Here is a 56,977-nt window from a genome sequence, read left to right as displayed (position 1 = left end):
ATCGAGGGCCGAGATCATCTGGGGCCGGAACGCGCACCGCCGTCCGACGGCCAATGGAATCGGATTCTTACGCCATGCTGACCCGCCCGGCGCCCCAATCCACCGCAAGGGCAACTCAGCGACGGTCTCAGATCCATCACTGGCTGAGGCTTCGGTTGTCAGGATCAGATCGCACTCGCCGCGTTTGAACATTTCTTTCAGCTGAAGTGAATATGACGAAATCAGCTGCACCCGAACCCGCGGGAAGTCAGCATTGAAACGCTGCAAGACCCGCGGGATGGCCGGGTAGACGATGTCATGCGGAACGCCCAGAACGACCTCGCCTTCATAGGCCTGATCCGTGAGCTTTGAGATTACTTCGTCATTCAGAGCGATCATGCGTCGGGCATAGGCCAGCAGCTGTTCACCGGATGCAGTCAACGCAATTGTGCGCCCACTACGGTCCAACAATTCAAGGCCCAGCAGCTCTTCCAACCGCTTCAACTGCATCGACACGGCGGATTGCGTCAGATGCAGAAATCCGGCGGCCCTTGTGACGCCACCCTGGTCAGCAACGGCAACGAAGGAACGGAGCGTGGTGATATCCAGATTTCGCATGTTCACAAATCCTTATGCATTTCTTCATAAATATTCATTTTTAAAATGTGACATGTTGCGCCATATAAATCAAGGAAGTTGATGGAAAGACGGTTATCCATCATGAAACAGAGAAAGGACAATAAATATGACCCAAATTGCAATCAAACAGCACTGCAAACCGCAGCGTCGCTCTTTGTTGTCCTCGCTTCGGGATGCCCTCTCTCTTCTGCGTCAGCGTCAAACGCTTGCCAGACTTGATGATCGCGCCCTGGAAGACATCGGCATCACACGCCAACAGGCCGAAGCCGAGGCGTCACGATCCATTTGGGATGCGCCGGAGTTCTGGCAAAAGTGATTCGACACTGCACCTTTTCTCGGTGAATGGCAGCGCGAACCGTCGGGCTGCCATTTTTGTTGCGTGTTTTAGCCAGTTTCGGGCGTTAAACCCTTGAAACACAGCCCGCACTTGCCGATATTTGCGGGGAACGGTGCCAATTTCATTGGTCCGACAAGAAATATGCAAAGGGAGACCCTTAATGGCACAATTTGACACGATCCGGACGGCGACCGGTGCGCGCGCTGCCCAGATTGACGAGGGCCTGCGCGCCCATATGAACAAAGTCTACGGCACAATGTCCGTGGGCATGCTGATTACATTCATGGCTGCTTGGGCCATTTCCGGACTTGCAACCACAACCGACCCATCGGCCGCAGCCGGGCAAATCAGCTCGGGCACCTATCTGACGTCGCTGGGTGCCGCGATCTATACCTCGCCGCTACGCTGGGTGATCATGTTTGCACCGCTGGCGTTCATCTTTGGCTTTAGCGCCGGTATCAACCGCTTGTCCGCCGCAGCTGCACAGCTAGTGTTCTATGCATTCGCAGCGGTGATGGGCCTGTCGATCAGCTGGATTTTCATTGCCTTTACCGGGATGTCGATCATTCAGGTGTTCCTGATCACGTCGATCGCTTTCGCAGGACTGTCCTTGTACGGCTACGTCACCAAGAAAGACCTGTCTGGAATGGGTACATTCCTGATCATGGGTCTTATTGGCCTGATCGTGGCGATGGTTGTAAACATCTTCCTGCAGTCACCCGCGATGATGTACGCGATCTCGGTGATCGGCGTTCTGATCTTTGCTGGTCTGACCGCCTATGACACCCAAAAGATCAAAACCACCTACCTGCAGATGGCCCATTCGGGCGACCAGGAGTGGTTGGGTAAAGCCGCAATCATGGGCGCGCTGAGCCTGTATCTGGACTTTATCAACATGTTCATGTTCCTGCTGCAGCTGTTCGGCAACCGCGAATAAGACAGACGGAATTCGATTTCAAAGGCGGGCCAGATTGGCCCGCCTTTTTTGTTTGCCTCACTGCATGGCATCCCGAGATAGCAAACAGGCGGCGCAAACTTGTGACGTTAAGAACAAAGAAAGCCTCCACCGACACGGTGGAGGCTTTCTTTAGTTGTATCTTTTTGGTTCGATCAGCTGCAGTTCAGAGCAACCGCAAAACCCGAGCTGCGCGACGACGACCCCTTGCGGAACACGTCACCCACAGGCAGGCACCCAGTAAACTGTTCGGCATTTTGGCCAAAGGCTGCGCCGACGTTGTTGTCCACGCGGGTGCTGTTGTTTGCGGTCCGAAGCACTCCGAACAAAGTGCCGTTCACGCTGACTGTGCTTAAGTACATGTTCATGTCCGAACCGGTCAGAACAACTGAGTTTGTGTCGCTGCGTCCGCCATTGTCGATCGCGACGCGGGCTACTTTTTCCGCCTCGGTCTGATCCGTTACGACCGGGATGGATGGCAACAAAGCCAATTCCGCCGGAATATTCGTGGCGTCGGGAAGGAACGAGACCGCACCCGGAACATCTGAGAGGGTCCGCGGCTCACCATCGATGCCCGTGAAGCCAACACCCGAGCGGTTATAGGGGTCTTCACAAGCCGCAAGGGCGAATACGGCAATTGTGGATAACAAGATTTTTTTCATGGCGACCAACATTTTGGAACGATTTGATGAAGCGTATGGCCAAGGGGTTCCAAAAAGCAACCCGGCGCCCGACCGAATGGCCGTTACGCTGATGCGTCACTGCAACGGCCAATTCCCGATCCAGGACATTTCACCCAGCCGCATGCACAAAGAAAAAGGGTTCCGCATCAGCGAAACCCTTTTCCATTCTGTCCAAGTTGGACGGCAGATTACTTAATCTTGCCTTCCTTGTACTCGACATGTTTCCGAACAACCGGGTCGTATTTACGAACGGTCATTTTCTCGGTCATGGTGCGAGCGTTCTTTTTGGTCACGTAGAAGTGGCCCGTGCCCGCGGTCGAGTTCAGACGGATCTTGATTGTCGTCGGCTTCGCCATGGTTATCTCCTGCGTCCGAAAAGGCAGGGGCCTTTCGGTTGAATTCCTATGAGCGTGCGCTTTTACGCCTTGCACGGCTCGTGTCAAGGGCAATTGGGCACATGATCGGTTGATCAGGGATCAGGCCTAGGTCGAAAGGGTCGGCGCGCCCATATACGTGTGAATCTGGTCGCGTTCAGCATCAGATAAACCCAACGCGGTGGCCAGTTGAACAAGGTAAGACGCCTCGCGCTGGTTATCTAAACGAATCGCCGCCAGAGACGTGGCATAGACCTGCGCTTTCAATGGCGCACCGGAATCAGCAGCCAGGCCGATCACATCAATCGGGCCATTCAACTGATCCTGGACAAAGGCGCGTTCTTCATCGCTGATGTCATCACCCAATTCGCCCAGAATGGTTTCCTTCTCTTGCTCATCTAGCTCTCCGTCCGCCTTGGCCGCCTGGATCATCGCGCGCAGCATCAACTTGGCTTGCTCCTCCATCGCCGCGCCCCCGGGTGTGCCTTTGAACACCGTGTCCATCATGTCGACGGTCTGCTGGCTGCCTGACTTTGCTGCTCCCTGCATGGCATTCATCAACCCACCAAGACCAACGGCCCCTGCCGGATTGGCCATGCCAAGCTTTCCAATCATCTCTTGCAGCCCACCGGCACCCCCCGGCATCCCGAACTGTTCTGCCATCTTGCCCAGTTGATCCATGCCAAAGCCGCCCCCGGCGCCCTGCATCATATCTTGCAGACCGGCCATCCCGCCCATTTGCTTGTACTTTTCCATGCCTTTTGCTGCAGCAAATCCAACTGCGACCGAAGCCAGTGCCTTCATGAAACTCATAACAATCCTCCCAATATTCAAAATGCGTTTTTGCAATATAGCAGATAACTGCGACTCAAAATCCGCGGATTAAGCAGATGCCCTAACGCTAGCGCAAAGCTGACCAATGGTGGCTTCGTTTCATCAAGTGAACATGTAACAGGCGTATTCCCGCACAAGCGCATGTCTAATTTGTCAGAAATTCGAATATGTGATACTTACCGCGCCATCAACAATCCAAAGAAGCCAATTTTCGGCTCGATCTTCGAGGCTCCATGAACAGGCAAGCAACCGTGCAAGCAGGGTTTGCACGATTGATTTTGTTTAGGGGGCATCATGACTGAATGGACCATTAAGGGCGAAGAGCTGGCCAACTGTAACTGCAACTTCGGTTGTCCTTGCCAGTTCAGCGTACTTCCGACACATGGCAATTGCGAGGCCGTCGTCGTATTCGACATCGAAAGCGGTCACTACGGGGACACAGATCTGGCGGGCGTAAGGGCGGCTGGGGTGTACTATTGGCCTGGCCCGATCCATGAGGGCAACGGTCAGATGCAACTGATCATAGATGCCAGCGCCAGCGCCGATCAGCGTGCGGCCCTGCAAGCCATAATGACCGGTGAAGATACCGATGAAATGGCAACCTTCTGGTATGTCTACAGCGCCATGGCTCCGACCAAACATGAAACGCTCTTCGTTCCGATCGAGCTGAACTGGAACCGCGACGAGCGCACCGGGTTTGCAAAGGTGAACGGCGTCTTCGATGTCGAAGTCAGCCCGATTCCGCATATCGTGTCGGGTGCGGCGCACCGGGCGTCAATTCAGCTGCCAAACGGGTTTGAATACCGTCACGCCGAAGCTGCCTCCGGCTCTGCCAAGACTCATGGCGGCGAAATTAGCCTGACCTTTGACGCGACGCACGCTCATCTGGCCCACCTGAACATTTCGGGCCACGGTGTCCTGGGCGCCTGATCCGGGGGTCATCATGACATCCCATCCCACACCGCCCCGCACTGGGGCGGTAGAGCGGCTTATGCGGCGTGAGCGGGTCATCGTGCTGTTCGGTGTGTCGCTGATTGTTCTGTTTACAGCCTGGTACACCATCGCCGGGATTGGCATGAACATGACGGCCAGCGAAATGACCAATATGGCGGGTCCGATCGGAGAACCCATGCACATGGGCGAAGCGCCCAGTTGGGGCGTGCAATACGTAATCCTGATTTTTCTGATGTGGTGGGTCATGATGATCGCGATGATGACCCCCAGCGCTGCACCTGCAGTCTTGCTGTATTCGGCGATAAAGCGTGCGGGACCCGAACGTGACAAGGCCGCGCAGTTCAGCTTTTGCTTTCTCGCAGGCTACCTGATCGCCTGGGCTATATTCAGCCTTGCCGCGACGGGGTTGCAATGGGGGCTGGAAGGCATCGGGCTGTCCGATGGTCCAATGATGACAATCCGGTCCAAAACATTTGCTGGCTGCGTCCTGATTACGGCAGGCGCGTATCAGTTGTCGGACCTCAAGTCCGCCTGTCTGCGGCATTGTCAAAGCCCTGCCCGATTCATCGCCGATCATCACAAACCCGGCGCATATGGTGCGTTCCGAATTGGTGCTTTGCATGGGCTGTACTGTCTGGGCTGTTGCTGGGCCTTGATGGCGCTGCTGTTCGTAGGCGGGATCATGAACCTTTACTGGATTGCCGGAATCGCCATTTACGTGGCTTTGGAAAAGTTGCTGCCGGGCGCACGCTGGTTGCCCACTTTGACTGGCTTGGCCCTAATTGCCGTGGGTCTCTGGGTCGTCCTGGACGCCGTTATGAGCATTTTTTAGATCCCGTTTCCAGGCCGCGGAACCGGCCAATTTCAGCGTTCCAAACCATTGAAACAAGGAGAAGACTGATGCCTATTTTCATCACTTATGCGACCTACTCCCAGGATGGCGTCAAAGGAATGCTAAAGAAGCCCGCAGACCGCACGGCGGCCGTCCGGGCGTTGTTGAAAAAAGTCGGCGGCAAGCTTTTGGCTTTTTACATGACGACCGGCGAAAATGACGTGGTGGTCGTAAGCGAAGTTCCGGATGGCACTGACGCAGTAGCAATTGGAATGGCCGTTGCGGCCTCGGGTGCAGTATCAAACGTTGAAACAGTACGCGCCTGGAAGGCGAAGGACTTTGCCGCCATTACCAAAAAGGCCGCCAAGCTGACCGGGGCTTACACGCCGCCCGGTAAGTGAACAGAGTTATGCGCGGAGGGCCTGTAAGCCGGATCTTGTTCCGGGGTTGCCCCCTTCGATGACCATTCCTCTAGGCCGCGCATTGCTGCGCGGCTCAAGCTGCCAACCCGGTCCCTCTTGGCCAGGACGTGCCTAGCGGCGGTTTCGGCTTACGCCGACCGGCCCGCGCGGGGACCCTATTTGGCATTGCTCCCGGTGGGGCTTGCCGTGCCGCCACTGTTGCCAGCGGCGCGGTGGGCTCTTACCCCACCGTTTCACCCTTACCTCGGACCGAAGTCCGGGGCGGTCTGATTTCTGTGGCGCTTTCCGTCGGGTTGCCCCGCCCGGGCGTTACCCGGCACCGTTGTCTTGTGGAGTCCGGACTTTCCTCTCGGGCCTTGCGGCCCCAGCGGCCATCCGGCCCTCCGCGCAAGCGGTGGGTATGCCTTGTGACAGGCTGCGTCAAGAGCGCAGAGCGGATCAGGATTGGGCGGTCAGAGGTGCGAAATCGGCCTTCTGCAACGGACCTGTAGCCCAAGGACGAAATCGCAGGCGAACGGCGGACAGCAAAGTTTCGTCGTCTACGTCAGCGCTGAAGCCGGCGGATTGAGCCAGAATCCGAAACTGATCCATCGGCGCATCTAGCGGGCCATCGCTTTGTCCGCGCGGCGCGGCCAGCTTGTTGCGCTCGAGCCGCAGCCAGTCAAATCGCGGCCCGGGATCAAATTTGCGTCCGGGTGCCATGTCGGAATGACCGATCACACCGTATGGGCGAATGCCCCAGCGATGCATGATCTGAGGCAACAACTGTTCCAGCCTGCGCATTTGCAGGTCTGAATACGGGTGCCTGCCGGTATTGTCCAACTCGATGCCGATCGAACGGGAGTTGATATCCTTCTGACCGCTCCATTCTCCGGCCCCTGCGTGCCAGGCGCGGTCCTCTTCTCGCACCATGTGCCAGAGCGTCCCGTCGCCCCCAATCAGGTAATGCGCCGAAACTTCGTGGACGGGGTCACATAACCTGTCCAGCGCCTCTTGCGCGCTGTTCATCGCGGTATAGTGCAAAACGATCAGGGACGGCTTTAGCCCGTCCCTGCGTGGTCCGTAGTTAGGCGAAGCGTGCCAGATTGGCGCTTGTGGATCAGTTGTTGACGGCACTGCGGAATGCACTTGGATCCCAGCCACAGGCATACCCATCCCCATCCGGGTCCAGACCGTTGCGATCACGCTGAGGGCCGCCGTTGGCCAGAAACTCGATCTGAGCTTGGTCAGGCGACGGGAACTTGGCGCAATTCCGCTGCGCCTTGGCCTCAAGGTTGAAACCAGCGCGGCTGTAAAGCTGTGTACCAACTGGATTCGAAGTGCTTAGAGCATACTGCACGATATTGGGCTGGCCGTCCGATCCGCGCTGCGGAACAGCAGTTGGTGTGACGACTTCGTAGGTCTGGCGGTTCTGTTGAATCAGGGCCGCGTCGTTTTCGATCGTGCGACGGCCTGATACAGCCGCGAAATCCTGTTCGTCGGAGATCGCATTGTTACTGGCGGCGGACAGCGGGGCTTGCGTCAACGTGCTTTGCCCCGAAGTGTTGGCCAATGCAGCCGCCGTTGCCGACGCGATATCAGCGTTATCCCCGGTCGGAGTGCTACCGGGTGCGCCCAGTTGTTGTTCTGAAACCTCAGCAGGGCCAGTCAATGGGTTGCCGGTATAGCCCTGTCCGGCTAGCGCCGCCTCGCGCTGCGCCTGATATTGAGGCGTGTTAAATCCTGTACCCTGGACCGGGGCCACCGTGTTACAGGCGGCCACAAGCCCGATTGCGGGGATCAGAAGCGTAAAGCGCATTCAGCTGCTCCGTTTTAGCTGGTCTTGCCTGATCCGAGGATTACCACCATTTGCCCGGCTTGGCCACAAATCCGGCGGCACTTTCCAACGCATAAGCTGTGTTCAGCAAATCGCCTTCTTCCCACGGGCGGCCGATCAGTTGCAGACCCAGCGGCAAACCCTGTTGGTCCAAACCTGCGGGAATTGAGATACCGGGCAAACCGGCAAGGTTCACTGTCACGGTAAAGACGTCGTTGAGGTACATCTGCACCGGGTCCGCCTCGGTCATCTCGCCCAGACCAAAGGACGCCGACGGGGTAGCAGGCGTCAGGATTGCGTCGATCCCTGCGGCGAAGACATCTTCGAAGTCTCTCTTGATCAGTGTCCGCACCTTACGGGCGCGGTTGTAATATGCATCGTAGAACCCCGCTGACAGCACATAAGTACCGATCATGACACGGCGCTGCACTTCGTGGCCAAAGCCTTCGGCGCGGGTCTTTTCGTACATCTCGGTGATGCCATCGCCCTGTGCCAGCTGCGCGCGGCGGCCATAGCGGACACCGTCGTAGCGGGCGAGGTTCGAGGACGCTTCGGCCGGTGCAATCACGTAGTATGCGGGCAGCGCATACTTGGTGTGCGGCAGCGAAATGTCGACGATCTCGGCGCCTGCTGCTTTCAGCATCTCGGCGCCTTCGGCCCACAGCTTTTCGATCTCGGCAGGCATGCCTTCCATGCGGTATTCTTTTGGGATACCGATCTTCTTGCCTTTGATCTCGCCGGTCAGCATCGCCTCAAAATTTGGAACGGCCAGTTCGGTGCTGGTCGAATCCTTGGGGTCGTGACCACACATCGTCTCGAGCATGATCGCAGCGTCGCGCACGTTCTTGGTCATCGGCCCGGCTTGATCCAATGAAGAAGCGAACGCAACGATGCCCCAGCGCGAGCAACGACCATAGGTCGGCTTGATGCCAGTAATGCCAACAAATGCAGCAGGCTGGCGGATCGAGCCGCCGGTATCGGTGCCGGTGGCGGCCAGGCAAAGATCTGCCGCGACGGCCGAGGCCGACCCACCGGACGATCCACCGGGTGTCAGTTGCGCATCGTCATTGCCCCGGCGCCACGGGCTGACCGCATTGCCGTAAACAGAAGTTTCGTTAGACGAGCCCATGGCGAATTCGTCCATGTTCAGTTTGCCCAGCATGACTGCACCGGAATCAGCCAACTGCTGCGATACTGTGGATTCGTATTCAGGCTTGAAGCCTTCGAGGATTTTAGATGCCGCCTGCGAGGGCACGCCTTTGGTGCAGAACAGATCCTTGATGCCAATTGGCAGGCCGCACATTGACGGTGCGTTGCCGGCTTTGATCCGCTCATCCGCAGCCTTGGCGCGCTCCAGCGCGATCTCAGGCGTCTTGTGGACAAAAGCGTTCAGCGCGTCGGCGTCATCGATCGCTTTCAGGCAGGACTCGGTCAACTCAACCGAGGTTACGTCACCGGCACGCAATGCGTCACGAGCTTCGGCCAGGCCCAGTTTGTTCAGATCGCTCATGTCTTACTCCACAACTTTGGGAACAGCGAAGAACCCTTCGCGCGCATCGGGGGCATTGGCCAGAACCTTGTCTTGCTGGTTGCCGTCGGTAACTACGTCCTCACGACGTTTCAGGCGCATCGGCTCGACCGAAACCATCGGTTCGACACCTTCAACATCCACTTCATTGAGTTGTTCGATGAAGCCAAGGATGGTGTTGAATTCGGATGCAAGCGCAGGCAGCGCGTCATCCTCGACCTTGATCCGGGCCAGTTTGGCCACCTTGGCGGCGTTGCTTTGGTCAATCGACATCGGATATCCTCATATGCGTTAGGGGGCATTTACCTGTCTGGTCGCCGGGTCGCAAGACCGGCAAGGCGCTGATCCATCCTTGAGCGCATGGCAAAGGTCCATAAATCCTGTCCGATCATTCATTTCTGAACACCCCGAAGTAAAAAAAATGAACCGATTAGTTCACTTCACATCTTGAAATACTGAACTGAACTGTTCATTTCATATGACACGGCACAGCCTTATATGGAGAAAAACGATGAAAACGTTCATGACTGCCTTTGTACTGGCCACTACGGTTCTTGCTGCGCAAGCTCAGGCGGGCGCTTTTGGCCCAAGCATGGACACCCTGACCCGCAGCCTGATTTTCCCCGATCAGGTGTCGGAACCTGTCACCCAGGATCAGAACAAACCGGGCAAGTAATTTAGCCCGCAAAACCGGGTCGGGTCCAAATGCCCCGGCCCGACAATTGCCTGCTGCGTTCCGCGCGGCGTATCGCTACGGTGGTCCACAGTAACCCGCCGGCCTGCCCTGCAGACCCGGCAAGCCAACGGAGCGGAAGATGAACGCGCGCAAGCAAGCTGTTCTGGACGCAATTGATGCGGCCAACTCACACGACCCCAACCTCGAAGACGGCCAGCCCGCTGAACTGCTTTATGGCCAGCGCATGAGCGCTGAGTTGGACAGGTTGTTCCCAGACGCCTCTGACCCGTTGCAGATAGCCGCACGAGGTCAGCATGTGGAGCGGTGGAAGCTCGCGCGCAGTGAATACCCCGAAGGTCGTGCCGGATATCTGGCCTGGCGCAAGGCGCAGGGCGTCCATCACGCCGAGGTCGTGATGGGGCTTATGGAACGGAACGGCTACTCTGCCGAGGATATCGAATCTGCTGGCCGGATGCTGCGCAAACAGGGCATCAAGCGTGACGACGAGGTGCAGGCGCTGGAGGATGTCATCTGCTTTGTTTTCCTCAAATGGTATTTCGCTCCGTTTGCCAAAAAGCACTCAGCCGAGAAAATCCAAAGCATTGTCGAGAAAACCGCGCGCAAGATGTCGGATCAAGGCCGTGCACGCGTGCTGTCCGAATTTGACTTACCCGCGGAGCTGGCCGCAGCGTTTCAGGCCTGAGCCGCGCGGGTCAGGTGCCTACGATACACCTCGATCATCCAGCCCAGCATGAGGGCATTCAGGATGTGCCACATGAAATGCGTGCCCAATGGGATCTGCCCACATATGGGTTCGTCCAGCGCACGAAAGGTGATCGATGCGATCAGGATCATCGCCCCGATGGCCAGACCACGGGCGGTGTCCGGCACCCGGCGGCGTAAAAGAAACGCATAGATCAAGATCAGCAACGGCACCGGGGAATAGGCTGCTGACCCACCCAGTCCCGGCACAAGCTGGAACAAGGGCACCGTAGCTGCGGCATAGGGAATAAACAGCGCCGTCACGATCCCGGCCGTAAGCGGCCGCATGTGCCAGACGTCCCGGTTGATCGCGAAAATGTAGACCAGAATGTACAGCAAAATCGGCAGAACATCCGCCATGGCGGCCCAGACCTGCGCGTGCGTATGGAACAGGTAGCTGCCAAGCCCGATGGCAGTCAGAATGGCCACCAACAGCATCGCCAGCGGCATCCCTTGCCCGCGCACGCTCCGCCACATGACAAAAGCCGCAATCAGAAACGCCGCGTTTGTCACCGCGTTTATCGGCTCGGCCCAATAGGTGGGCGACAAGCGCTCGCAATAGCCATCAATTTCCTGAAACCAGTCCATGAACTTTTACATAGCCGATGCTAAGTTAATGCCAACAGTTTGTTTTGGGAGGATGAATTCATGAACATCATTTGGCTGGGACACGGCAGTTTCCGCATCGAAACCGGCGGGCAGGTTCTGCTGATCGACCCCTGGCTGACTGGCAACCCGGTCTTGTCCGAGGAACAGCATGATGACGCTCTAAACGGTGCGACTCATATCCTTCTTACGCATACACATTTCGATCACGTCGCCGATGTCGTATCGCTGGCCAAGCACCTGAACGTCCCCGTGGTCGGACAATACGACCTGATGGGGTTTTGGAGCGAGTCCGAAGGGCTGGAAACTATCGGCTACAACAAAGGTGGCACCGTGAACCTGAACGGCGTCAAAGTGTCAATGGTTCCGGCCTCGCACAGTTCAACCTTTTCCACGCCCGACGGTCTGCGCACCGGCGGCAGCGAGGTCGGGTTCATGATCGCCTCGGAAGGGCGCATGCTGTATGTCTCTGGCGATACAGATATCATGGCCGATATGGATTGGATGGGGGATTACTACAAACCCGATATAGGCATTCTTTCGGCGGGTGGTCATTTCACGATGGACATGAAGGGCGCGGCGTATGCGGCCAAGCGGTATTTCAATTTCAAGACCGTGATTCCCTGCCATTACAAGACCTTCCCGATCCTCGAACAATCAGCTCAGGCGCTGGTCGATGGGTTGCCGGGGGTCGATGTCATCGAACCCCAGGTAATGAAGGCCATTACCATTTAGGGTCAACGCCGTGCAGCGAAGAACTCTTTCAGAAGCTCGGCGGCCTCCTGCCCTCGGATACCGTCGTAAACCTCTGGCACGTGGTGTGCTTGTGTATGGGTGAAAACCCGCGCGCCATGGGCAACGCCGCCGGATTTCGGATCGGCAGCCCCGTAATAGATGCGCCGGATACGCGCCGCTGCCAGAGCCGCCGCACACATCGCGCAAGGCTCTAACGTCACATATAGATCGTGATCGGGCAGACGTTCGGATCCGGCTGCGGCGCATGCAGCACGCAGGGCCAGTATCTCGGCATGGGCGGTGGGATCGTTCAGCTCTCGTGTTCGGTTGCCCGCTGAGGCCACGATCACGCCATCGGGGCCGGCAATAACAGCACCTACAGGTACTTCACCACGATCTGCCGCAGCGCGCGCTTCAACCAGCGCCTTATCCATGTGCGATCTGAATACCATGCCTCTGACTGCAACAGAAACCTGTCTTTCGCAAGCGGCCGGGATGCGCTATGGGCTGCGGATGACCAAAACCCCTCCTCCCGGCGACCGGATCGCCAAAGTCCTTGCCCGCGCAGGCGTTGCCTCGCGCCGCGAAGCTGAACGCATGATCGAAGCAGGTCGTGTGAGTGTAAACGGCAAGACCATAGACAGCCCCGCGCTGAACGTCACCGCCAAGGACAAGATCATTGTCGACGGCAAACCGGTGTCGGAACCGGAACCTTCGCGCCTGTGGCTGTACCACAAACCTTCCGGTCTGGTGACAACGACACGAGACGAAAAAGGACGCGCGACCATTTTTGACAAACTGCCCGAGGATATGCCCCGGGTCATGAGCGTTGGGCGGTTGGACCTGAACTCGGAAGGGTTGCTGCTGTTGACCAATGATGGCGGCATCAAGCGCAAGTTGGAACTGCCCTCGACCGGATGGCTACGCAAATACCGCGTGCGGGTGAATGGCCGCCCAAAGGATGAGGATTTTGCACCGCTTCGTAAAGGGCTTGTGATCGACGGGGAACGCTTTTTGCCGATGGACGTCACGCTGGACCGTCAACAAGGCGCAAATGCCTGGCTGACCATCGGTCTGCGCGAAGGCAAGAACCGTGAAATTCGGCGTGCGATAGAAGATATCGGTTTTGCGGTGAACCGGCTGCTGCGCGTGTCCTACGGCCCCTTCCAGCTGGGAAGCCTGAAACCCGGCGAAGTCGAAGAGATCCGCCGACGGGTCATGCGCGATCAACTGGGGTTGGAAGCCGAGCCCGAAGCACCGGCCAAACGACCCGCTCGCCCACAGCGAAATCGGCCCCCCATCGGCAAGAAACCTCGCAAGTGACGCAGGTTAGGCAACCTTCCCCCTAGCGCCACGGCCTCTCATGGCCTAGATTTCCCCAAGGGGCATACTTGGGGGGCGCCATGTCCGGGACCGGAGTGCAAAAATTAGCCTATGTTGTGCTGTTGGCACTAATGCTTGGCGTGTGCACTGGCCTGCTAGGGGGCTTGTGAGCGCATGACCAAACGGTATGGCGGAAAATACAGCCCTCAAGGCGACTCGGCACAGCCAGACCAAAACCCGCGTGGCCAGTTTGACGGCGCACGCGTCGAACCTGCTGGCGCCCGCGCCAACCTTTTGTTCTTGCCCGCGATCCCTTTGGTGTTCCTGTCACTGAACGACGGCGCAGTTGGCATGACAATCGGGCTGATTGCAGCCGGCGTTTTGACCGGCGCGGCATTCCTCTTGCGTGAAGGATTGCGGGCCGAGTCTGCCTATAATGCCCGGCGCACCGCCCGTCGCCCGGCGTTTCCCAGAAAAATATTCTCCAGTCTCCTGACCGGGCTTGGGATCGGGTTGGCCGCATACCGCACAGAATTTCTGGATGCGGCTACAGCGTCCGAGGCTAGCCTTATTGCGCCGATCCTGTTCGGCTTGGTAGCTGGTGCCCTCCACTCAGCCTCATTCGGAATTGATCCGATGAAAGACAAGGGTATGGAGGGCATCGATACCTTTCAGCAAGACCGCGTTGCCCGCGTAGTTGAAGACGCCGAAACGCACCTGTCCGAGATGACCGACGCCATCAAACGTGCGGGCGACCGCAGGATCGAGGCCCGCGTTGAACGGTTTCAGGATACCGCCCGCGAACTGTTCCGCACGGTCGAGGAAGACCCGCGCGATCTGGCCGGTGCGCGAAAATACCTGACCGTTTACTTAAAGGGTGCGCGTGACGCGACGGTCAAATTCGCCGACGTGTACGCCCGAACACGCGACGCGCAGGCGCTGGAGGATTATTCGTCCCTCCTGGATGATCTTGAACAGAATTTTGCGGCGCGCACCCGCAAGTTGCTTTTGGACGACCGCAGTGATCTGACGGTTGAAATTGATGTGTTGCGCGAAAGGCTGCAACGCGAAGGCGTCCGGTTGGACTGACCGGCCACAATTTGAGAGAGGATTACCCCCATGTCCGATGACATCAAGAACAAGGCGGTCGAGGCTGAAACGCTGGTACAGGAAGTGACCGCTGTCACCCTGCCCGACCCGACCGCCGAAATCGTCTTGCTTGAAGAGGCCGACGAACCTGTCAGCGCCGAAATCCGCAAGCGCATGGATGAGATCGACATGGATAATACCAATTCCATCGTCGCGTTCGGGTCGTCTGCCCAGGCGGAATTGCAGGAAATCAGCCAAGCCATGTTGGCGGATGTCCGCAACAAAGATGTCGGACCTGCCGGGGACAGTCTGCGCAATATCGTCACGACGATCCGCGGATTTTCAGTCAGCGAGTTGGACGTCCGGCGCGAACGCAGCTGGTGGGAAAAGCTGTTGGGCAAGGCTGCGCCTTTTGCCCAGTTTACCGCCAAGTTTGAAGATGTTCAGGGGCAGATCGACAGGATCACCGACGACTTGCTGGGCCACGAACATACGCTACTGAAAGACATCAAGTCGCTGGACCTGTTGTACGAAAAAACGCTGGGCTTTTATGACGAGCTTGCGCTGTATATCGCAGCAGGCGAAGAAAAGCTGACCGAGCTGGACAGCCAGAACATCCCCGAAAAAGAAGCCGAAGTTCAGGCCGCTCCCGAAGACCAACAAGTCATGAAAGCGCAAGAGCTGCGTGACCTGCGCGCAGCGCGGGATGATCTGGAACGGCGTGTTCACGATCTGAAGCTGACGCGACAGGTAACGATGCAATCGCTGCCCTCGATCCGGTTGGTGCAGGAAAACGACAAGTCGCTGGTGACTAAGATCAACTCGACGCTCGTCAACACCGTGCCTCTGTGGGAAACGCAACTGGCGCAGGCCGTCACCATCCAGCGTAGCGCCGAGGCGGCCGCGGCCGTGCGTGATGCGAATGACCTGACGAATGAGCTGCTGACCTCGAACGCGGCGAACCTGCGTGAGTCGAACAAGATGATCCGGGAGGAAATGGAGCGCGGTGTGTTTGATATCGAGGCGGTCAAGCAAGCCAATGCTGACCTGATCGGTACGATCAACGAAAGCCTTGCAATTGCTGACGAAGGCAAGGCCAAACGCGCCGCAGCCGAACAGGAGCTGCAGAAGATGGAGACCGAGCTGCGCGACACCCTTGCCTCTGCGAAGGCGCGCAAAGACGGCGTCGGCGACAACGCTGGAACTGCGGTTTCGAGCTAAAGGCAGGCTGGACGTGCAAGTGCCGGGATATCTGAAACCTCTGTTGGGTATGGTGGCGCTGTTGGCGCTGGCCAATTGCGATGAGGCGCTGACGTCGTCCGTCGTGCCGCAACCGCGCCCGGTTGCACCTGCACCGGCACCTAATGCTTATGTTCCCCCGTCTGCGGCAAGTCAGGATCTGGCCCGGTTCTATCAGCGGGTCGAACGTGACCTGCTCACCCGCGACATGTTGCGCGTGGATGGAGGTGGTCCCGACACACCCTATGATGCCGATGATTTGGCCCGTAATTTCGAGGCTATTGCCTTTTACAGCGAATACCCCGATCACGCTGTAACTACACGCATTCGGCGAACGGACGGACAGCTAAGCCGGTGGGCAGGACCTGTGCGGATTCAGACCGAGTTCGCCCCGTCCGTGGCACCCGAGATACGCAAAAAAGACGCGGCTGACGTCGAGGCGTTCGCGGAGCGGCTGAGTAAATTGACGGATCACCCGATCTCGGTCGTCAATCGCAAGGCAAACTTCCATGTCTTCTTTGCAGGCAAGGATGACAGCGCCTATGTGGTGAAACGCCTGAAACAGCTGATTCCGGGCATCAGCACGCCTTCACTGGATTTGGTTGCAAACCCGCGCGCCAATATTGACTGTCTTGTTTTTGCGTCTCCTACCAATACCTCACCGTATAAATTTGTGCGGGCTGTCACTCTCATCCGGGCTGAACTGCCGGACCTGACCCGGCGCAGTTGCATCCACGAGGAAATTGCGCAGGGGCTTGGATTGTCCAATGACAGCCCAGCGGCACGGCCTTCGATTTTCAACGACAATGACGAGTTTGCGCTGTTGACCAGCCATGACGAGAAACTTCTGACAATGCTTTATGACCCGCGCCTTGAACCCGGTGTTACGGCTGAAGACGCCCGCCCGGTGGTCCGGATTATTGCTCGCGAATTGATGGGCCAGCAGCTCTGAGCCCAAGGAAAGGAGACCCCAATGGGTATTTTCGATTTTCTGACCGGAGAATTTATCGACGTCATTCACTGGGTCGACGACACCCGCGACACCATGGTTTGGCGGTTCGAGCGTGAAGGACATGCCATCAAGTACGGCGCCAAACTGACGGTGCGCGAAGGACAGGCAGCGGTGTTCGTGCACGAAGGGCAATTGGCAGATGTATTCACGCCCGGCCTCTACATGCTTGAGACCAACAACATGCCGATCCTGACGACGCTGCAGCATTGGGATCACGGATTTCAGTCGCCCTTCAAATCCGAGATCTATTTCGTCAACACGACGCGTTTCAATGATCTGAAATGGGGCACCAAGAACCCGATCATGCTGCGCGATCCGGAGTTCGGACCGACCCGTATCCGCGCCTTTGGCACATACACGGTCCGGGTCAAGGACCCCGCGAAGTTCCTGATTGAAATCGTCGGCACCGATGGTGAATTCACCATGGATGAGATCAGCTTTCAGATCCGTAACATTATCGTGCAGGAGTTCAGCCGCGTAATCGCAGGATCGGGCATTCCGGTGCTGGACATGGCCGCCAACACCGCCGATCTGGGTAAACTTATCGCCGCCGAGGTGTCGCCCGTGCTGGAAGGGTACGGGCTTGAGATGCCCGAGTTCTACATCGAAAACATCTCGCTACCGCCTGCGGTCGAGGCTGCGTTGGACAAGCGGACGTCGATGGGATTGGCAGGCGATCTGGGCAAGTTCACCCAGTATTCCGCCGCCGAAGCGATGACCGCAGCAGCCAACAACCCCGGTCAGGGCGGCGGCATGGGTGCAGGCCTAGGCATGGGTATGGGCATGGCGATGGCCAACCAGATGGCAAACATGGCAGCGGGTCAACCAAGCGGACCGTGGGGCGGTTCCGCCCCCGCTGCCTCGCAACCAGCGGCGCATGCGGCACCGCCCCCTCCTCCGCCGCCGGTCGAGCATGTCTGGCATATCGCCCTGGATGGGCAGACCAGCGGCCCGTTTTCCAAGGCCAAGATGGGCCGCATGGCGACTGATGGTGAGATCACCCGCGACACCCATGTCTGGACCGCCGGTCAGGACGGCTGGAAAAAAGCGGGCGACGTGCAGGAGCTTGCGCAGCTGTTTACCATCCTGCCGCCGCCTCCGCCGGGGGCGTAATCGGTGACGGCAAACGCCGACATATCTGCCTATTCGCAAAGAGAGATCAGGCGCGCCGTCAATTTGAGTGCAATTCTCGGGTGGTTTTGCGTGATTGGCGCGCCGATGCTTTTTGATCTTTTCCAAAGCAGATGGGACGCCACTCTGTGGTCTCTATTTCAGTTATTGACTTTATTTGGTGTACCCTCGGCTTTTCTGATTGCATGGATTTTCGTCGCACCCGCCCTGCGCACGATGATGCGCAAGCCGGTTACTTTTTTCCGGGCAGCTTATTGGGGGGGAGCGATCAGCACAGGTCTTGTCCTGCTGAGTATTGCAATCGGTCGGCTAAGAGGATGGCATCAATCGCACAACGATAAATTCGATTCTCAAATCGGGGGTGGCGATTTCGTGCGATCTGTTGATGGCATACTGACGCCTTATGGATGGCAAGTTCTGGCGCATAATTCCCTTTTGTTTATAGTGGTTTGCATCTTTTTGGCTGTCGTGATCCGCGCAATCATCGGCCCTGGAAAGCCCGTTCAGCCAGCCGAGTTCAAGCAATGACTGAAGAACACCGCTTTCCCTGCGAGCAATGCGGCTCGGACTATCGGTTCAATCCGGGCAACGGGACCCTGACCTGCGATCATTGCGGGCATTCGGAATCCATAGGCGCCGGACCGTGGGGCGGTGCCAGCCTGAAAGAACTGGATTTCAACGCAGCGCTGGCGAACAAGCTGCCGGAAGCAGAGATCGAAGAAACGCGGGTTCTGTCCTGCCCGAACTGCGCAGCTGAGGTCGAGTTTGACCCGAACACCCATGCGGCCGAATGCCCGTTCTGTGCCACTCCGGTAGTCACGGAGACGGGAGTTAACCGGCATATCAAGCCAAAAGGCGTGTTGCCCTTTGCTCTGGATGAACGGTCGGCTCATAAGTCGATGTCGAGCTGGCTTGGCAAGTTGTGGTTCGCGCCCAACGGGTTGAAGGATTACGCCCGCAAAGGTCGCAAGATGCAGGGGATTTACGTCCCCTACTGGACCTTCGACGCGGATACCAAGTCAGCTTATCGCGGCGAGCGGGGCACGGTGTATTACGAGACCCGGACCGTCATGCGTGACGGCAAGCGCGTGCAACAGCAGGTGGCAAAGGTGCGGTGGTCCCCAAAATCCGGTCGGGTTGCCCGGTTCTTTGACGATGTTCTTGTGCTCGCGTCCCAGTCACTGCCGAAACGCTATACTGACGCATTGGAACCCTGGGACTTGCCGGCGCTTGAACCTTACCAGCCGGAGTATCTGGCGGGATTCCGGGCCGAGGCTTATACAGTCGAATTGCAGGACGGGTATACCGAAGCGCGCGGGCATATGGCCCGGGTGATCGAACGAGATGTGCGTTTTGATATCGGCGGCGACCGGCAGCGCATTCACGCAATCGACACGGATGTGCAAAATGTAACCTTCAAACATATTCTACTGCCTGTCTGGCTGGCCGCATACAAATATCGGGGTCAGACCTATCGTTTCGTTGTTAACGGCAGAACGGGGCGTGTTCAGGGCGAACGCCCTTGGTCCGCTATCAAGATCACGATCGCTGTTGTGTTGGGTCTGCTGGTTGCAGCGGGTGTCGGATACCTCATGGCAACTGGTCAGCAGTAGCACCTGTCCCCTTTTAACCGCTTGAATATCGCCGAACCTGACGCCATCCTGCGCCTCGGATACACGAAGGGGGAGCAGAGTGACGCTATCCGATTTGGATCGATTGCTGGCTGAGCGACATTCTTGCCGGGCGTTCCGACCTGAACCCGTTCCCAAAGACCAGATCAAACAGATTCTGACCAGCGCGTCCCGTGCGCCCAGCTGGTGTAATGCGCAGCCCTGGAACATCGTGATCACCAGTGGAGCCGAGACTGACGCTTTTCGAAAGGCGCTGCAAAACGAAGTCACAACCGGCGCACCGGAACCCGACCTGCCGTTCCCGACGGCGTATACCGGTATCTATCAGGAGCGACGTCGCGAATGTGGCTGGGCATTATACGAAGCCGTGGGCGTGCAGCGCGGGGACCGCGCCGGTTCGGCCAAGCAAATGATGGAAAACTTTGCCCTTTTCGGTGCGCCGCATTGCGCGATTATCTCAAGCCCTGCGGACCTTGGTCCTTACGGAGCGATGGACTGCGGTGGTTTTGTCATGGCCTTCACCCTCGCCGCCCAAGCGCTGGGGGTGGCCACAATCCCTCAGGCCGCGGTGGCCAGCTATGGTCAGTTCCTGCACCGATACTTTGGTATCCCCGATGACCGTTTGATCTTGTGCGCAATCTCTTTCGGCTATTCCGATACAGACCACCCTGCAAACGGGTTTCGAACCAGCCGTGCCGGTCTGGACGAGATCGCACGCTGGGTTGAATAACCACGTCACCAAACGGAGAACGGATTTGCGCGCACTGCTACAAAGGGTTTCCCTGGCCAAGGTCTCGGTTGATGGACAAACGATCGGACAGTCTGGCCCTGGGTTGATGATCCTGGTCTGTGCGATGAAAGGCGATGATGAACAAAAGGCCGGGCAGCTTGCGGCCAAAGTATCAAAGTTGCGCATTTTCAAAGATGAAAACGGCAAGATGAACCGCTCTGTCGTTGATGTGGGTGGCTCGGCTCTGGTGATCAGCCAGTTTACGCTGGCCGCCGACACGTCGCGCGGGAACAGGCCAGGGTTTTCCGAGGCTGCGGCCCCGGATGAGGGGCAGCACCTGTATGAAGAGTTTGCGCGGCGGTTGCAGGCGCATGGTGTGGCCGTCGAAACCGGGCAATTCGGTGCCGACATGGCGGTAGAGCTGGTTAATGACGGACCAGTCACGATTTGGATGGAAAACTGATGGATCAGAGGCAACAGGCAATTCGCATTTGGCAGGCTGGCGTTGATGCGGTTGACGGAAAAAGGGCCACCAAAGCTGTTCTGGATGGGGTTCCAACGCCCGACCAGATCTTGGCAGTCGGCAAGGCAGCCGCAGCAATGGCCAGCGCGGCATTGGAACATTTCGGCCCGCGTCCGACGCTGGTTGTCACCAAGGATGATCACGGACGCGGTCTGCCGGAACATGTTCAGCTGATCGAGGCCTCACACCCCGTTCCGGACGCGCGCAGCCTTGAGGGCGGTCGCGCCCTGCGGGCCACGATCGAGGCTATGGCACCCAATTCTCATGTGCTGCTTCTGGTTTCGGGCGGAGCCTCATCCCTGGCTGAGGATTTGCTGCCGGGAAACACTTTGAGTGATCTGGAGCAGCTGAACGGCAGGCTGCTGTCCGAAGGGATGGATATCACCGCAATGAATGCCGAGCGTCGCAAGCTGTCCCGGATAAAGGGCGGTGGGCTGCTGGCCCATTTCAAAGGGGCAAAAGCCACCGTTCTGGCAATCTCGGACGTTCCCGGGGATGATCTGAATGTCATCGGATCGGGGATCGGTGCCTTGCCCGAAACTTACGAATTTGACGCCGTGACCCAGATTGTTGCGTCGAACGCTCATGCGCGTTCTGCGGCAGCAGATTTGGCGCGTCGTGAAAGCCTGCAAGTATTGGCCAATGAAGAATGCCTGCACGACGACTTCTTGCACGTCGCTTCCCAACTGGGACAACGCCTGAGGGATATGCCCCCGGGTGTCATGGTGTTCGGCGGTGAGCCTACGGTTGTGTTGCCAGATCAGCCGGGCCGCGGCGGGCGCAATCAGGCGCTGGCTCTGGCGCTGGCCCGTGAAATAGCCGGGACCTCGGGTCTGACGCTGGTCGTTGGCGGAACAGACGGAACCGATGGCCCGACCAATGCCGCCGGAGCGGTTGTTGACGGCACGACCTGGGACGACGGGGCTGAGCATGCCCTGCAGAATGCAGATAGCGGGAGTTTTCTGGACGCCGCCGGCGCTTTGTTGGTGACGGGTCCGACCGGAACAAACGTGATGGACCTTGTTGTCGCAATCAGGCGATGAATTGACGATTTTCAAACACCGGGAAACGCAAAAGACCGTGACACTTCCACAATGACGCGCTCGCTCAATTCGCTATGCGATATCGAAGACTTACCGGATGTCGGCATAGTGATGCCCGACGGATGTCGCCTGTCAGCGCGTGTCTGGCGTCCGATGGATGCAGACAGCAACCCCGTTCCGGCCATTTTGGAGTTTCTTCCCTATCGCAAGCGTGACGGTACAGCGACGCGTGATGCCCTGACCCATCCTTGGTTTGCCAAACGCGGCTATGCCTGCATTCGTGTGGACATGCGCGGCAATGGCGACAGCGAAGGGTTGATGGAAGACGAATACACTCAGCAAGAGCTGGATGATGCCGTCTCAACAATTCGGTGGCTGGCGGATCAGCCGTGGTGTTCGGGCACCGTTGGGATGATGGGAATCAGCTGGGGCGGGTTCAACGCGCTTCAGGTTGCCGCCCTTCAACCCGCGCCGCTGAAAGCAATTATCTCCCTGTGTTCAACCGCAGATCGTTACGCAGACGACATCCATTACAAGGGCGGATGCTTGCTAAATGAAAACCTGGGTTGGGGCGCGACCATGTGGTCGTACTCATCCCGCGCACCGGATCCTGCGCTGCGCCCCAACTGGCGCGAGCTGTGGCTTAAGCGTTTGGAAAATCAAACGTTCCTGCCCTCGACCTGGCTGCGCCACCAGACGCGCGACGCCTATTGGCAGCATGGCTCTGTCTGCGAGGATTTCAGCGCGATCCGCGCGGCGACTTTGGCCATAGGCGGTTGGGGGGACGCGTACAAGAATACCGTGCCGCTGCTGGTCGAACAGCTTAACGCTCCGGTCAAGGGAATCGTGGGGCCATGGGTGCACAAATACCCGCATTTCGCGGTGCCCGAACCGAGGATCGGTTTTCTTCAAGAGGCACTGCGTTGGTGGGATCATTGGCTGAAAGGTCTGGATAGCGGAGTTGAAACCGACCCAGACTATCGAGCGTATCTGATGGACGGCGTCCGCCCAAAGCGGTGGTACAACAACAGACCCGGGCGCTGGATCAGCGAGCAAGCCGGCGCGAGCTCGCATTTGTCCAACCTAACTTTGAACCTGTCGAACGATGGGCTCGGGCAAGATGAGCCGCTGGAGACGCGGGTCCAGTCGCCCCAAACCTGCGGCATGGATGGCGGCGAGTATTGCGCAATTTGGCTGGGACCCGACATGCCCGGCGATCAGCGCCCCGATGATGCGTTGTCCGCCTGTTTCGATGGCCCGCCTTTGTCGGAAGATCTTGATATTGTCGGCGCTCCGCGCATTTGCCTGAATGTCAGTGCCGACCGTCCGCAGGCACAGATTGCCGTGCGGTTAAATCATGTCCATCCGGATGGGGCCTCAACCCGGATCACCTATGGCGTTCTAAACCTGTCGCACCGAGACAGCCACGCGCAACCAACTCCGTTGACACCTGGAAAACCCTACGAAATCTCATTGGACCTGGATCATATCGCCTATCGCGTTCCCAAAGGGCATCGCGTGCGGGTGGCTGTGTCCAGCGCGTATTGGCCGCTGATCTGGCCAGCGCCTGAACCCGTCGAACTGCACCTGACAGGTGGTACGATCACGATCCCGAACCGGCCGACCGCGGGTGATGATGAGCATGTGTTTCAGCCGCCCGATTCTGAAACCCCGATTGATGTGACGACCCTGCGGGACAGCAGCAACTCTCGCCGGGTGGAGACTGACTTGAATTCAGGTGAAACCCGATTGATCATCGAAGACGATTTCGGTCGCGTAACGGACAATCACCACGGGCTTACGCATGGTGGCACTGCATATGAACGCTGGACCATCCACCCCGACAACCCGCTATCCGCCCACGGGCGGTGCCGCTGGACACAGGAGATCAGTCGGGACGGGATAGACCTGCGCACGGAAACATCCTGCGAAATGTGGTCGGATCGAGAGAGCTTTTTTCTTAAGGCGCAAATAAGTGCCTTTGAAAACGAAACCTTGGTATTCTCTAAACAAACGGAGGACGCCGTTCCACGAAACCAGATGTGATATTTTGGTGGCCAAAGGTCAGACATTTGTCCTTGCTCGGTAGACCGAAATGCGCCTAACTTGACTCATGCGTCAATAAAAATGCCCGGGAAGGGCTGAAATTCAATCAACTGGGAGATCACTAAATGAACGAACAACTCACTCACATGGCCGGTAAGGTCACTGCGGGCAAACTGACCCGTCGCGAATTCATGGGGAAAGCGGCGGCTCTGGGTGTGTCGGCGGCGATGGCCAGCACCATGTTCGCTGACGCTGCGCGCGCGGCAGGACCGAAGAAGGGCGGCGACCTGAAATTTGGCCTGCAAGGCGGCGAATCCACCAATTCGCTGGATCCGGCGACCTATGCCAGCTCGGTGCCGTTCCAGAACGGCAAACAATTCGGTGACCAGCTTGTGGAAGTTGCGCCCGACGGGTCGATCGAGCCGCGCCTGGCTGAAGCCGTCGAAGGCAGCGCGGACGCCAAAGTTTGGACGTTCAAACTGCGTCAGGGCGTCGAATTCCACAACGGCAAGACCATGACCAGCGAAGACGTGCTGAAAACCATGGAGCGCCACTCGAACGAAGACTCCAAGTCCGGTGCCCTGGGTATCATGAAGGGCATCGAGTCAATGAAGGCCGATGGCGACAATTTCCAGGTCACACTGACTGAGCCAAATGCCGACTTGCCGTATCTGATGGCCGACTATCACCTGATAATTCAGCCTGATGGCGGAATGGAAAACCCAGGTGCAGGCATTGGTACCGGACCATACCAGTTGGAAGTCGATGAGCCGGGCGTACGCCACGTGTTCAAGAAATTTGCCAACCACTGGAACCCCGATTTCGGCAATTTCGACAGCGTCGAAGTGATTGTCATCAACGATGCGACTGCCCGTACGGCTGCTCTGCAGTCCGGTCAGGTTCATGCGATCAACCGCGTTGAACCAAAGGTTGCCGATCTGCTGGGCCGCGCCCCGAACTTGACGGTGCACTCGACCGCCGGCCGTGGACATTATGTGTTCATCATGCATTGCGACACCGCGCCGTTCGACAACAACGAACTGCGGCTGGCGCTAAAACACGCAATCAACCGCCAGGACTTGGTCGACAAGGTTCTGCGCGGCTACGGCACAATTGGCAACGACATGCCGATCAATGCGGCATACCCGCTGTTTGACGGCTCTATCCCGCAACGCGACTACAGCCTTGAAAAGGCGGCAGAGCACTATGCGAAGTCGGGCCATGACGGTTCGCCGATCATCCTGCGTGTTGCAGATGGCGCCTTCCCGGGTGCCGTTGACGCAGCGGCCCTGTTCCAGCAAAGTGCGGCTCAGGCCGGTATCCCGCTGGAAATCAAGCGCGAGCCCAACGATGGCTACTGGTCGGAGGTCTGGAACGTTCAGCCGTTCTGCGCATCCTATTGGGGTGGCCGTCCGGTGCAGGATCAGATGTACGCGACAGCGTATCTGTCGACTGCCGACTGGAACGACACCCGCTTCAAGGTGCCAGAGTTCGACGAAATGCTGTTTGCAGCACGGGCCGAACTGGACAACGACAAACGCAAGGACATCTACAGCAAAATGGGCATGATGGTCCGCGACCAGGGCGGTCTGATCTGCCCGATGTTCAACGATTTTGTCGAAGGCGTCACCAATCAACTCGAAGGTTGGGAAAGCGACCCAACCCAAGAGATGATGAATGGCAACATGTCACGCAAGATGTGGTTCGCCTGATAGGGCCCACGGATAATGCATCCTATCATCAAACTGGTTTCCCAGCGCCTTGCGCTGGGACTCCTGCTTCTCTTCGGTGCATCGGCTCTGATTTTCGGCCTCACCGAAGCCCTGCCTGGGGACGCTGCGCAAGCGGTCCTTGGCCAATCCGCAACCCCCGAGGCGCTGGCAAACCTGCGCGAGGAAATGGGCCTCAACCGTCCCGCTCTAACCCGATATTTCGAATGGCTGGGCGGCATCCTGCAGGGCGATCTGGGTCAGTCTTTGACCAACAAACTCGACATCGCAGAAAGCATCGGAAAGCGCTTAGGGAACACCCTGTTCCTGGCATGTGCTGCAGCCGTCGTTTCCGTGCCGCTTGCTATCTTTCTAGGCCTTCTGGCCGTTCGGTACCGCAACCGCTGGCCTGACAAACTGATTTCTGCAATCACCCTGACAACGGTTTCGATCCCGGAATTCCTGATCGGTTACGTGGTGATCTACTTCGTCTCGGTGAAACTGGGCTGGTTCTCCTCACTCGCAATGATCAACGATACAATGTCCTTCGGGCAAAAGCTCAATGCCATCGCCTTGCCTGCCTTCGTTCTGACACTGGTGGTTCTGGCGCAGATGATGCGAATGACCCGCGCTGCGATCCTGAACCTGATGCAGTCGGCCTATATCGAAACGGCTGAACTGAAAGGCCTCTCGAATTTTCAGGTCATTGCGCGCCACGCGTTTCCCAACGCGATTTCCCCTATTGTCAACGTTGTGATGCTGAACCTGGCCTATCTGGTTGTGGGCGTCGTCGTTGTCGAAGTGGTGTTCGTATATCCCGGCATGGGGCAATATCTGGTGGATTCGGTGACCAAGCGTGACGTGCCAGTCGTTCTGGCCTGCGGCGTCGTCTTTGCCGCGGTCTATATCGGGCTCAACATGGTTGCCGATATTGTGTCTATCCTTGCCAACCCAAGACTGAGGCATCCGAAATGATGAAGAACATTCCTATTTCGGCCGCCGTCGGTCTGTTTTTCACCGGACTGTACTTTTTCATAGCGATCGCAGCCCCACTGATCGCCCCTTACGGAATGGCCGAAGTGGTCGGTGATGTGTGGGAACCGTCAAGCGCCGAGCATCTGCTGGGCACGGACAATATCGGGCGCGATCTGCTGACACGTATGATCTATGGTGGTCGCACGACCATCTTTATCGCTGCGATGGCTACGATCCTCAGCTTTATCACTGGCACCTCGCTGGGCCTTTTGGCTGCGGTTCTGGGTGGTTGGGCTGACCAAGCGCTGAGCCGGACGGTTGACCTGATCATGTCGATCCCAACGCTGATCCTGGCACTGGTTATCCTGGCGATTGTTCCGGTGACCGTTCCGATCCTGATCCTTGTTATGGGGCTGTTGGACGCCACACGTCCTTACCGACTGTCTCGATCGGTCGCCGTGGACATCAACGTGATGGACTATGTCGAAGCCGCAAAGCTGCGCGGTGAAGGTCGTCGCTGGATCATCTTCCGGGAAATCCTGCCAAATGCTCTGTCACCTCTGGTGGCCGAATTCGGGCTGCGGTTCATCTTTATGGTTCTGTTTATCTCGACCCTGTCGTTCCTGGGTCTGGGCGTCCAGCCGCCGCTGGCGGACTGGGGTGGCATCGTGAAGGAAAACAAGGACGGGATCGTCTATGGAATCGGCGCGGCATTGTACCCTGCTGTCGCCATCGCAACGCTCGCCATTTCGGTCAACCTTGTGGCTGACTGGGTTCTGAACCGTACCACATCGCTGAAAGGAGGCCGGGGATGAGTGATACCCTTCTCAAGGTCCGCAACCTCAAGATCGGCGCGACCGTCTATCCGCCCGGCGAAAAGCCCCATGACATCGAAATCGTGCACGGGGTCAGCTTTGACCTCGAACGCGGAAAGGTGTTGGGGCTGATCGGCGAATCCGGTGCCGGTAAATCGACCATCGGTCTGGCGTCCATGGCTTATGGCCGCGGTGGCGTCGAACTGACCGGCGGAGAAGTCTGGGTCAACGGGCGCGACATTCTAAAAACCCCGCATAGCGATATTCGCAATCTGCGTGGGGGCGAGGTTGCCTATGTCTCGCAATCCGCCGCCGCATCGTTCAACCCAGCCAAGAAGATCATGGATCAGGTTGTCGAAGCTGCGGTCGAACATAAGAAGTTTTCGCGTAAAGAGGCTGAAAGCCGTGCGCGGGAACTGTTCGCCAAGCTAGGGCTGCCCGATCCGGACAATATCGGTGATCGTTATCCTCACCAGGTCTCGGGCGGTCAGCTACAGCGTTGCATGACGGCGCTGGCGCTGTGCCCTGAGCCTGATCTGGTGGTGTTTGATGAACCGACCACAGCACTGGATGTGACCACTCAGATCGACGTTCTGATGGCGATCAAAGAGGCCATTCGTGATACTGGCGTTGCTGCGCTCTACATCACGCATGACCTCGCCGTTGTTGCTCAAGTCAGTGATGACATCATGGTTCTGCGAATGGGCAATACGGTCGAGTATGGCAATACCGACCAGATCATCAACAACCCGCAGGAAGAGTACACCAAGGCGCTGGTTTCGGTCCGCTCGATCGAGCACGAAGAGAAAAAACCCACACCGGAATCGGTATTGAGCGTCGAAGGTATTACCGCGCGCTACAAGGGTTTGAATTTTGACGTGCTACACAACGTCAATGTCGAGCTTCATCCGGGGCAGACACTGGCGGTTGTCGGCGAATCCGGCTCGGGCAAGTCGACACTGGCGCGGGTGATCACAGGCTTGCTGCCGCCGCGCGATGGTGAAATCACCTTTGCTGGCCGCAAGCTTAGTGGCGATCTGAAGGGCCGCAGCCGTGAAGACCTGCGCGAGCTGCAGATGATCTACCAGATGGCTGACGTGGCAATGAACCCACGCCAGACGGTTGGTACGATCATTGGACGCCCGCTGGAGTTCTACTTCAACATGCGCGGTGCCGAAAAACGCAAGCGGATCGTCGAACTGTTGGATGAGATCGAACTGGGCGAAAAGTACATGGACCGCTATCCGGCGGAACTGTCAGGTGGTCAGAAACAGCGTGTCTGTATCGCGCGGTCGCTGGCAGCCAAGCCCAAGATGATCATCTGTGACGAGGTCACCTCGGCGCTTGATCCATTGGTGGCGGATGGCATCCTGAAACTGCTGTTGGACCTTCAGAAGATCGAGGATGTGGCGTACCTGTTCATCACCCACGATCTGGCGACGGTGCGCGCGATCAGCGATAGCATCGCAGTGATGTATCAGGGCCGCGTGGTTCGCTATGGGTCGAAAAGCGAGGTGCTGAGCCCGCCGTTTGACGACTATACCGATCTGCTGCTCAGTTCCGTCCCCGAAATGCATCTGGGTTGGCTGGAAGAGGTTGTCGCCCACCGCAAAATGGAAAGCGCCGGAAACTGACCCCTGCCCTTTCCGTGACAGATAAGTGAAAAATTGAAATCCCGGCGCCTTGTTCGATGACAGGTGTCGGGATTTTGCTATTGGGGGCGCGAACGGGCAGACCCATGATCGCGAATCCCCTAGGGTCGCCAGAATTATTTAGTCAAAAGGCCAAAGACATGGACCGCAAACTACTCCTCATCATCCTGGACGGTGTTCCGTGGCGCAATTTCCGACGGTTGTTCGGTAACCTTGAAGGTTGGGTCGACAGCGGTGAGGCGCGGGTCTGGAAGCTACGCGCTGTTCTGCCATCCACGTCGGCCAGCTGCTATGCTTCGATCCATACTGGTGTGACACCGCAGGAACACGGCTGTACCGGCAACGGCAATGTCTTCCGCCTGAGCCACAAGGACGTTTTCAGCCAGGTACGAGAGGCTGGTGGCGTAACCGGCGCTGTCACCCACAGCTATTGGTCGCAGTTCTTCAACCGCCACCCGTTCGATTACGTCCGTGACATTGAATATGATGAGCCTGAGAGCAAAACGATCAACCACGGTCGCTTTCACACCATGACAGGCTATGGCAAAGCCAATCAGATGACCCCGTCCGACGTTGATCTCTATGCCACTCTGACCAATCTGTGCCTGCGTCATGGGCTGGACTACGGCCTGCTGCATGCCTGCACATTGGACAGTATGGGGCACCGTTTTTACCACGATTGCGAAGAGATGGACCACGCTTGCTTCGTAGCTGACGAGATGTTGGCACCTTTCATCCCGCGTTGGCGGCAACTGGGGTACGACGTGATTGTTACCGCTGATCACGGACAGGATGAGCGGGGACACCACGGCGGGCGCAGCCCGCTGCAACAGGAAACCGCGTTGTATTACTTTGGCGACGCCGAAGGCCCCGAGGTCGACACGGTGATCGACCAGCTACAGCTGGCGCCTACGATCCTGAACCGCATGGGTGCGCCCATTGCCGAAACGATGAAGGCACAGTCTTTCCTGAAGTAACGGATTAATCGTAGGGCCAGATCTGCTGGCCCAGCGCCTCAATCGCAACTGAGATCCGTTCAAAGCTGTCAGCCGCGCGCTTCACACTTGTCCGCGCGCGCAGATATCCGTGAACGAGGCCCGGCTCGTTGATCCAATGCGCCTGCCCTCCGGCGGCGGAAATCTTGTCGCAATAAGCGGCGCCATCATCCCGCAGCGGATCACAATCTGCAGTCACCACCACGGTCGGCGGAAGACCCGAGAAATCTGTGTCGTGAAGCGGCGCGAAGGTCGGATCATCTTGCGGGACAGTGCCACCGCAACGTACCTTTTCGTAGAAAACGATCTCATCCAGCGTCAAAAGCGGCGCATGGGCGTGTTCGATATACGACCCGTTCGCGCTGTCGCCGCCCAAACCTGGGTAGATCAGCACCTGCCCCAGCACATTCTCCAACCGCCCTCGCCCATATTGGGCGACCGCTGCCGCCAGATTGCCACCGGCACTGTCACCCGCAAGGACAATAGGATCGCCAAACTCCTGCACAGCCCAGTTCGTAGCGGTCCAGCTATCCTGAAACTGCGCAGGATGTACGTGTTCGGGGCACAGGCGGTAGTCCACGGCCACAACCCGATACCCGGTTTGCGCGCAAATCTCGGCGCAGACGTCGTCGTGGCTGTCCAATCCGCCAACAACAAAACCGCCACCATGAAAATAGATGACGGTTCGTGTCGGGTGACCGGCATTGTAAACGCGGACAGGCACACCATCGGCCTGCCTGTCCTGTGTTTCGACCCCTTGTGGGCGGGGTTGGCGAAAGTCGCGACACATCGTGTCGTAGACCCGGCGCTGATCCTCGATCGTAAGGTCGACCGCATCATCCGGATAGCTTTCAGCCGTTCGTTTTATGAACGCCCAAGTCTCTTCATCAATCAGACGTTCATAATCCATGTTTCCTCCCGGTCAGGCAGCCCACTCCCACGGCCGGGTGAACGATCCCAGCACTTTGCTGACATCGTCCTCTGCGGAACCCTTCGCGTCAAGCTGCGCAACGAGTCCGCGTTTCTTATCGTCGATGACCGAAACGACCCGTGCCTCAAGGCCAGCCTCTTCCAACGCGCCGTTATAGATACGCGTGATCGCCTGTTTGCGAAGTTCGGGCTTAAAGACCTTACCGACGGCAGTTTTGGGCAGTTCGTCCAGAATGGTCATGTGCTTGGGTTGTGCCGCGCGTTCATGGACATGCACATTACAATACTCCATCAGCTCTTTCTCGGTGACCGAGGCTCCATCAACCAGTTCGACAAAGGCGCAAGGCACCTCGCCCGAATAGGCGTCAGGCTGCCCGATGGCACCGGCAAACGCGACAGCATCGTGCCCCAGCAGAGCTTCTTCGATCTCGGCCGGGTCAATGTTGTGACCCCCGCGAATGATCAGGTCCTTGGCACGACCTGTGATCCAAAGGTAGCCATCTCCGTCAAAGCGTCCCAGATCACCTGTGCGCAAGTACTTGTCGAAGTGGTACAGATCTACGTTCTTGTCCGCCTCGGTATAGGTGTTACCGGCGAAAACGCCCGGATTCGAAATGCAGATCTCACCAATTTCATCTGCGGCGCATTCCTTTGGTCCGTCCGGACCATCCTGCAGGATTTTCACATCCGTATAAGGGAACGGAATACCGATCGAGCCGATCTTCTTTTCCCCGTCCACCGGGTTGCAGGACACCAGACAGGTGGCTTCGGTCAGACCATAGCCTTCCACGATGGTCACGCCGGTTGCCTCTTCAAAGCGCCGGAACAATTCGACCGGTAGAGGGGCCGAGCCCGAAAATGCCGTTTTCACGCTTGAGATGTCCGCATCCACTGGGCGCTGCATTTTCGCGGCAATTGCAGTTGGGACGGTGATGATGAAGGTCACTTTCCAGCGTTCGATCAGTTTCCAGAAATTGTCGAACACGCCGTCGCCGCGATATCCAGCAGGCGTCGGGAAAACCACATGCGCGCCGGATGAGACGGCAGCCATCATGATCACATGCACGGCAAAAACGTGGAACATGGGCAGCGGGCACATGATCACGTCTTCTTCGGAAAACAGCAGCGTGTTCCCAAGCCAACCGTTGTAGATCAGGCCCGAGTATTTGTGCTGTGCGACCTTCGGCATACCGGTCGTGCCGCCAGTGTGGAAATAGCAGGCAACGCGATCTTCCTTGCTGTCTTCAAAGGTCAGTGTCGTCGGTTGCTTGGACAGTTCCTTGTTGAAGTTCTTATAGTCCGCATGCGCCAATTTTTCCTTGTCGCCCATTTTGGGACGCAGGAACGGCACCAGCCAGGATTTCGGCGGCGTCAGATAACGGTTGAGGTCAATCTCAAGAATGGTCTTGACGTTGGGCGCATGGCGCACCGCCTCTTCGACTTTCTGCGCCACATCCGTCTTGGGGAAGGATTTCAGGGTCACAACCACTTTGGCACCGGTTTCGCGCAGGATTGCTGCGATCTGCTCAGGCTCTAGCAGCGGGTTGATCGGGTTCACGATCCCTGCGACCGCACCGCCCATCATGGTGACCAGCGTTTCGTTGCAGTTGGGCAGCACATATGCCACCACGTCTTTCTCACCGACACCCAAAGACCGGAACAGGTTCGCTGCCTGATTGACTTTGCCAAGCAGTTGCGACCACGTCAGAGTCTCGGCCTTGTCTGTCGGACCAGACATGAGCTGAAAGCTGACCGCATCACTGTTTGGGTATTTGCCTGCTGTGCGTGACAGCAACTGGTGGAAAGTGACCGGAACATCCCGATCCTCCCACGACATTTCCTGCTCCATTCTCGCCTTGTCTTCCAAACCCACAAAGGCCATGTGACTCCTCCCTGTTTTTCTCCCGCGTCTTGCGCGGTTTTTTCCAAAACAAGATGGAAGCAAAACCCCGCAGGTGCAAGCGACGGGTTAGAGGGGCCACGCCCAAATTTGTAGAATTACGCAGCGGCGTAAAATTGACTTCCCCGACGTCAGGCTATTCTGCCGCAACTCCGTCGGTGAATTGCAGGCGCGCCAGGCGAGCATACAAGCCATCCTGAACGACCAGATCCTCGTGCGTGCCTTGGGCCACGATCTGACCGGCTTCCATCACAACGATCCGATCCGCCTTTTTGACCGTCGCCAGACGGTGGGCCACGATCAGTGTGGTGCGCCCGGCGCGCATCTGGTCAACCGCGCCCTGAACCGCGCGTTCGCTTTCGGCATCCAAGGCCGAAGTCGCCTCGTCCAGCAGCAGAACCGGGGCATCCCGCAGGATCGCACGGGCAATCGCAATGCGCTGTTTCTGACCGCCTGACAGCATAACGCCGCGCTCACCAACAAAGCTGTCATAACCTTCGGGCAGTTTCGAGATGAACTCATGCGCCGCGGCTGCGCGCGCGGCCGCCTCAACCTCGGCATCCGTGGCGTCCAGACGCCCGAACCGAATATTCTCGCGGGCCGAGGCTGCAAAGATGATCGGATCCTGGGGCACCAAAGCCATGTGCTGCCGGAAATCGGACCGGTCGAGATCACGTAGGTCAACGCCGTCCAGACTGACATGACCTGCGTCCGGATCGTAGAACCGCTGGATCATCTGGATCACTGTGGTTTTGCCTGCACCCGATGGACCAACGAAAGCCACGGTTTCACCCGGTTTGATCGAAAGGGTCAGATGGTCCAGTGCCACCACATCCGGACGGGCCGGGTAGCGGAAGGTGACATCATCGAACCGAAGCTCACCGCGCACAGGTGCTGACAGGGGTTTGGCCTTGGCTGGATCGATCACGGTATCCTGCGCGTTCAGCAATTCCACCAGACGCTCGGTCGCGCCGGCTGCACGTTGCAGCTCGCTCCAAATCTCAGAGAGGGCGGCGACAGAGCCGGCCATGATGATTGAGTAGATCACGAACTGGATCAGAACACCTTCGGTCATCACGCCGTTGCGAACGTCGTTTGCCCCCATCCACAACACGCCGACGATGCCCGAAAATACAAGGAAGATAACGATTACCGTCATCACGGCGCGCGTTTGTATACGTCGAAGAGAAACCGCATAAGAGGTTTCGGTCATATCGCCGAACTGCTTCCGGCTGGCTTTTTCATGTGTAAAGGCCTGAACGGTTTGAACCGCGCTCAGTGCCTCGCCTGCGTTGCCCGACGAGGCCGCGATCCAGTCCTGATTTTCGCGGCTGAGGACCCGCAGACGACGCCCCAGAACAAGTATCGGCACCACCACCACCGGGATCAGCAAAAGCACCAAACCCGTTAGCTTGGCCGAGGTCAGCAGCATCAGGACCAAACCACCCGCAAACAAAAGCATATTGCGCAAGGCAATGGATACGGACGATCCCAGCACAGACTGAATCAGGGTCGTGTCCGTGGTGATACGGCTGAGCACCTCTCCGGTCATGACCCGTTCGTAGAACTCGGGGCTCATTCCTATGACGCGGTTAAACACGGCCTTGCGGATATCGGCCACGACGCGCTCACCCAACCGGGTGACCAGCGCATATCGGATGCCAGTTCCCACCGCCAAAATCGCGGCAATGCCCAGTGCCGCCAGAAAGTACCAATCCAGCAACTCGCCATCTTCAATTCGGAAATTGTCGACTACTCGGCGTACCGCAAGTGGCAGGGTTAGCGTCATGCTGGCCGTCAACACCAGTGCCAGTACCGCACCCGTCATCAGGGCCCGATACGGCTTCATAAATGGCCAAAGAGACGACAGAACGCCTATCTTCCGAGATCCAGCACGCTCTTCCGTGGCACCGGGTGCAGGTTTGCCCTTGGGCGTGGCTGAGGCAGAGTTCGCCATAATTGGCCCTTACGTCTTTTTCGCACTTAAGTGTTCGCTTCTTGGCGGCCGCGGCAAGCCGGGTCAAGAACCACAATATATGACCCCACATAAAAGGGCCATTTGACGCAGAATTTAAAGGCTGATTTGGAGCGGGCGGCGGGAATCGAACCCGCTTCATCAGCTTGGAAGGCAAGCATCTTAATCACTGCTTTAACAACTATTTCAATGCACTATTAGAATAAATATAGTCGTTTTGCAGGTTATATGTCGGAGAAAAATTCTTGGAGCGGGCGGCGGGAATCGAACCCGCTTCATCAGCTTGGAAGGCTGAGGTAATAGCCAGTATACGACGCCCGCTCAACTCGAGCGGGTCTATTTCATCCCGAATTTGCGGTCAATAGAGGATTTGTTTTTTTTCAGACAACTGATCTTTGTTGAACAAAAAATCTGCAGCTGAATCGCAGGCAAGTTTTGGAGTTTGGCCAAAAAGTAAGCTGTCAATTTTTTAATAGAACCAACGGACCAATCAAAGTGTCCCTGTTCCCATCGGAACTGTTCGAATGTCCCCATTGCGTACAGAACGGGCATTCGTCTTATTGGCGGCAAGGACTGCACTGAGCCCATTATGTGATTTTGATTTTTCGCTGCGCACGCTCGCTGCGGATATTTTGCCGCATGGGAATCGGCCGTTGTACCGCGGCGCGGCGAGAAAACCGGGCGTTCACACCTCGGGCGGCATTGTTGACCTGCCCAATTAGGGTTGGAGCTGACATTTAGAATGTTGAACTCCAATATCTGCTGCAACAACCCATAACGGTATGCGCGGACACAAACGTCACAGGAAAGCCCTTTTCAAAAGCGACGCATTCATTGGTTTGAGATAAACCGAGCTGTTGCGATGAGACTCATACAGCGCAAAGCAACGCTAAAAACCTTTCGTGAATTTTTTTCACCAACTGAGCCGGTTTATTGAATTCTCAACACAAGACAATTGCGCTTTATTGGTGTCGTTGAGGGGCGTAGATGGTTAGACGCACGCGAAGACATGAGACATCAGAAACCGGATTGGAACCGGGCGCACCGCCTGCATTTCAGATTGGGGGTGCTTTGAGGCCGCTGTCGTCCTTGGAATTGGCAGCCATCGAAGCGCATGCCTATGACATTCTTTCGACAGTGGGTATGGTCGGCTTGCCGGCAGAGGCAACCGAACGGGCGATTGCTGCAGGGGCGTGGCGTCGCCCTGACGGACGCCTTTGTTTTTCAAATGAGATGATCAGAAATGCACTGTCTCGCGCTCCAAGAAAGATCACGTTACCGGGGTTCACTGCAGACAGGGATTTGCAGATCGGCGGCAGCCGGGTTCACATCGGGACCGGCGGAGCGGCGGTTCAGACTCTGGATGCCGCAACCGGCGCCTACAAGGACAGCTCACTAAGCGACCTCTACGATCTAATGCGCGTATTGGATGCATCGTCGAACATCCACTATGGTGTACGGCCCGTTGTTGCCAGGGATTTGACCGACCCGTTCGAGCTGGACATCAACACCGCATTTGCCTGCCTCAAAGCCACTTCGAAACCAATTGGCATCAGCTTTTGCGAGCCTGACCACATCGACCCGATAGTTGAGTTGTTCGATATAGCGCTCGGCCACAAACATGCATTCCGGGAAAGACCGTTTTGCATGGCAGTGATTGTCCATGTGGTTCCCCCGCTGACCTATAGCGCCGAAGGAATACTGATGCTGGAGAAGGCCGTGAGAGCAGGCATGATCCCGCAGATTTGTTCGGCTGGCCAGGCAGGTGCGACAAGTCCGGTCACCTTGGCCGGCGCATTGGCACAGGGCTTGGCAGAGTCGCTCGCTGGCCTAGTGGTGGTTGACGGTATCCAGGCGGGTAGCCCGTGCATTTATGCGCTGATGCCCTTCATTTCCGACTTGCGCACCGGAGCCATGAGCGGTGGCAGCGGTGAAGCAGCGATCGCCAATGCTGCCGCGGCCCAGCTTCTGGCCCATATCGGCCTACCATCCACAGTCTCGGCGGGTATGACGGATTCCAAGATGGTGGATGCCCAAGCGGGCTATGAAAAAGGCTACACCGTCGCCCTGGCCGGACATGGCGGCGCCGACATGATCAACCTTTCCGTGGGGATGCTGGGCTCGATCATGGTGGCCAGCCCCGAAGCGATGGTGATCGATGACGACATGTGTGGGGCAATCCTGCGCAGCATCAGGGGGATTGAAGTGAGTGTGGAGACACTCGATCTGGACGCGGTGGAACGCGTCGTCACCCAGGACGGTCATTATCTGGGGGAAATCGAAACGCTCAAGCGCATGAAGTCAGACTATCACTATCCGGCTCTTGCCAATCGCCAAAGTGTCGATGACTGGGTTGCTGCAGGCCGTCTTTCGATCTGGGATCAGGCACGGACCCGCGTGACCGAGATACTGGCAGCACCGCATTCGGCACATCTTGATGCAGAGGCTGAAGCACGTATTCGAGCCAACTATCCCATCCATCTTCAGCCCTAAAGAGGAGCCGACATGCACGTCTTCAGAAGTATGGTCATCGACAGTGACATAAACAGAGTCTGGGCGGCCGTTCGCGCCTTTGACGGTGTAGTGCATTGGAATCCGGGCGTGGTAGGTGTTGGCCTGGAGAACGGATCACCGACCGCCACCGGCACCATCCGCAAGCTGGACATCGCCGATGGCACAGTGTTCCGGGAAACCTTGTTGGCCCATTCTGATACCGATCATTCCTATACCTATGACATCCTCGAAAGTGCGCTTCCCGTGACCGGGTACGTGTCCACGCATCGATTCATTCCGATCACCCATACACGCCAAACTCTGAGCATCTGGGAAAGCCATTTCGACTGTGCCGCGGGGGTCGCTGATGCAATGGAAAAGACTGTCGGCGACGTAATCTATATCGGCGGCATGATCGGACTTAGCCAATTCCTGAAGGAGACTGAGAATGGCTGACACACTTGCCCCTCGCGCCGTGATTGGCGTCATGACGCCTGCGATGAATACTGTCGTCCAGCCGGAGTTGGAATTGCTTCGACCGAAGGGTGTGACCAACCAGATGCAGCGCTTTCGTTTGGGGGGCGATTCGGTGTCGGATGACCTGCCCGACGAAGCGGCAAAGTTGATGGACTGTGCGCCGTCGGCAATCGCCGTCGGTCTGACAACCGACGCAGGGCTCGGTGGGCCGGACAAACTGAAGGCGCGGTGCGAAGATATCGCACAGCAGGTCGGCGTGCCGGTGATTGGCGCTTCGCAAGCCGATTATGCGGGGTTGCGCGCCCTTGGGGCGACGCGTGTTGGCATTGTCACGCCGTTCAACGCTGAAGTCGATGCTGTTGTGAAAGCAAACACTGAAAACGCCGGGTTCGAGGTGGTCGCGATCAAGGGCACCGAAGCGCCCACGCTTCCTGCCATCTGTGAAACTCCGTTGGAGGATATCCGGTCCGTCTTTGCTGAGGTCGCTTCCTCGGATTGCGACGTTATCCTTCAGGTCGGGACCGCGCTGCCCGTGGTGGCCATGATCGGCGCGTTGGAAGACACCCACGGCAAGCCAATCGTGGCCTGCAATGCGGCGGTCTATTGGCATTCGCTGCGCGCCGTCGGCATAACCGATCCGATCACTGGTTTTGGAAGACTGTTGGAGTCGCACTGAATGCAAAGCCATGCAGAGGTTGTTGTCATTGGCGGAGGCGCAGTTGGTGCTGCCATCCTGTACCATCTGGCTAAGGCGGGCATCACCGATGCCGTTTTGCTTGAAAAGAATGAACTGACTGCGGGGTCGACGTGGCATGCCGCGGGCAATATTCCCACCTACGCTAACTCGTGGTTGGGCATGCGCGCCGGAAACTATGCCTGGCAGCTTTACAAGGAGCTTGCCAAAGACCCGGTCGCGCCGATCACCTATCGGCATACATCCGCTATCTGGCCTGCTCACACGCCTGAGCGGATGCAACTATTCCAACACCTGTGTGGTGTGTCTCGATCGGCGGGGTTTGAACTGTCGATGCTGACGCCGTCACAGATTGAAGAGATGCATCCTTATTGGCAGGCGGATGATACAATCCATGGCGGGATATTTGATCCCTATGAGGGCGACATCGATCCCAGTCAGTTGACCCAGGCACTAGGCAAACACGCCCGTGATTTGGGTGCAAAGGTTCATCGGTTCACGCCGGTCACAGGATTGCGACAGCATGCGTCGGGGGAATGGGTGGTTGAAACATCGACTGGCACCATTGTCGCGGGAACCGTGATAAATGCGGCGGGTTCAAGCGGCGGACGGATTGCGGCAATGGCCGGGTTGCGCGTGCCCGTCGTCACCCTTGAACACCAATACATGGTGACATCGCCACTGGCGGTTCTAGAGAAGGACACCGACACGTTTCCTTTGATCCGAGACCCCGACAAGCGCTTTTACCTCAGGCGCGAACGAAACGCCTTGTTGCTCGGGTCCTATGCCCACGAAGGCCGCCCGGTCTGGCAAGACGGGGTTCCCCAGGACTTTGACCATCAGTTGTTTGCAGATGATATCGACGGGATGATGGCGGTGTTCGAAGCGGCCTCAGCCCATGTGCCTCAGCTTGCCGAAGCGGGTGCCCAGCGTTTCGTTAATGGCCCGATCCCCTATTCGCCTGACGCACTTCCCCTTGTAGGGCCCGCCGCAGGTGTTCGAAACTTCTACCATGCGACAGGCGTTCAGATTGGCATCACGCATTCAGCGGCCATTGGCAAAGCCATGGCCGAATGGCTGACGACAGGCGAAACCGAATGGGATCTGTCCGCCTGGGATCCCCGCCGGTTCGGGTCATGGGCCACGCAAGACTATGCAGCGGCACGCGCGTCCGAGCATTATGACCTGCAATATGCGATCCCCTATCCTCATCGTCTTATGGATTCTGGGCGACCGCTCAACAAGACCCCGCTCTATAAGCAACTTGTCGAACAGGGCGCGGTCATGGGACAAATCGGCGGCTGGGAACGGGCATTCTGGTTCGATCTGGGCAAGACAAACGATCCAAGCGCTTTGAGCTTCGGACACGAGCCTTGGCAGGATGCCGTGCGGATTGAATGCGAAACGGTTCGTGATCGAGTCGGGATCATGGACCATGGCGGCTTCACAAAATTCACCCTGGATGGGCCCGACGCGGCCAAGGTGCTTGATAAAGTAGTCTGCGGAACGCTGCCGCCCGTCGGTCGGGTGCGTCTGTCCTATATGCTGACACCCAAGGGACACATATGGTCAGAAGCGACAATTGCCCGTTTGGCCGACGACAGATTTCTGCTGTGTGGCCCTACCCTGGCTGTTGATCGAGACTTCGACTGGATTGCGACCGCTTGCGGCGATGCCGACGTTCGTTTGACCAAGGGTTGCACTCGCGATGGCGCGCTTTTGGTGATGGGTCCGAAATCCCGCGATCTGTTGCAGGGCCTCACTGCCGATGACCTGAGCGCGGCCAATGCACCCTGGATGAGCCTGGCCGAAATCGAGATCGCAGGTATGCCGGTCACGGCCATGCGGGTCAGCTTCGTGGGCGAGTTGGGTTGGGAGCTACATGTCGCCTCGTCAGATCTGGTGGCCCTTTACGATGCGATCTGGACGGCGGGCAAGCCGCATGGCATCTGCAATTTCGGTTCTTACGCGCTTAATGCCATGCGCGTCGAAAAGGGGTATCTCGGCTGGGGCGCGGACTTTGGCGTTGAATACACGCTGTTCGATGTTGGTCTTTCCAGGTTCGCGAACATGTCCAAGCCTTTCACCGGTCGACAGGCCGTTGAACAACAGGCAATGCAGAAAGCTGCATGGGCCTTTATCGGGTTGGAGATCACCGATCTCGGGCCAGAGCCATTGCCATCCGACCCGATCATCCGAGAGGGACGGGTCATCGGTTACTTGACGTCGGTCTCGATGGGCTATCGAACCGGCAAGTTTTTGGCGCTCGGCTATGTTGAAAATGGTTCGCTCGAGATGGGAGAGGACTGTTTGGTTCAGGCTTTCGGCGAGATGCGCGCGGCAACGCGTCATTCTCACCATGTGTACGATCCAAAAAACGAGAGGCTCCGGTCCTAACCGAACCCGCCGTTTGCCGAAGACCACCGCGCAAGAGCTTGGGCGACTTCCAGAATGGGGCCTGTGCCCCTGTCTTCGGATCGTATCATTGCGACCCAAGGCACCTCGATTCCGTCCTTGCCGACGCGCAGGCCGATTATACGTCCAGCTTCGATGGCCGGGCGCACGGCCCAGCCAGCAAGCACGCTGCTGCCCTGACCGGCGGCCACAAGCTCGACGATGGCTTCGGGCATCTCGACCGTTGTGGTCCAGCGTGGATAGCGCCCGGACGGGCGAAACAGCCGGGCAAATTCACGATCCGGCTCAGGGGTCAGGGCGTAAGTGATGAAGTCTTCCCCTTCGATGTCCTTGCCTTCGATATGAGTTTTTGCGGCAAGCGGGTGATCTGGTGCGAAGATGAACAGCAACTCGTCCCTGAACAGTGGAATGCAATGCGTTCCAATGGGCGTTGCCTCCTCTGACGTCACAATGATGTCGGCGTGCCTGTTTGCAAGTGCGCCAACAGGTTTGCGCGTCACGCTTGCCATGACCTGAAGCTCAATTCCCGGTAGCCGCGTTTGCAGATAGCGGATGAAATCGGGCAACCAATACGACGCGCTGTAGGTTTCGACCGCGATGCGCACGACATGCTCCACACCGCGGTCCATTCGCCGAACATCGCGCTCGGCCCGGTCCATTTCGGTCAGAACGCGATCTGCGACATCGGCAAGATATTCCGCCGCCGGGGTCATGCGCAGGCGCTTGTGGATGCGTGTAAATAGAACCAGATCCAACCGTCGTTCGGCTTCTTTGATGCGATGCGAAAGAGCCGACGAAGTGACCCCTAAAGCCTCGGCCGCATCGTTGACACGCCCGTGTTCGGCAATCGCGCGGATCATCTTCAGATGACGCAAATCAAGAAAGGGGCCTTCTGCCATTTGAACCTGAGCAGATTTCACATAACGGGTGATTTTCTTTATCGCTATTCATCATAGGTCAAGTCGAAACTTTGATCGAGTGAGACCGTCCGTTTTAAGCCTCGGACGAACATTCCAGCATCAACATGCTTGCGCCCTTTTCTCGGGCTGCGTGCGTGGCACAAAGATCCGTGCTACCAGCGTCGATGATGATGGAGCACAGGCGCTTATTCCTCTGCCCCATTCTGCGGTGCCCTGAACAGGTCTTTGCGCAGCGTCATCAGCGCGCCCGGATCGATCTTGGCTTGAATAATTGTTGTTTGTTCCGATGTAATGGCCTCTTGTAGGGCGGGGCCCATACCGCCGGGGCCGTCAACCCAGATGCCTTTGCCACCGCAGAGTTCGGCGAATTTGTCAAAGCGGGGGCTTTCAATTTCCGCGCCCAGAAGACGCCCGCCGTAAAACTCTTGCTGATAGGCTTTCTCAGCGCCCCATGCCTCGTTGTCGAGCACTACGATGGTGATCGGGAGCTTATGCGAAATGGCGGTTTGAATCTCGATCATAGTGTAGCCAACAGCACCGTCGCCCATGATCGCGACAACCGGGCGCTCAGGGGCGGCGGCTTTGGCGCCGATTGCGGCGGCAAGACCAAAGCCGACAAGACCAAAATCCAGCGGTGTGATCAGTGACATTGGTTCGTAATGGGCCAGGCGATCCGCAGCCTGCAGGCAGGTGTTGCCGGTATCAAGTGTAACAATGGCGTCTTCAGGCAAGGCATTGCGCAGCTCTGCCAAAGCGCGGCGGGGGTGCAAGGGCAGCGTTTCGATTACGGCCTCTTTGGCCCGTTCAGCCCAAAGACTGTCCATATCCGCCTTGAAGCTCTCGCGCCATGCGTCGCATTTTGGCTTCCGGCCTGCCTCGGTCAGCGCTTCGGCCGTAAGGCGCGCGTCACCTTGAGCCGCGATTTCAGCAGGGAAATAGCGACCAACGGCAGAGCCTTCGACATCAACATGCGCGATGCGAGTATCTGCACCGACGTAGTCGTTGGAATGGAAGGTGGAATTGAAGCCAAGGCGAGCGCCGATCACGACCATCACATCTGCTTCTCTCGTCAGACGGCTGGCCACGCGGTTGCCGCGCGGTCCGGCTTGTCCGGCAAACCAGGGGTGGCCATGGCGCATCACATCTGCATGGCCGGTCGAGGCCACAACGGGCACTTCAAGTGTTTCTACCAGCGCGGTCAGCGCGTCACGACCCGCGCCCCATTTGAAGCCACCTCCGGCAAAGATCACTGGGCGTTCTGCCCCGGCCAGCAACGCGGCAATGGTGGTGACGTCAGCAGGCGCGGCCGGACCCGGGCGCGCAATCCGTAGCGGTCTGGGATCAATGGCGGGGATTTCTTCAGCAAAAAGGTCGCGTGGGACATGCAGCACAACGGGGCCTCGGCGACCAGTGTTGGCCAGACGAATGGCATCCTCAAGCATCGGAGCCAGCCTCGAAGGATCAGTTACCATCACCGACCGCTTGCAGATCGGCGCAAAGACGGCGACCTGATCGACCTCTTGAAACGTGTCCTTGCATTGATCTGCACGGGTGATCGCACCCGCAATGACAACCATCGGAGAATAGGCTAGATGCGCCTCGGCCACGGCAGTCACGATATTCACCACGCCGGGACCGGCCTGCGCGCCTAAAACCACGCCTGGCTTGCCGGTCATACGCGCCCAAGCATCGGCCATGTGACCCGCCGCGCGTTCATCGCGCGCACCGACATAGGCAATCTCTCCGCCCTGATATATCGCGTCATAAAGTTCCAACATTGATCCACCCAAGAGGCCGAACACAGTGTCGATCCCATTGGCCTTCAAAACGCGATAGACGGCCTCGCCGCCGGATATATTAGTCATCTCTCAGTCCTCGGCTCTTGGGCGCAGGTTGTCGGCATCAAACAGCGGGGCGTCATGTATCGTCACCGGACAAGCTTCATTCAAAATCTGAATCGTAAGATTTGCGCGCGGCGTCCCTTTCTTTACAAAGAGCCACCCGAGCGATTTGCCCACCGTGTAGCCGTAGCCACCCGACGTGGTCAGACCTACGATCCGGTCTTTCAACAAGACCGGCTCTCCGCCATGAACATCGAGACCGTCAGCATGAAGCTCTGCATAAAGCAGCTCCCATTCCGGATTACGGGCCAGCATCGCGTCCTTGCCGATGAATTCACGATCCTTGGCCACGATGAACCGTTCAAGCCCAACATCCAGCGGTCCGACATCAGTCGTCATTTCACCGCTGGCGCGATAAGCTTTTTCCATCCGCAATCCGTTGAAAGCATAGGACCCCAGATCGGCCAGTCCAAACTTGGCACCTGCCTCGAACAGAGCGTCATAGATGTCTGCAATGCGCTCCAGTGGGGCGTGAAGTTCCCAGCCCAATTCGCCCACGAATGAAACGCGCAACGCATAGCAGGGCACCTGGGCGACCGTGATTTCCTGCCCTGAAAGCCATGGGAAAGCTGCATTGGACAGATCGGCCTCTGTCAGTTCAGACAAAATGCGCCGCGAAGCAGGGCCTGACATAGCCAGCATTCCCCAATCGGCGCTGTGATCAACAATCTGCACGTCTTCACCCGGCTGGATATGGCTTTGTATCCAGGCGAAATCCGGGTTAGAGCGAGTAATGGGGGAGCCTGTGAAATAGCGATCCTTATCAATACGCCAAATGGTGATCTCAGTCTCGAAACGGCCCTTCTCGGTCAACAAATGGTTGAGGCTCATCCGCCCGTCTTTGCGGGGGATACGGTTGGCAGACAAGCGATCCAGCAGTTTGCCCGCATCCTTGCCGGTGATCTCGAATTGGGCGAATGCGCAAAGGTCGATCACACTAGCGGCTTCTCGGGTAGCTTTTGCCTCGACCAGCGCATTCTCATGCCAGGGCTGACGGCCCCAACCGATTTGCTCAACTTCACCGAGATCTCCGAAGTAACGCGGACGCTCCCAGCCTGCAATCTCACCAAACACCGCCCCTTTGGCAGCCAGCCGATCATAGAGAGGATGCCGGTTCACCGGGCGCAAGCTATTGAACTGTTTTCCGGGGCACGGCGTGTCATGACGGCGCATGAATTCGTCTTTGGTGCGCTCAACGATGTAATGATCCGATGCAAAATCTCCGTAACGGCGGGGATCAAGGCTGCGTGTGTTGATCGAGGTTTCGCCGTGCACCATCCAGTCGGCCAGTACTTTGCCAGCACCGCCGCCCCACGCAAGACCAATGGATGAGCCACAGGACAGCCAGACATTGGGCGCACCAGAAGGCCCGACCAGCATTCCTCCATCCGGCGTATGGGTGATCGCGCCGCGCACAACGCGTTTGATCCCAAGCTCGGCCAGGATCGGCATCTTTTCGAAAGCAACCATCAGGAAATCGCCAATTGAGTCGTAATCCGCAGCAAACAGCTCGTTCTCGGCAGCCCATGGCGCGCCTTCAGGCATTTCCCAAACGGTCGGGCACTCATGGCCCTCGTAAATACCAATCAACCCGGATTTCTGTTCCTGCCGGATATAGCCACCATAAGAGTTGTCGCGCATCACCGGCAATTCCGGGCGGCCTTCGAATTCGGGCACTGTGTCGGTGACAAGGTAGTGATGTAGGCAAGAGACCGAGGGTATCTTGAGCCCGAACCATTCGCCGACCTGATTGGCGTAGGATCCGGCGGCAATCACGATATGCTCGGCCGATACGTCGCCCTTTTGGGTCTTGAGTAGCCACATATCGCCCCTGCGACTGGCGCCCAGAACCTGATTGTGCCGCTCGATCTTTGCCCCTCGTGCACGGGTAGCAGCGGCCAGTGCCATGGTCACTCCAGACGGGTCTATATGCCCATCCTCATAGGTTTGTACGGCAGCTTTTACATTATCTACATTGTAGAACGGGTTGCCTTTCGCAACCTCATCCGGCCCCACCAAATCCATCGGCAGATCCAGCAATCTGCCGACGCCCATGATCGACTTCATCCAGTCGACTTCATCATCGGTTGTGGCAATGCGGAACCCACCGACCTCATGCCAGCCGATGCTTTGCCCCGTTTCCAGCTCGACACACTTGTAGGTCTCGATCGATGTCTTGTTGATCCAGCCTGCAACACGGCTGCCCACGGCATGGGCAATTTGCCCTGCTGCGTGCCATGTGGACCCGCTGGTCAGTTCAGCCTTTTCAAACAGGATCGTGTCGGTCCAGCCATTTTCAGCGAGTTGGAACTGAGCCGCAACGCCCATAATACCGCCGCCAATGATCGCAACGCGGGTCGTGCGTGTCGTCTGCGACATCAAAACGCCTCCTTGGCGGGTTGTAGCGAACATTTTGCGGAATAGCGGGTACAGGCGATTTCCACCTCGAACCCCGTCACAACGTCTTGCCCCGCAATCAGGTCCAACGGCGCGTTTATCATCGCCAGCGCAGCAGAGCGGTCAAAACGATAGCTCCACGCCGCAGAAGTTATCTGTCCAACGACGCGGCCATCATAGTAAATCGGTTCATCATGAATCGGGATCGCATTCGGGTCATCGAACATAAGCGAAACGATCCGACGCTTGGGTTGACCCGCTTTAACCAACGCCTCCTCACCTACGAAGCCGGTGCCAAAAGCACAGAACGCACCCAACCCGGCCTCTTGCGGCGTTGTGCCCGGTGTCAATTCATGGCCGAAGGCACGAAACCCACTTTCGATCCGCAAGCTGCCGCTGGCAAAGAGGCCTGCATGAGAGGCACCTGCCGCGACAAGCGCCTCATGCGCGGCCATGGCCATGTCAGCAGGAACATAAAGTTCATACCCTTCTTCACCGGTAAAGCTCAGACGACCAGCCCAACCGCGCGCCAACCCGATCTCGACCGGCGCAAAACCAAAGCGTTTGAGGTCAGGTACTGACGCATTGCTGGTGGCCTGCAATACGTCGTGCGCTTTAGCCCCGGCGAGGCCAATCACGGCATAGCCGCTTGTCACATCGGTAAACTCGACACGGAAGTCGCTTTTGGTGTCGTGCATACGTTTCATGACACGGACAACTTCGCCCGCGCCGACGATCATCAGATAAGTCGCCGGGCCATGACGTTGCACGGTCAGATCGCTTTCAACACCACCTCGCGCATTCAGGATTTGGGTATAGGCGATGCGCCCTTCGGCGATGTCCATCTGCGCGGCACATAGCCGGTTGAGAAAGGCGCAGGCGTCCGGCCCCTGTATCATGATCTTGCCAAAGGCGGATTGATCAAGAATGGCCGCGCCATTGCGGCAGGCGTCTACTTCCCGCTTCACCTGACCGCGCCATTTCGGTGCGGCGAAGGTGAGTGGCAGATGCGTTGCATCTCCACCAAAATGCACGGCGCGTTCCCAGCCCCCTCGCGCCTCAAAACGCGCACCCGCGGCCATCAGCCCCTGGTGAATTGGCGAGCGGCGCTGACCGCGCGCAGTGTCCATTGACCGACCTGGATAGGGATTGTCGTAGTGCCGACCCAGCACCTCGGGAATGCGGGCTTCTAGCTCGCCCAACACGTTCATTTCGGGACTGAAACGGCGTATGTCAGCTTCGTTCAGTTCCATCGTCGGCTCGCCCGCGATGATCCATTCTGCCATCGCCTTGCCCGCGCCACCAGCCAAAGCGATCCCGGTAGAGTTCATGCCCCCCATCAGGAAGAGACCCGGCACCTCAGGGCTTTCACCCAGCATGAACTGGCTGTCGAGTGTAAAGCTTTCGGGGCCGTTCAGCAGCATCCGCACTTCGGCGGTTTCCAGAGCGGGAATGCGGCGCAGCGCATTCTCCATCATCGGCATGAAGTGGTCCCAATCTTCATCCAGCAGATCGAATGAAAAATCCGCAGGCAGATCACGCGTAGAAATGCCCTTGGCATGGGGCTCAAACGAGCCGACCAGCAAGCCTTCAACATCATCGCGGGCATAAAGATAAGCGTCCTGATCGTTCAGCGTTGGCAGATGCACACCTTTGCCAAGCGCCTGTACCTCGGCCAGCGGCTTCGTCAGAATGTAGAAATGCTCGCAGGCATAAAGCGGCATATGCGCACCAGCCATTTCGGCCACTTCGCGCGACCAGAGACCGCTGGCGATCACGACCTCTTCGGCCTCAATCACGTACTCACCGATTTCGACGCCCGAGATGCGACCATCTTTCTTTTGCAACCCGGTCACACGGGTGTCTTCGAAAAATTTCACACCGCGCGCCTTGGCTCCTTTGGACAACGCAAGCGCCACATCAGACGGGTTCACGCGCCCATCAGCAGGCGACCAAACGGCACCGATCACGTCGTCCACTTCAATCAACGGCCAAAGTTCTTGTGCGCGGACGGCATCGACCACCTCGGCCTTCAGCCCAAAAGCACGACCAAGCGATACCTGCCGTTTGATGTTGGTCAGCCGGTCCTCATTGGTTGCCAGCGTCAGCGATCCCGTTTGTGTCCAGCCAGTGGCTTGTCCGGTCTCAACTTCCAACTCGCCGTAAAGGTCAATCGAGTAGTTGATCAATTTCGTCAGCGTCGCCGACGGGCGCAAACGCCGAACCAGACCGGCGGCATGCCATGTGGTGCCTGACGTCAGTTTCGAACGTTCCAGCACCACGATATCTTTGCGCCCTTCGCGGGCCAGGTGATAGGCGATGGAACACCCGATAACGCCACCGCCGATGATGACGGTGCGGGCGGAGGACGGGAGGGTCATTGCAATGCTCCGTCGCGGATCATGTCCGACAAAGTGTCGTCAAAGGCCAAGAGCGCTTCATCAACCAGTTCGGGTGTATGCGCGGCTGAGGTCAAACCAGAAGTATAGGCCATCATATCCACGCCGCGCGTCAGCATGCCGTCGCGATAGGCTTTGACCAAGGGTTTCGGTAGCCCCCTAATTTCGGCAGGGCTAAGTCCATCCAGACTGCTACGGCCGAAAAACACGTGGAAAACCGAACTGTCGCCATAGGCAATGCCCGCGATGCCCCGCCTCTTCATGGCGGCATTCATACCATCGCGCATGCGTGCGGCCATGGTATCGGCATGCGCCTGCGCCTCGCCGCTGGCCAAGAGCGAAGTCGCGGCACAGGCTGTAGCCGCAATCAGGGGCGAGCCGTTAAAAGTGCCCTTGTGGCTGACCGCAGGCCCAAACCCGCCTCGCACGGTTGCATTGTTCAAAAGCTCCATGATTTCGGCGCGACCACAAATCACGCCACCGGGCAAACCGCCTGTCGCGATTTTTGCCAAAGTGGTGAGGTCAGGTACGATCCCGTCGCGTGCCTGACGCCCACCAGGCGACCAGCGAAATCCGGTGATGATCTCATCAAAGATCAGCACAACACCAGCGGCACGCGCAACGTCGTGCAGCGCCATCAAGGTATCGGTGGCCAAGGGGACGCAGCCATAATTCGCGCCCGAGGCTTCAATGATTACCGTGCCAATACGGTCATCCCGTAGCGCGTCTTCCATAGCCTGAGGATCGGCTGCACAGATATGGATCAGATCGTTGATGGCATCCGGGATACCCAAAGACGGCGCCTGATCGCTGCCCGGCCTTGCCCCTTTCAATGCGTGATCATGCCAGCCATGGAAATGGCCCTCAACACGCAGCACGTGATCCTTGCCCGAATATGCTCTCCCAAGTCGCAGTGCCAGCATCGTGGATTCCGTACCCGATGCGGTGAAACGTGTGCGTTCGGCAGAAGGAATTAGCCGGTTGACCCACTCGGCCCACTCAATCTCCTGGGTGTGGCAGTCCGCGCTGAAAACCGAACGTTCGGCCTGTCTCTGCACCGCTTCGACAATTGCCGGGTGACAATGTCCTAACATCTGACTGGCGCTGCCCATTTTGAAATCAATATAGCGGCGTCCTTCAACGTCCCACTTTTCGGCACCTAGCGCGCGATCAATGAATATTGGGTGCGGATCACGAAATCGTAGCTCATGGCTGACACCACCTGGCAGGCTCGCGCGGGCGCGGGTGCTAAGATCTTGGTTCATCATTCCGGCCGTCCGATTTGTGCCCGTGTCAGGCGGATATCAAAATTCATCCTAAGCGTGCGATCCACTTCGTCCGGCAGGTGGCTGGGAAAATACGTACTCAGGATCTCTCTCGCTTTCTCCCGCGCAACGTCGCCAATCCGCTGAGCACCATCATCTTGCCAGTCGCGAGGCGCGCGCCGATCGCCGATCTCGGGATAGAAGTAATCTGACTTCATTCGGCCGAATGTGTGTTGCTCACCCAAATAATGCCCTTCACCCCGACAGACATCTGCGATGACATCAGCGGCGATATTTTCGGGTGTTGCTTCGACGCCGCGTACAGTGCGCAGGATGTTACCCAAAAGGTCATTGTCGCTGACATAGGCCGCGTGACTCACCCCCAAAAGGCTCGACATCATACCGGCGGCCTGGGTAATGATATTTGACCCAGCATGCGCCGCCATTGTCACCGCCAGCGATTTCTCGGCCCCATATTGGGCATCCAGCCGTTTTGCATCTGTGATCCCGGCAATCGAGCTCGTTGGCAAATCCCATCGCCGACCCATTTGCGCCGCACCTGCCATCAAGATGGCCTGTTCACCGCCACCGCCGCTCATCGATCCAGTCCGCAAGTCTGCCACAAGGGGTTTAGGGGCAAAAATCGCCTTGACCTTCGGATCGACCAACCGCGCAAATACCAGACCTGCCAGCGTTTCCGCTACCGCCTGCACCAGCGATCCGGCAATCGTTGCCGGGCTGGTGGCCCCGGCCTGTCCGGCGCTGATCAGCTGCACCGGGAACCCGGCCTTGATTGCCAACTCCAGCACCTCACAGGCTTCTTCGGCAAAACGCATGGGCGGAACCACATGGCACACCATGATCGTTAGGAAGGGACGGGCACGAAATGCCTCTTCGCCACCGGCGATTTCATAGCAAAGCTTTGCAATACCGGCCACGTTCTGCGGCTCGGTAACCGAAATCGAAACGTGCTTGGACGTGCCCGTAAGACAGGCGTAAGCGGTGTTCAGATCCATCAACGCGTTGTCTTCGACATCGCGTGCCACAACCGATCGGCTAAAGTGGTGAATATTGTCCATCCGGTCCACGATCCGCGCTGCATCGTAGAGGTCCTGCAATGTCGAATCTCGATATTCATGAGTGTCGAGATCAAACACGCCAGGCGCCGCGCCGCCGGTAGACATATGCACGCGGGCGGCTTCAATCTTCAGGTCGTTCTCGGGACGCTGGCCACATAAGGTGAACCCCCGCTGCGCTCCGTCCATCGCCCATTTCACCAGCGCGCGCGGGAACAACAGCCGACCATCATCCGTCATGGCCCCGCCAGCAGCAGTGACTTTTTCGATCATCGAAGGAATGGCCTGACTAAGCCCTAGGTCTTCAAGAAGCTTATATGCGGCTTCTTCGACCATACTTTCTTCGTCAGGCAAGAGCGGTTTAAGACGCCCACCAATCACCCCTGGCCATACCGGTGGCTGCGGGCCAGTCTCTGAGACTTGCTTTAAGCGGTCTTTACGACCGCGCCGACGGTTTGCCATGGTCATCGATTCATGAGCTCAGGTTTATGCAGCCCTATCCTGCACCGGAAATAGCAGAGTTTACAAAAGCAACATTCTCAGCAATGAATGAGAAAAACTCATCTATTGGATTGCCGTGACAGCTTCTCTTACAGCTTTACGTGCCTTTGACGCCGCCGCCCGGAACGGCAGTTTTCGGGCAGCCGCGGCGGACCTAACTGTGACCCCGACTGCGATCAGTCATCATATTCGCGGATTGGAGGATCAGTTTGGCGTCAAGCTATTCAGGCGGGAGGGTCGTGATGTCACCCTGACAGCTGAAGGCAAGCGCTTGGCCCATGCGACCAGTCAGGCCTTTGGCCTGTTGGACAGTGCGGTTCAATCCATGCATCGAAGCGCACGCAAAGCGGTGCGAGTTTCGGCGGGACCGATCTTTATGGCGCGCTGGCTCATGCCACGGATTAGTGATTTTTGGGAAGCCCATCCCGCGATCGAATTGGAAGTGGTGCCAGCCCTTTATCCCGGCGCGCACGAACGCGAGAATGTCGATATCATAATCCGCTGGGACCGCATCGCCGACATGGCAGAAGATGCAATCAAGCTGCTTGAGCTTAGCCCGGTCGCCATAGCATCCGAAGAGTTTGTCATTACACGAGGACCTATCGATCACCCAAAGGATCTATTAACCTTGCCCCTTTTGCATCAAAGAAATCACTGGGGGTGGCGGGACTGGTTTGAGGCAATGGGCGTTTCAATAGCCGATCTGCTCTACGGGCCGATCTTCGAGGACGCAAACGTGCTGCTGCGCGGCGCTGCCGAAGGCCAGGGAGCAATCATTGGCTGGCTTCCACTGATCGATCAGGATCTGGCGGAAAATAGAGTGGTTCGGATTTTTGATGAGCGTATCAACCCAACCCATGGCTACTTTATCGATGTCCAGCATACCAGCAGAACCCGTTCTGAGGTTCGAGAAGTTGAGGATTGGCTTGTCACACAATCATAATTGACAAATGCATCAGTTGTTGAGTGAGAGGCAAGCTTGTTTTCATGAAGCTGTCGATCTGCACTTGAGCGCGACATCGAATGACAGAATTGGTGATTATGGCCACAACGCAACGATGAGTGTGCTGCCTTTTCGAACAGATGCTGCGCCAGCAAACACCCTGAAGGACAACGGCAACATTGTCTGCAAGGCGGACATTCAGCGGAATTAACCGAATGTCTGCTTCGAGCCCGGCCCGGTCATCGGTTTGGAAGTCTCGCATGATGGCGCAGCAAATGACCGATTTCAGCCTGAGAAGATCTCTTCCTGATACGCGACTAATGCACTAGCACAACCAAAAAGGGGGCACGTGATTGAAAAAAAAGCCGGCGCAAACGCGCCGGCCAGTCCAACAGGGAGAAGGCAGAGTTGACCTCTGCATTGTGCAGTTCACCACAGGGATTTGGCGTTAGTTGGACCCCATTTTGGATTATTGTGCGGTTGTGGCTTCTTTGCCGACACATCAAAAAACTAATCTTCAAACGGTTGCAGCTCTGTCCGCAAGCCGGTCGTAGCCACGATCTAGGAGAGCGACCGTTTTTAGAGAGAGCGGTTGTTCCTGTTTGAAACTCCGAGTTTTCGGGGGTGAACGTCCGCTCAAATCCGCTAATCGGTCATCTGAGTAAATCCGTCAGGTGACTGCGTTGAGCCCAAGGTTCCGAATGCGGCAACCAGCACCAATGTCGGCAATGCGCAGAAAGCGGGCTTTGCAAAGTTTGGCGAACAGCTCTCTTCTGAATTCAAGGGTAGGTCTTTATTCTGCGGTCGCAGATCGCATTGCAGCCGTCCGCTGCAAGAGCAATCTTTTGGGTTGGGTGAGCTCACAGTCCGCGGGCGAAGCTACCTTTGAGGCAGGTTACATCTAATTCAGATGTATGAACAAAACTGACCTTGTCCACAGCATGGAACAATTCTTGAGTATTCGTGGGAATTTTCTGAGACACGTTCAAACACTGGCTGCGAGACCTCAGTGTTAGTTTTTGCGGAGTGATGCAAGAGCCGTCTTAAGTATCTCTAAGCTTGCGGCGCGTTCTTCTGGTGTCATCGAGCTCGGGTCCAACACCATTTGAAAATTCGGGTTTTCATATACTACTTTTTCTGCGCGCGGTCTCGATTTCTTTTGACCCAAGACACGGTATGTCATGACAGGTTGAGCCACGCCTTTGACTTGGATAGCTCCAACTTCTTCGGTCTCTATTTCGTGGTTCACGTGCGCCCAGGTTTCGTACGAGATGTAAATCTCTCCTTCCTCGGCCTGATGCTCCAACCTTGATGCCACGTTCACAGAGCCGCCGATAATGGTGTAATCCATTCGGTCGTCACTTCCAAAATTCCCAACCGTACAAAAGCCTGTATTGATACCTATACGGCATTGTAAATGTTGCCTTATTCCATGACGAATCCATTTTGCCCGCAACTCTGTCAACTTGTCTCGCATTGCAATTGCCATTCTCACACATGCCAAAGCATCTTCCCGCACCCCTTTAGTCTCCGGGTCTCCAAAGAAGACAAGGATTGCGTCCCCGATAAACTTATCTATCGTCGCACCGTGGTTCAGAGCGACTTCCGCCATTTCGGTCAGGTAGCTGTTCAGGAGTTCTGTTAAATCTTCCGACTCCATCTGATCCGTAAGCTCTGTGAAGCCGGCGACGTCCGAGAAAAACACTGTCAGCTTTTTTCGCTTACTCGCGAGTTTAACTTCTTGGCGACCGGAAAAGATCGAGTTGTAGACTTGAGGCGATAAGTATTTGGCAAGCTTTCCTGACAATGCCTCCAGCTCTTGGTTTTTTTGGGCAACCTCTTCGGCGGCGATGCGCTGTTTTTCGGCTAATGCATTCAGTTCCCGCTCGTTACGATCACTCAATCGCATCATGCGCCGCGTGGTTCTGAGCAGCTTTCTGTATTCTCCGACAAGGTTTTCAATTGATTTGCGTGTTTCATCATTCGGAAACTGTCCACTGTTTATAGCTGCTTCCGCGACTTCCAAAGCCTCATTCTCGCGAACAAAGAGATCGTCGATAGTCATCGATCCGACAACTTTTCCAGTGTGAACTTGGCATGTTTCAGGTCTTCCCCAAACTCCTCCCCAAGTTCCTCCATGGTCGCGTCTTCGGGGTCGTGAAACCAATAGACGTCAACTCTATTCCCCGCCTCAGCAGCGGAATCCAAAAGCTCCATGATCATCATGATGGCCTTGGCGCTGGACGAATTGAAATAGATGAGTTCAAAGTCAAAACGACATTTGGACATTGAACCATCCGACAACCAACTTTTCAAAGCATCAAACAACGGGTTGTAAAACGTCGTAACATCCTCAGGGTAGGATTCCCCAATCAGTTTGAGGTGGCCAACGTCAAAATCGAACGCGACGGCCGGGGTGCGGTTTGTTGCCGGGATATCAATTTTCTGCATTCGTACCCTCTTAAATCGTCGCTTTGAGTGCGAAGAATGCGTGCTGATCGTCAATCCGCATAAAATCAAACTCGATTGGCCTTGACGCTCGACGCGCAATTTCAATTAACCCGATACCTGCATTATTGCTGACGGCGTCAGTTTCTGACCGGAGTTGGCCTTTGTACGCAGCCCTAAGCTCCTCACGATTCATGGCGCGTAGTTCGGAAAGTCGTTTTCGCATGTTGTCTACGTCCCTCAAAAGGATCAGATTGCCCGCATGAACGACATAGCCGTTGGCCTCATTTCCTATGGTCACGATGCCGTAACTTATATCCAGTACCTCGGTCTCACCGTCGGCTGGTAGCCGTTCGACTGAATATCTGATGATGTTCTGCATTTGCTCTACGAAAACAGCGAAAACGCTTCGGAGAGTTTTTGTGTCAGCATCTTCAGACACTAATTTCTGCTTTAACGCATCGCCAACACCACTGAGGATACCTTCGGTTACATAACCACTGTATGCAAAGACAACACCTTGTCGGCGCAGGTTGGCGCGTAGATCGTAGACTTCGCTTGCAAGCATCTGTTCCCCTTGGTCATGCTTGGGTGGCACTAAGTTCAATTCAGGTCTTAATATCATAAGATACACATTTATGCATTTTCAGTGTATCAATTGTGCAGTGTTGTTAGTGGGGAGGTTTATATGATTAGGCTATTGTGTGTGGTCGCCGTAGTAATATCGTCCGACCCGGCTACAGCCGCCGACATTCCAACTGAGGTCAAGGCAAAGCTCCAATCCGCCATGATTTCGCATGTCGATGGGGTAATGGTCGACGGTTCTTACACGTATCTGGACACGACCACCAACGCGTTTGAAACCGTTTACCCTGCGAATGTTCATCCCATGGTTCTTCTTGCGGGAAGTGACTATTTCGTCTGCTCTGAAATGATAACCGAAGATGGCGATACCGTGACGGCGGACTTTCTTGTGCGTGAAGTTTCCGGGGATTACAAAGTTGTACAGATGATCGTCAACAATCGTGGCGCTCTCCAGGCCGCGATGAAGAACATCGGGAACTAGATGCCGAACACTATAGAGGCATTTATTGCGTAAACTCTGGACATTCTTGAAGCGCCGAATATTTCTGAAGCATATTCTGGCGACCCTCCTGCTCGGAGGCGTGTTAAATGCCATTGTGCTTCTTTTTTACTATGAATTTAAAAAGAAAGCTCAAACGGATCAGGTTGCCGCAGAGGTTGCAACGATTGCCAATCGTATAGCACGCCCGTTGGCTGAATTGGTTGAAGTAGGGAATTTTGCGCAAGCAACGAGCCTGCTCGCCGTCTATTCGGGTTTTCCTTACATTATTTGCGCTGAACAGAGGTTAGAGCGAAGCTCGGAATCTCTGGTTTCCTGGCCTGCTATTGGATGCGACAAGATAAAAAAATCTGGTCTAGATGTCGTCGTTTCTGTTCCGACGGCCGCAGGGCCAGCCACGATGTTGGTCCGAATTGATCAGGAGATCTTGAACGATGAGTTAAGGACAGAAGTGGGGGTTGTGGTACTTCTTGGAATGCTCGGGGGATTTGCACTCATCTTAGCAGGTGCCGCTGCATTTTTATGGCTCATTAACAGACCTCTCGGCCAAATGTTGAAAGCCATTGAAAGGTTCGAGCGATACGATGACCCTCAAATTGTCCCATACCAGTCGGAAGATGAGATTGGCAAGGTTGTTCAAAGCTATAACTCAATGTTGGATCGGGAGGTTGAACGTGTCAGTGAAATCCGCGAGGCGCACCACCAGATCGTCGCAAGTGTAAACTATGCCACGCGAATTCAGCAGGGTTTGTTGCCCAGAACAAGCCAGTGCAAGGCCGCCTTTGCTGATTTCGCTGTCATATGGGAACCACGCGATTTGGTTGGTGGGGATATCTACTGGGTCAAAACGGATGGCCCAATTACGACGCTCGCCGTAATTGATTGTACCGGACATGGCGTTCCAGGAGGCTTCATGACCATGTTGGCAATCGCTACACTCGAGCGGCTCTACTTCGAAAATGAAACGCTTAGCCCGTCGCTGGCGCTGTCCAAGTTGAGCGATTTGACGCGTTCACTTCTAAACCAGGATACTGAAAACGGGACCTCCAACGACGGCATGGACGCTGCGATATGCCAGATCGATTCAGCAAAAGGGGTAGCGACGTTTGCAGGT

53 protein-coding genes, 1 tRNA gene and 1 other RNA gene (2 of these 55 cut by a window edge) are annotated in these 56,977 nt (G+C 57.0%); 31 read left to right on the top strand and 24 right to left on the bottom strand.

The genetic code is table 11. The annotated features are described in order from the left end of the window. A protein-coding gene (locus tag AC2FJF_RS07280) for a LysR family transcriptional regulator (RefSeq protein ID WP_496724241.1) crosses the window boundary here: on the bottom strand, window positions 1–597 show its 5' portion. It extends 285 nt beyond the left edge of the window; only the first 597 of its 882 coding nucleotides appear in the window; its start codon is at window positions 595–597; its stop codon lies off the left edge, out of view. A 127-nt stretch (window positions 598–724) separates the two neighbouring features. On the opposite strand from AC2FJF_RS07280, the gene AC2FJF_RS07275 reads away from it, so the two are divergent. Together AC2FJF_RS07275 and AC2FJF_RS07270 are read left to right on the top strand one after the other, a co-directional pair. Next, on the top strand, window positions 725–934 hold the full coding sequence (locus AC2FJF_RS07275) for a DUF1127 domain-containing protein (protein WP_496724240.1): 210 nt from the start codon (window positions 725–727) through the stop codon (window positions 932–934). Between the two features lie 181 nt (window positions 935–1,115). Continuing rightward, complete coding sequence (locus AC2FJF_RS07270; protein WP_058275627.1) at window positions 1,116–1,892, top strand: Bax inhibitor-1/YccA family protein; 777 nt, start codon at window positions 1,116–1,118, stop codon at window positions 1,890–1,892. 173 nt (window positions 1,893–2,065) lie between these two features. Here AC2FJF_RS07270 and AC2FJF_RS07265 read toward each other — a convergent pair whose 3' ends face one another. The 3 genes from AC2FJF_RS07265 to AC2FJF_RS07255 all read right to left on the bottom strand — a co-directional run bounded on the left by AC2FJF_RS07265 (window position 2,066) and on the right by AC2FJF_RS07255 (window position 3,780). Then, complete coding sequence (locus tag AC2FJF_RS07265) at window positions 2,066–2,572, bottom strand: hypothetical protein (RefSeq protein WP_496724237.1); 507 nt, start codon at window positions 2,570–2,572, stop codon at window positions 2,066–2,068. A 209-nt stretch (window positions 2,573–2,781) separates the two neighbouring features. Next, on the bottom strand, window positions 2,782–2,949 hold the full coding sequence (gene rpmG / locus AC2FJF_RS07260; protein WP_007799108.1) for a 50S ribosomal protein L33: 168 nt from the start codon (window positions 2,947–2,949) through the stop codon (window positions 2,782–2,784). A 126-nt stretch (window positions 2,950–3,075) separates the two neighbouring features. Continuing rightward, window positions 3,076–3,780: a DUF533 domain-containing protein gene (locus tag AC2FJF_RS07255; protein ID WP_496724235.1), complete on the bottom strand. Its 705-nt coding sequence runs from the start codon at window positions 3,778–3,780 to the stop codon at window positions 3,076–3,078. Window positions 3,781–4,095: 315 nt separating this feature from the next. Between AC2FJF_RS07255 and AC2FJF_RS07250 the strand changes: the two genes are divergently transcribed. From AC2FJF_RS07250 to AC2FJF_RS07240, 3 genes are all read left to right on the top strand, one after another. Further along, on the top strand, window positions 4,096–4,731 hold the full coding sequence (locus tag AC2FJF_RS07250) for a DUF1326 domain-containing protein (protein WP_282168890.1): 636 nt from the start codon (window positions 4,096–4,098) through the stop codon (window positions 4,729–4,731). Window positions 4,732–4,744: 13 nt separating this feature from the next. Further along, window positions 4,745–5,587, top strand: a complete 843-nt coding sequence (locus tag AC2FJF_RS07245) for a DUF2182 domain-containing protein (RefSeq protein ID WP_496724234.1) — start codon at window positions 4,745–4,747, stop codon at window positions 5,585–5,587. A 68-nt stretch (window positions 5,588–5,655) separates the two neighbouring features. After that, on the top strand, window positions 5,656–5,988 hold the full coding sequence (locus AC2FJF_RS07240) for a GYD domain-containing protein (RefSeq protein WP_058275623.1): 333 nt from the start codon (window positions 5,656–5,658) through the stop codon (window positions 5,986–5,988). Between the two features lie 8 nt (window positions 5,989–5,996). On the opposite strand, the gene rnpB is transcribed toward AC2FJF_RS07240, so the two are convergent. From rnpB to gatC, 5 genes are all read right to left on the bottom strand, one after another. Continuing rightward, window positions 5,997–6,396: RNase P RNA component class A (gene rnpB / locus AC2FJF_RS07235), an RNA gene on the bottom strand. 51 nt (window positions 6,397–6,447) lie between these two features. Continuing rightward, window positions 6,448–7,158, bottom strand: coding sequence for an N-acetylmuramoyl-L-alanine amidase (locus AC2FJF_RS07230; protein WP_496724232.1), 711 nt, complete (start codon window positions 7,156–7,158; stop codon window positions 6,448–6,450). Continuing rightward, a complete protein-coding gene (locus tag AC2FJF_RS07225; protein ID WP_170558781.1) occupies window positions 7,109–7,807 on the bottom strand; it encodes a hypothetical protein in 699 nt (232 codons plus the stop codon). Before AC2FJF_RS07225 ends, AC2FJF_RS07230 begins: the two co-directional genes overlap by 50 nt. Window positions 7,808–7,847: 40 nt before the next feature. Further along, window positions 7,848–9,335, bottom strand: a complete 1,488-nt coding sequence (gene gatA, locus AC2FJF_RS07220) for an Asp-tRNA(Asn)/Glu-tRNA(Gln) amidotransferase subunit GatA (RefSeq protein WP_496724230.1) — start codon at window positions 9,333–9,335, stop codon at window positions 7,848–7,850. Window positions 9,336–9,338: 3 nt separating this feature from the next. Continuing rightward, on the bottom strand, window positions 9,339–9,626 hold the full coding sequence (gene gatC, locus AC2FJF_RS07215) for an Asp-tRNA(Asn)/Glu-tRNA(Gln) amidotransferase subunit GatC (protein WP_058275619.1): 288 nt from the start codon (window positions 9,624–9,626) through the stop codon (window positions 9,339–9,341). A 238-nt stretch (window positions 9,627–9,864) separates the two neighbouring features. On the opposite strand from gatC, the gene AC2FJF_RS07210 reads away from it, so the two are divergent. Together AC2FJF_RS07210 and AC2FJF_RS07205 are read left to right on the top strand one after the other, a co-directional pair. Further along, window positions 9,865–10,029, top strand: coding sequence for a hypothetical protein (locus AC2FJF_RS07210; RefSeq protein ID WP_186437502.1), 165 nt, complete (start codon window positions 9,865–9,867; stop codon window positions 10,027–10,029). A 139-nt stretch (window positions 10,030–10,168) separates the two neighbouring features. After that, window positions 10,169–10,732 carry a DUF4202 domain-containing protein gene (locus AC2FJF_RS07205; RefSeq protein WP_496724228.1) on the top strand — a complete coding sequence of 188 codons (564 nt, stop codon included), beginning with the start codon at window positions 10,169–10,171 and terminating at the stop codon, window positions 10,730–10,732. Here the strand turns inward: AC2FJF_RS07205 and AC2FJF_RS07200 are convergent. Continuing rightward, entirely contained in the window at window positions 10,723–11,379 is a 657-nt protein-coding gene (locus tag AC2FJF_RS07200; RefSeq protein ID WP_496724226.1) for a ceramidase domain-containing protein, read from the bottom strand. The two genes, AC2FJF_RS07205 and AC2FJF_RS07200, sit on opposite strands and share 10 nt — an antisense overlap. A gap of 60 nt (window positions 11,380–11,439) precedes the next feature. Here AC2FJF_RS07200 and AC2FJF_RS07195 point away from each other — a divergent pair, with 60 nt between their 5' ends. Continuing rightward, window positions 11,440–12,132 (top strand): metal-dependent hydrolase, encoded by a 693-nt coding sequence (locus AC2FJF_RS07195; protein WP_496724224.1) that lies wholly within the window; start codon window positions 11,440–11,442, stop codon window positions 12,130–12,132. A gap of 2 nt (window positions 12,133–12,134) precedes the next feature. Here the strand turns inward: AC2FJF_RS07195 and AC2FJF_RS07190 are convergent, their stop codons facing one another. After that, the gene (locus AC2FJF_RS07190; protein ID WP_058276802.1) at window positions 12,135–12,584 is read right to left on the bottom strand and encodes a nucleoside deaminase; all 450 of its coding nucleotides are present in this window, start codon (window positions 12,582–12,584) and stop codon (window positions 12,135–12,137) included. Here AC2FJF_RS07190 and AC2FJF_RS07185 point away from each other — a divergent pair. The 16 genes from AC2FJF_RS07185 to AC2FJF_RS07110 all read left to right on the top strand — a co-directional run bounded on the left by AC2FJF_RS07185 (window position 12,565) and on the right by AC2FJF_RS07110 (window position 30,027). Beyond that, entirely contained in the window at window positions 12,565–13,455 is an 891-nt protein-coding gene (locus tag AC2FJF_RS07185) for a pseudouridine synthase (RefSeq protein ID WP_496724223.1), read from the top strand. The genes AC2FJF_RS07190 and AC2FJF_RS07185 overlap by 20 nt on opposite strands. 174 nt (window positions 13,456–13,629) lie before the next feature. Beyond that, window positions 13,630–14,544 carry a 5-bromo-4-chloroindolyl phosphate hydrolysis family protein gene (locus AC2FJF_RS07180; RefSeq protein WP_496724221.1) on the top strand — a complete coding sequence of 305 codons (915 nt, stop codon included), beginning with the start codon at window positions 13,630–13,632 and terminating at the stop codon, window positions 14,542–14,544. A gap of 30 nt (window positions 14,545–14,574) precedes the next feature. Next, entirely contained in the window at window positions 14,575–15,765 is a 1,191-nt protein-coding gene (locus tag AC2FJF_RS07175) for a toxic anion resistance protein (protein WP_058275612.1), read from the top strand. 49 nt (window positions 15,766–15,814) lie between these two features. Next, entirely contained in the window at window positions 15,815–16,735 is a 921-nt protein-coding gene (locus AC2FJF_RS07170; protein ID WP_058276873.1) for a DUF2927 domain-containing protein, read from the top strand. Window positions 16,736–16,756: 21 nt separating this feature from the next. Next, complete coding sequence (locus AC2FJF_RS07165; RefSeq protein WP_496724218.1) at window positions 16,757–17,908, top strand: SPFH domain-containing protein; 1,152 nt, start codon at window positions 16,757–16,759, stop codon at window positions 17,906–17,908. A gap of 3 nt (window positions 17,909–17,911) precedes the next feature. Then, window positions 17,912–18,454, top strand: a complete 543-nt coding sequence (locus tag AC2FJF_RS07160; protein WP_496724216.1) for a hypothetical protein — start codon at window positions 17,912–17,914, stop codon at window positions 18,452–18,454. Beyond that, window positions 18,451–19,539: a TFIIB-type zinc finger domain-containing protein gene (locus AC2FJF_RS07155; RefSeq protein ID WP_496724215.1), complete on the top strand. Its 1,089-nt coding sequence runs from the start codon at window positions 18,451–18,453 to the stop codon at window positions 19,537–19,539. The genes AC2FJF_RS07160 and AC2FJF_RS07155 overlap by 4 nt, the downstream gene beginning before the upstream one ends. Before the next feature lie 79 nt (window positions 19,540–19,618). Next, window positions 19,619–20,287, top strand: coding sequence for a nitroreductase (locus AC2FJF_RS07150; protein WP_496724213.1), 669 nt, complete (start codon window positions 19,619–19,621; stop codon window positions 20,285–20,287). 25 nt (window positions 20,288–20,312) lie between these two features. Further along, on the top strand, window positions 20,313–20,750 hold the full coding sequence (gene dtd, locus AC2FJF_RS07145) for a D-aminoacyl-tRNA deacylase (protein ID WP_496724211.1): 438 nt from the start codon (window positions 20,313–20,315) through the stop codon (window positions 20,748–20,750). Next, on the top strand, window positions 20,750–21,853 hold the full coding sequence (locus tag AC2FJF_RS07140; RefSeq protein WP_496724209.1) for a glycerate kinase type-2 family protein: 1,104 nt from the start codon (window positions 20,750–20,752) through the stop codon (window positions 21,851–21,853). The genes dtd and AC2FJF_RS07140 overlap by 1 nt, the downstream gene beginning before the upstream one ends. Before the next feature lie 51 nt (window positions 21,854–21,904). Next, a complete protein-coding gene (locus AC2FJF_RS07135) occupies window positions 21,905–23,899 on the top strand; it encodes a CocE/NonD family hydrolase (protein WP_496724207.1) in 1,995 nt (664 codons plus the stop codon). A gap of 125 nt (window positions 23,900–24,024) precedes the next feature. After that, entirely contained in the window at window positions 24,025–25,611 is a 1,587-nt protein-coding gene (locus AC2FJF_RS07130) for an ABC transporter substrate-binding protein (protein WP_496724205.1), read from the top strand. A gap of 15 nt (window positions 25,612–25,626) precedes the next feature. Next, window positions 25,627–26,583, top strand: coding sequence for an ABC transporter permease (locus AC2FJF_RS07125; protein WP_058276793.1), 957 nt, complete (start codon window positions 25,627–25,629; stop codon window positions 26,581–26,583). Then, a complete protein-coding gene (locus tag AC2FJF_RS07120; protein ID WP_108859503.1) occupies window positions 26,583–27,398 on the top strand; it encodes an ABC transporter permease in 816 nt (271 codons plus the stop codon). Before AC2FJF_RS07125 ends, AC2FJF_RS07120 begins: the two co-directional genes overlap by 1 nt. Continuing rightward, window positions 27,395–29,032, top strand: a complete 1,638-nt coding sequence (locus AC2FJF_RS07115; RefSeq protein WP_496724203.1) for an ABC transporter ATP-binding protein — start codon at window positions 27,395–27,397, stop codon at window positions 29,030–29,032. The genes AC2FJF_RS07120 and AC2FJF_RS07115 overlap by 4 nt, the downstream gene beginning before the upstream one ends. Before the next feature lie 158 nt (window positions 29,033–29,190). Next, the gene (locus tag AC2FJF_RS07110) at window positions 29,191–30,027 is read left to right on the top strand and encodes an alkaline phosphatase family protein (protein WP_496724201.1); all 837 of its coding nucleotides are present in this window, start codon (window positions 29,191–29,193) and stop codon (window positions 30,025–30,027) included. A gap of 4 nt (window positions 30,028–30,031) precedes the next feature. Here AC2FJF_RS07110 and AC2FJF_RS07105 read toward each other — a convergent pair whose 3' ends face one another. The 4 genes from AC2FJF_RS07105 to AC2FJF_RS07090 all read right to left on the bottom strand — a co-directional run bounded on the left by AC2FJF_RS07105 (window position 30,032) and on the right by AC2FJF_RS07090 (window position 35,171). After that, window positions 30,032–30,955 (bottom strand): alpha/beta hydrolase, encoded by a 924-nt coding sequence (locus AC2FJF_RS07105; RefSeq protein ID WP_496724199.1) that lies wholly within the window; start codon window positions 30,953–30,955, stop codon window positions 30,032–30,034. Window positions 30,956–30,967: 12 nt separating this feature from the next. Further along, on the bottom strand, window positions 30,968–32,857 hold the full coding sequence (locus AC2FJF_RS07100; RefSeq protein WP_496724197.1) for an acyl-CoA synthetase: 1,890 nt from the start codon (window positions 32,855–32,857) through the stop codon (window positions 30,968–30,970). A gap of 154 nt (window positions 32,858–33,011) precedes the next feature. Further along, window positions 33,012–34,832, bottom strand: a complete 1,821-nt coding sequence (locus AC2FJF_RS07095) for an ABC transporter transmembrane domain-containing protein (RefSeq protein ID WP_496724195.1) — start codon at window positions 34,830–34,832, stop codon at window positions 33,012–33,014. Between the two features lie 264 nt (window positions 34,833–35,096). Next, window positions 35,097–35,171: transfer RNA gene (locus AC2FJF_RS07090), tRNA-Gly, on the bottom strand. Window positions 35,172–35,837: 666 nt separating this feature from the next. On the opposite strand from AC2FJF_RS07090, the gene AC2FJF_RS07085 reads away from it, so the two are divergent. The 4 genes from AC2FJF_RS07085 to AC2FJF_RS07070 are packed head-to-tail and all read left to right on the top strand — an operon-like array spanning window position 35,838 to window position 40,911. Beyond that, window positions 35,838–37,343: a trimethylamine methyltransferase family protein gene (locus AC2FJF_RS07085; protein ID WP_496724193.1), complete on the top strand. Its 1,506-nt coding sequence runs from the start codon at window positions 35,838–35,840 to the stop codon at window positions 37,341–37,343. 12 nt (window positions 37,344–37,355) lie between these two features. After that, window positions 37,356–37,799: an SRPBCC family protein gene (locus AC2FJF_RS07080; RefSeq protein WP_496724191.1), complete on the top strand. Its 444-nt coding sequence runs from the start codon at window positions 37,356–37,358 to the stop codon at window positions 37,797–37,799. Then, on the top strand, window positions 37,792–38,496 hold the full coding sequence (locus AC2FJF_RS07075) for a maleate cis-trans isomerase family protein (protein ID WP_496724190.1): 705 nt from the start codon (window positions 37,792–37,794) through the stop codon (window positions 38,494–38,496). The genes AC2FJF_RS07080 and AC2FJF_RS07075 overlap by 8 nt, the downstream gene beginning before the upstream one ends. Beyond that, the gene (locus tag AC2FJF_RS07070) at window positions 38,497–40,911 is read left to right on the top strand and encodes a GcvT family protein (protein WP_496724188.1); all 2,415 of its coding nucleotides are present in this window, start codon (window positions 38,497–38,499) and stop codon (window positions 40,909–40,911) included. Here AC2FJF_RS07070 and AC2FJF_RS07065 read toward each other — a convergent pair. From AC2FJF_RS07065 to AC2FJF_RS07040, 6 genes are all read right to left on the bottom strand, one after another. Further along, complete coding sequence (locus AC2FJF_RS07065) at window positions 40,908–41,828, bottom strand: LysR family transcriptional regulator (RefSeq protein WP_496724186.1); 921 nt, start codon at window positions 41,826–41,828, stop codon at window positions 40,908–40,910. The two genes, AC2FJF_RS07070 and AC2FJF_RS07065, sit on opposite strands and share 4 nt — an antisense overlap. A gap of 206 nt (window positions 41,829–42,034) precedes the next feature. After that, on the bottom strand, window positions 42,035–43,714 hold the full coding sequence (locus AC2FJF_RS07060; RefSeq protein WP_496724184.1) for a thiamine pyrophosphate-binding protein: 1,680 nt from the start codon (window positions 43,712–43,714) through the stop codon (window positions 42,035–42,037). A 3-nt stretch (window positions 43,715–43,717) separates the two neighbouring features. Beyond that, a complete protein-coding gene (locus AC2FJF_RS07055; protein WP_496724182.1) occupies window positions 43,718–46,129 on the bottom strand; it encodes an FAD-dependent oxidoreductase in 2,412 nt (803 codons plus the stop codon). Further along, a complete protein-coding gene (locus AC2FJF_RS07050; RefSeq protein ID WP_496724181.1) occupies window positions 46,129–48,528 on the bottom strand; it encodes a GcvT family protein in 2,400 nt (799 codons plus the stop codon). The genes AC2FJF_RS07055 and AC2FJF_RS07050 overlap by 1 nt, the downstream gene beginning before the upstream one ends. Further along, a complete protein-coding gene (locus tag AC2FJF_RS07045) occupies window positions 48,525–49,814 on the bottom strand; it encodes an aspartate aminotransferase family protein (protein WP_496724179.1) in 1,290 nt (429 codons plus the stop codon). The genes AC2FJF_RS07050 and AC2FJF_RS07045 overlap by 4 nt, the downstream gene beginning before the upstream one ends. Next, window positions 49,811–51,355: a trimethylamine methyltransferase family protein gene (locus tag AC2FJF_RS07040; RefSeq protein WP_496724177.1), complete on the bottom strand. Its 1,545-nt coding sequence runs from the start codon at window positions 51,353–51,355 to the stop codon at window positions 49,811–49,813. The genes AC2FJF_RS07045 and AC2FJF_RS07040 overlap by 4 nt, the downstream gene beginning before the upstream one ends. A 109-nt stretch (window positions 51,356–51,464) precedes the next feature. Here AC2FJF_RS07040 and AC2FJF_RS07035 point away from each other — a divergent pair, with 109 nt between their 5' ends. Next, the gene (locus tag AC2FJF_RS07035) at window positions 51,465–52,331 is read left to right on the top strand and encodes a LysR family transcriptional regulator (RefSeq protein WP_496724175.1); all 867 of its coding nucleotides are present in this window, start codon (window positions 51,465–51,467) and stop codon (window positions 52,329–52,331) included. A gap of 1,012 nt (window positions 52,332–53,343) precedes the next feature. Here AC2FJF_RS07035 and AC2FJF_RS07030 read toward each other — a convergent pair. Genes AC2FJF_RS07030 through AC2FJF_RS07020 form a run of 3 tightly spaced genes read right to left on the bottom strand, consistent with a single transcriptional unit; the run spans window position 53,344 to window position 55,347 of the window. After that, entirely contained in the window at window positions 53,344–54,396 is a 1,053-nt protein-coding gene (locus tag AC2FJF_RS07030) for an adenylate/guanylate cyclase domain-containing protein (RefSeq protein WP_496724173.1), read from the bottom strand. After that, entirely contained in the window at window positions 54,393–54,782 is a 390-nt protein-coding gene (locus AC2FJF_RS07025; RefSeq protein WP_496724171.1) for a DUF1987 domain-containing protein, read from the bottom strand. The genes AC2FJF_RS07030 and AC2FJF_RS07025 overlap by 4 nt, the downstream gene beginning before the upstream one ends. A gap of 10 nt (window positions 54,783–54,792) precedes the next feature. After that, window positions 54,793–55,347 carry a SiaB family protein kinase gene (locus tag AC2FJF_RS07020; protein WP_496724169.1) on the bottom strand — a complete coding sequence of 185 codons (555 nt, stop codon included), beginning with the start codon at window positions 55,345–55,347 and terminating at the stop codon, window positions 54,793–54,795. Between the two features lie 120 nt (window positions 55,348–55,467). On the opposite strand from AC2FJF_RS07020, the gene AC2FJF_RS07015 reads away from it, so the two are divergent. Together AC2FJF_RS07015 and AC2FJF_RS07010 are read left to right on the top strand one after the other, a co-directional pair. Beyond that, on the top strand, window positions 55,468–55,845 hold the full coding sequence (locus AC2FJF_RS07015; RefSeq protein ID WP_496724167.1) for a hypothetical protein: 378 nt from the start codon (window positions 55,468–55,470) through the stop codon (window positions 55,843–55,845). 25 nt (window positions 55,846–55,870) lie between these two features. After that, a protein-coding gene (locus AC2FJF_RS07010; protein WP_496724165.1) for a SpoIIE family protein phosphatase crosses the window boundary here: on the top strand, window positions 55,871–56,977 show its 5' portion. The gene runs 360 nt beyond the window's last position; the window shows 1,107 of its 1,467 coding nt (coding positions 1–1,107); the start codon lies at window positions 55,871–55,873; its stop codon lies beyond the right edge, outside the window.

This window comes from Ruegeria sp. CDSB013 (genome assembly GCF_059611165.1).
Note: the sequence above shows the minus strand (reverse complement) of the source record. Positions and strands in the feature narration are given on the sequence as shown.

Excerpts from the sequence above, each read along its gene's own strand:
- AC2FJF_RS07230 (WP_496724232.1), bottom strand. The coding sequence starts at position 7,158 with ATGCCTGTGGCTGGGATCCAAGTGCATTCCGCAGTGCCGTCAACAACT.
- AC2FJF_RS07045 (WP_496724179.1), bottom strand. The coding sequence starts at position 49,814 with ATGATGAACCAAGATCTTAGCACCCGCGCCCGCGCGAGCCTGCCAGGT.
- AC2FJF_RS07065 (WP_496724186.1), bottom strand. The coding sequence starts at position 41,828 with ATGGCAGAAGGCCCCTTTCTTGATTTGCGTCATCTGAAGATGATCCGC.
- AC2FJF_RS07190 (WP_058276802.1), bottom strand. The coding sequence starts at position 12,584 with ATGGTATTCAGATCGCACATGGATAAGGCGCTGGTTGAAGCGCGCGCT.
- AC2FJF_RS07200 (WP_496724226.1), bottom strand. The coding sequence starts at position 11,379 with ATGGACTGGTTTCAGGAAATTGATGGCTATTGCGAGCGCTTGTCGCCC.
- AC2FJF_RS07130 (WP_496724205.1), top strand. The coding sequence starts at position 24,025 with ATGAACGAACAACTCACTCACATGGCCGGTAAGGTCACTGCGGGCAAA.
- AC2FJF_RS07025 (WP_496724171.1), bottom strand. The coding sequence starts at position 54,782 with ATGCAGAAAATTGATATCCCGGCAACAAACCGCACCCCGGCCGTCGCG.
- AC2FJF_RS07085 (WP_496724193.1), top strand. The coding sequence starts at position 35,838 with ATGGTTAGACGCACGCGAAGACATGAGACATCAGAAACCGGATTGGAA.
- AC2FJF_RS07040 (WP_496724177.1), bottom strand. The coding sequence starts at position 51,355 with ATGACCATGGCAAACCGTCGGCGCGGTCGTAAAGACCGCTTAAAGCAA.
- AC2FJF_RS07275 (WP_496724240.1), top strand. The coding sequence starts at position 725 with ATGACCCAAATTGCAATCAAACAGCACTGCAAACCGCAGCGTCGCTCT.
- AC2FJF_RS07105 (WP_496724199.1), bottom strand. The coding sequence starts at position 30,955 with ATGGATTATGAACGTCTGATTGATGAAGAGACTTGGGCGTTCATAAAA.
- AC2FJF_RS07070 (WP_496724188.1), top strand. The coding sequence starts at position 38,497 with ATGCAAAGCCATGCAGAGGTTGTTGTCATTGGCGGAGGCGCAGTTGGT.
- AC2FJF_RS07175 (WP_058275612.1), top strand. The coding sequence starts at position 14,575 with ATGTCCGATGACATCAAGAACAAGGCGGTCGAGGCTGAAACGCTGGTA.
- AC2FJF_RS07140 (WP_496724209.1), top strand. The coding sequence starts at position 20,750 with ATGGATCAGAGGCAACAGGCAATTCGCATTTGGCAGGCTGGCGTTGAT.
- AC2FJF_RS07080 (WP_496724191.1), top strand. The coding sequence starts at position 37,356 with ATGCACGTCTTCAGAAGTATGGTCATCGACAGTGACATAAACAGAGTC.
- AC2FJF_RS07265 (WP_496724237.1), bottom strand. The coding sequence starts at position 2,572 with ATGAAAAAAATCTTGTTATCCACAATTGCCGTATTCGCCCTTGCGGCT.
- AC2FJF_RS07170 (WP_058276873.1), top strand. The coding sequence starts at position 15,815 with ATGGTGGCGCTGTTGGCGCTGGCCAATTGCGATGAGGCGCTGACGTCG.
- AC2FJF_RS07015 (WP_496724167.1), top strand. The coding sequence starts at position 55,468 with ATGATTAGGCTATTGTGTGTGGTCGCCGTAGTAATATCGTCCGACCCG.
- AC2FJF_RS07125 (WP_058276793.1), top strand. The coding sequence starts at position 25,627 with ATGCATCCTATCATCAAACTGGTTTCCCAGCGCCTTGCGCTGGGACTC.
- AC2FJF_RS07020 (WP_496724169.1), bottom strand. The coding sequence starts at position 55,347 with ATGCTTGCAAGCGAAGTCTACGATCTACGCGCCAACCTGCGCCGACAA.
- AC2FJF_RS07255 (WP_496724235.1), bottom strand. The coding sequence starts at position 3,780 with ATGAGTTTCATGAAGGCACTGGCTTCGGTCGCAGTTGGATTTGCTGCA.
- AC2FJF_RS07225 (WP_170558781.1), bottom strand. The coding sequence starts at position 7,807 with ATGCGCTTTACGCTTCTGATCCCCGCAATCGGGCTTGTGGCCGCCTGT.
- AC2FJF_RS07050 (WP_496724181.1), bottom strand. The coding sequence starts at position 48,528 with ATGACCCTCCCGTCCTCCGCCCGCACCGTCATCATCGGCGGTGGCGTT.
- AC2FJF_RS07165 (WP_496724218.1), top strand. The coding sequence starts at position 16,757 with ATGGGTATTTTCGATTTTCTGACCGGAGAATTTATCGACGTCATTCAC.
- AC2FJF_RS07155 (WP_496724215.1), top strand. The coding sequence starts at position 18,451 with ATGACTGAAGAACACCGCTTTCCCTGCGAGCAATGCGGCTCGGACTAT.
- AC2FJF_RS07095 (WP_496724195.1), bottom strand. The coding sequence starts at position 34,832 with ATGGCGAACTCTGCCTCAGCCACGCCCAAGGGCAAACCTGCACCCGGT.
- AC2FJF_RS07250 (WP_282168890.1), top strand. The coding sequence starts at position 4,096 with ATGACTGAATGGACCATTAAGGGCGAAGAGCTGGCCAACTGTAACTGC.
- gatC (WP_058275619.1), bottom strand. The coding sequence starts at position 9,626 with ATGTCGATTGACCAAAGCAACGCCGCCAAGGTGGCCAAACTGGCCCGG.
- AC2FJF_RS07245 (WP_496724234.1), top strand. The coding sequence starts at position 4,745 with ATGACATCCCATCCCACACCGCCCCGCACTGGGGCGGTAGAGCGGCTT.
- AC2FJF_RS07135 (WP_496724207.1), top strand. The coding sequence starts at position 21,905 with ATGACGCGCTCGCTCAATTCGCTATGCGATATCGAAGACTTACCGGAT.
- rpmG (WP_007799108.1), bottom strand. The coding sequence starts at position 2,949 with ATGGCGAAGCCGACGACAATCAAGATCCGTCTGAACTCGACCGCGGGC.
- AC2FJF_RS07060 (WP_496724184.1), bottom strand. The coding sequence starts at position 43,714 with ATGACTAATATATCCGGCGGCGAGGCCGTCTATCGCGTTTTGAAGGCC.
- AC2FJF_RS07100 (WP_496724197.1), bottom strand. The coding sequence starts at position 32,857 with ATGGCCTTTGTGGGTTTGGAAGACAAGGCGAGAATGGAGCAGGAAATG.
- AC2FJF_RS07030 (WP_496724173.1), bottom strand. The coding sequence starts at position 54,396 with ATGACTATCGACGATCTCTTTGTTCGCGAGAATGAGGCTTTGGAAGTC.
- AC2FJF_RS07270 (WP_058275627.1), top strand. The coding sequence starts at position 1,116 with ATGGCACAATTTGACACGATCCGGACGGCGACCGGTGCGCGCGCTGCC.
- AC2FJF_RS07240 (WP_058275623.1), top strand. The coding sequence starts at position 5,656 with ATGCCTATTTTCATCACTTATGCGACCTACTCCCAGGATGGCGTCAAA.
- AC2FJF_RS07195 (WP_496724224.1), top strand. The coding sequence starts at position 11,440 with ATGAACATCATTTGGCTGGGACACGGCAGTTTCCGCATCGAAACCGGC.
- AC2FJF_RS07075 (WP_496724190.1), top strand. The coding sequence starts at position 37,792 with ATGGCTGACACACTTGCCCCTCGCGCCGTGATTGGCGTCATGACGCCT.
- AC2FJF_RS07120 (WP_108859503.1), top strand. The coding sequence starts at position 26,583 with ATGAAGAACATTCCTATTTCGGCCGCCGTCGGTCTGTTTTTCACCGGA.
- AC2FJF_RS07205 (WP_496724228.1), top strand. The coding sequence starts at position 10,169 with ATGAACGCGCGCAAGCAAGCTGTTCTGGACGCAATTGATGCGGCCAAC.
- AC2FJF_RS07115 (WP_496724203.1), top strand. The coding sequence starts at position 27,395 with ATGAGTGATACCCTTCTCAAGGTCCGCAACCTCAAGATCGGCGCGACC.
- AC2FJF_RS07055 (WP_496724182.1), bottom strand. The coding sequence starts at position 46,129 with ATGTCGCAGACGACACGCACGACCCGCGTTGCGATCATTGGCGGCGGT.
- AC2FJF_RS07185 (WP_496724223.1), top strand. The coding sequence starts at position 12,565 with ATGTGCGATCTGAATACCATGCCTCTGACTGCAACAGAAACCTGTCTT.
- AC2FJF_RS07210 (WP_186437502.1), top strand. The coding sequence starts at position 9,865 with ATGAAAACGTTCATGACTGCCTTTGTACTGGCCACTACGGTTCTTGCT.
- AC2FJF_RS07110 (WP_496724201.1), top strand. The coding sequence starts at position 29,191 with ATGGACCGCAAACTACTCCTCATCATCCTGGACGGTGTTCCGTGGCGC.
- gatA (WP_496724230.1), bottom strand. The coding sequence starts at position 9,335 with ATGAGCGATCTGAACAAACTGGGCCTGGCCGAAGCTCGTGACGCATTG.
- AC2FJF_RS07180 (WP_496724221.1), top strand. The coding sequence starts at position 13,630 with ATGACCAAACGGTATGGCGGAAAATACAGCCCTCAAGGCGACTCGGCA.